This is a genomic window from Kitasatospora sp. NPDC036993 (assembly GCF_055607525.1).
In genome coordinates this window covers 1-55,734 of sequence record NZ_JBVJRP010000014.1, presented here as the reverse complement: position 1 = coordinate 55,734, position 55,734 = coordinate 1, and the positions used below count along the sequence as shown (strand labels likewise).

Here is a 55,734-nt window from a genome sequence, read left to right as displayed (position 1 = left end):
CGTCCCTGATCTCCAGCACCAGCCCGTCCGGCGCCGCGCGGCCGTGCACCGAAGCACGCCGGGCGCCACTGTGCCGCACCACGTTGGCCAGCGCCTCGCAGACCACGAAGTAGGCGGCGGTCTCGACCGGGCCCGGCGGCCTGCCCGGAAGCGCGATGTCGACGTCCACCGGCACCGCCGAGCGGCCCGCGACGTCCCGCACCGCCGGCTCCAGACCCCGGTCGGTGAGGATCTGCGGGTGGATCCCGTGGATCAGCTCACGCAGCTCCCGCAACGCCACCTGCACCTCCTCCTGGGCCTCCCGCACCTGCCGGGCGCCGGGCGCGCCCTCGGGCAGGTCCAGGCCGGCCAGCCCGAGCCTGACGGAGAGCGAGACCAGCCGCTGCTGCGCGCCGTCGTGCAGGTCCCGCTCGATCCGGCGCCGCTCCACCTCGTACGCGTCCACCAGCCGGGCCCGCGAGGCCACCGCCCGGGTCAGCTCGTCGTCGGCGGGTTCCAGCACGGCCCGGGCCGTCACCGCCCGTACCCCCGCCCAGGCCGCCAGCGGGTAGGCCGCCACGGGGAGCAGCACCAGTCCGGCGAGCGGCCCGAGCCAGGAGGCGGCGGGGTTCGCGGTGGGCTGGAACGGCGCGGCCAGCAGGAACAGCGGGGTGCCGAGGCCCACCGCCGTCAGCCCGAGGTCGATCCACCAGAGCAGCAGCAGCGACACCAGCCCGTAGCCGAGGTCGCGCCACGCCTCAGGCCCGGCCAGCAGTTCACGGACGCGTCCGCGCCTCCCCGGCACCGCCCGTCCCGCCGCTGCCCTCCCGGCCACCACTCGTCCCTCCGCTGCCCGCCCCGGCAGAACCAGCCGCAGCCGCCACCGCTCGTACCGGGCCGCCGCCCACCCCGCCAGGGCCACCGGCGGCAGCACGACCCCCACCGCCCCCGGCCCCAGCCGCCCCCACAGCAGCACCGGCAGCGCCGCCAGCCCGACGGCCGCCGCCCCCACCGCCGCCCCGGAGAGCAGGAAGCCCAGCGAGCGCCATGGCCACGGGGAGCCGAGGAACGCCAAGGGCCGCTGGGCCAGCGCCTCCAGGGTGTTGCGAGCAGCGATCATCCTGCCGACCCTAGCCTCCGCCGACCGCCCGCCGCAGGGGTGCTGGCACTACCTCCGCTCTCGACCCAACACCCCTGCGCACGCCTGCCCCTGACGGGTTGCCTGGAACCATGACGAACTCGACCGACACGGTCCTCCTCAGGGCCGTGACCAAGCGGTACGGCACCGGGGCCCGGGCCGTGACCGCACTTGACGACGTGACCGTCGCCTTCCCGCGAGGCAGCTTCACCGCGGTGATGGGCCCCTCCGGCTCCGGAAAGTCGACGCTGCTGCACTGCGCGGCCGGACTGGACCGGGTCACGGACGGCACGGTGGTGATCGACGGCACCGAACTCGGCGCCCTGGACGAGACCCGGCTGACCCTGCTGCGCCGCGAGCGGCTCGGCTTCGTCTTCCAGTCCTTCAACCTGGTCTCCGCGCTGACCGCCGAACAGAACGTGGCGCTCCCGCTGCGGCTGGCCGGGCGCCGCCCGGACCGGGCCGGCCTCACCGCCGCGCTCACCGAGGTCGGACTCGGCCGGCGCGGCGGGCACCGGCCGAGCGAGCTGTCCGGCGGCGAGCAGCAGCGCGTCGCGATCGCCCGGGCCCTGATCACCCGGCCCGCCGTGCTGTTCGCCGACGAGCCGACCGGCGCCCTGGACACCCGCACCTCGCGCGAGGTACTCGCGCTGCTGCGCGGCGTCGTCGACCGCCACCGGCAGACCGTGATCATGGTGACCCACGACCCCGCCGCCGCCTGCTACGCCGACCGCGTGCTGCTGCTCGCCGACGGACGGATCGTGGAGCAGTTGCACGGCCGCAGCGAGGCCGCCGTCATCGCCGGCCGGATGGCCGCGCTGGAGGCGCCGGCATGCTGAGCCTCGCCACCGTCCGCACCCGATGGGCGTCCTTCCTCGGCACCTTCGTCGCGCTCGGCCTCGGCGTGACGATCCTGGCCATGACCGCCCTGGTGCTCGCCTCCGCCGAGCCCGAGGTGCCCCGGCGCTACGCCGCCACCCAGGTCGTGGTGCAGAGCCCCGCCGTCGACCGGTCCGACGGCACCTTCACCCCGGGCCGGCCCTGGTCCCGGCAGCGCACGGACGAACTGCTGCGGGCCCTGGCCGCCGTTCCCGGCGTCGCGCGGGCCGTACCGGACCGCGCCTTCTACGCCCAGGCCGTGATCGAGGGCAGGCCGGTCGCCGACCCGGGCCCGGAACCGCGCGGCCACAACTGGTCCGGCGCCGCGTTCGGCCCCGAGCCGCTCACCGCGGGCAGCGCCCCGGCCGACGGACACCAGGTCGTCCTGGACGCCTCGCTGGGCCTGGCCCCCGGTGACCCGGTCACCCTGCTCACCGCCGCCGGACCGGCCCGCTACACCGTGTCCGGCACCGTCGGCTCGCCCTCCTACTACCTGTCCGACCCCGCCGCCGAGGCGCTCGCCCCCGGGGTCAGGGTGATCGGCCTGGTCACCGCGCCGGGCGCCGACGTCCAAGCCGTCGCCGCCGCCGCGGCCTCCGTCGTGGGCGGCGACGGCGAGGTGCTGCACGGCGCCGCGCTCACCGCGCTGGAGACCGGGCGCGCCGAGAAGACCCGCTGGATCGGCTTGCAGATCCTGGTCGCGATGGCCGGGCTGACCGCCTTCGTCTCCGTCTTCGTGGTCGCCTCCACCTTCGCCTTCGCGATCGTCCAGCGGCGGCGCGAGTTCGGGCTGCTGCGGACCATCGGTGCCACCCCGCGCCAGATCGCGCGCACGGTGTACGCCGAGTCGCTCGCGGTCGGCGTGGTGGCCGGCGGCACGGGCGTGCTGCTCGGCGCGCTGTTGTCGCCCGCGCTGGGCGCGCTGATGGTCGAGGGCGGCCTGGAGCCGGAGGGCTTCGCCGTACGGTTCCAGGCGCTGCCGCTGGTCGGCTCGTTCGCGCTGGGCCTGGTGGTCGCCCTGCTCGGGGTCTGGTCGGCCTCCCGCCGGGCGGCCCGGACCGCCCCGCTGGAGGCGCTGCGCGAGGCCGCCGTCGAGCACCGCCCGATGACCCGCGGCCGGTGGATCGCCGGCGGGGTGTGCACCGTGCTCGGGCTCGGGCTGGTGGTGGTCGCGGCCGACAGCGAGTCCGACAGCATGATCAACAACGCCCTGTACGCGGCCATGGCCCTGATCGTCGGCCTCACCCTGTTCGCCCCCGCCGTCATCCCGCCGATCGTCCGCACGGTCTTCCGGCCGCTGTCCGGACTGCGCGGCGCCACCGCCGCGGTGGCCGGGGAGAGCGCGCTGACCGCCGTCCGGCGGACCGCCTCCACCGCCGCTCCGGTGCTCGTCACCGTGGGCTTCGCGGTGCTGATCGCCGGACTCTTCCAGCTGCGGGCCACCGGCTACGCGCTGGAGGAGACCGTCCGGCAGGAGGCCGCCTCGGTAGTCACCCCGCAGGGCGTGCCCGGGCTCTCCGACGCCGCCGTGGCCGCCGTGCCGGGCGGTGCCTCCCTGCTGCCCACCCGGCTCTACGTCGGCGGCACCGACCACGTCGGCGCGGTGGGGATGAGCGAGGCCGCGTTCCGCAAGGCCCGTACCCGGATGACCGTCACCTCCGGCTCGCTGGACGGGCTCACGGCGGACGGGCTCTCACCGAACGGGCCTTCGCCGAACCCGCAGACGGGCGAGCCCGCCATGGTCGTCAAGGCCGGCACGGCCGCCTGGCTGGGCTGGACCACCGGCCGCCGTGTCCCGGTCACCTTCGAGGACGGCAGTACCGTGGACGTCACGGTCATCGCCGAGATCACCGAGGGCTCCGCCACGGCCAGCGTGCTGCTGACCGCCGGCACCGTCCGGGCCCACGACCCCTCGGCGCTCACCTCGGCCGTCTACACGGCCGGCACCACCTCGCCCGCCGCCCTCGCCCCGCTCGGCGCCCAGGCGTTGAGTAGCGCCGAGTACGCCTCCCGCACCGACTCCGAGGACGACGCCCTGGTCCGGATCTTCCTGGTCATCCTGATCGGCATGTCCCTCGGCTACACCTGCCTGGCCGTCGCCAACACCCTGCTGATGGCCACCGCCCAGCGGGCCCCGGACTTCGCGGTGCTGCGGCTGTCCGGCGCGACCCGCCGTCAGGTGCTGCGGATGGTCGCCGCCGAGTCGACGCTGGTGGTCGGCATCGGTGCCGCGCTCGGCCTGCTGATCGCGGTCGTCACCCTGGCAGGCATCCGATCGGGCCTGTCCGCTCGGCTCGGCACCCGGGTCGACCTCGCCCTGCCCTGGTCGACCATGGCGCTGACCACCGGCGTCTGCCTGCTCCTCGCCCTGCTCGCCGGCGTGCTGCCGGCCTGGTCGGCGCTGCGCCGCCCAGGCGCCCGGGCGGCCGGCTGACGGCTCCTCCCGCTCCTGCGTGCGCCAGCTGCTACTTCCAGTCGTCCGTGCCACCCAGCAGTTCGACCAGCAGCAGTCCCGGATCGTCCGCCTCGGCCGCCCACCGGTCATGGGCGACGTCCAGGAACCGCGGCACCAGAACCGACCACGGCAGCCGGTAGCGGAACACCACCGGCTGCCGGTCCGGCCGGCGAACGGTGAGGCGACGGCGCAGCGGGCCCAGCTCCTCGTGGTGAATCCCGGTCCGCTCGTCGACCACCGTGGACCAGTCGTCGAGGTGCAGGGTCCGTTCGCCGTCCGCCTCCCGGACCACGGCGAGCAGCCGGCCGAGCCGGCCCGCCCAGACGACCTCGGAGCCGGCCCGGCACACACGCGCCACCCCACCACTCCTTCCGTACGGTCGGCACGCCCGGTGGACGTGCCGGTGTTCGCCCGGGCCCGTCCGGTGCGTCGGGCCCGTCCGGCCCGTTCGCCCCCAGGAGCCCTGGATCAGTGCCCGGGCACAGCCCAGCCGGCCCGCTCGGCCAGCGACCTGATGCCTTCGAGGGTGGCCGTCATGCCGGTGCGCAGCTCGTTCAGCCGGAAGTCGACGATCTTCTCCTCCAGCTCCGGTTTCGCGTCGATGACCAGGCTGGCGCCACTGCGGCCGGGGCCGATCACCACCGACTGGCGCAGCCGGGTGCCGTCTTCCTCGGGGGTCAGCTCGAAGCGCCACCGGGCCAGCGAGCCGGCCAGGTCGCGCACCGGCTCGCCGTAGCGTCCGTCCGCGTCCATCACGCCCCAGGCGAGGACGTACCGGCCGGCCGCCTCGGTGATCTCGGTGATCTCGGTGATCTCGGAGACCGTCCGCCAGTCGGGCATGTCCGCACGGCTGTTGTGCCCCTCGAAGCGGGCGCCCACCGCGGGGCCGTCCGCGCCGTCCAGCCAGGCGACCCGCCGGAGTTCCGGGCTGAGCCGGGCGGGCAGGCCGATGTCCGTCACGAGTTGCCACACCCGCGCCACCGGCGCCGCGACGAACACCTCGCACCGCGTCCCCGGACCATCGGCGTACCGCATGCCCGCTCCCCCTGTCGTACGTCACCGCTCTTGCTCGTCGCTCGCGCACATCGATGCGGGTCGACACCCGCCCGCTCTCCCCGCCACTGCGTCCGGAACGCCGTGGGGACAGCGGGCGGGTTGCCGCCCTGGGCCCTGGATCGATGATCGATCCCCCGGATATCCAAGTCAATCCGCCGATTTGCTGGGGTACCTCCAAGCGATACCTTGGGTGTTCGTGACCATTGACGACCTCCGCGTCTTCGCCGCGGTCTGCCGGGCCGGCTCGCTCAGCGCCGTCGCCCGCGACCTGCACTGCACCCAGTCCGCCGTCAGCCAGCACGTGAAGCGGCTCGAACGGGAGGTCGGCCTCGCCCTGATCGAGCGCCATCCGCGCGGGGTCGTGCCCACCACGGCGGGGAGCCTGCTGCGCACGGCGGTCGCCGCCGGCCTCGGCGGCATCGACCACGCGCTGCACCGGATCGCCGAACTCGCGCGCGGCGAGGGCGGATCCGTACGGATCACCACCGGAGCCACCAGCATCCGGCACTTCATGTCCGCGGCCGTGGTGGACTTCCGGCGACGCCACCCCCAGGTCAGCCTGGAGTTCCAGACCGAGGTCTCCAGCCGCAGCTGCCTGGAGTCGCTCAACGCCGGCCGGGCCGACCTCGCCTGGATCACCCTCGGCGTCCCGGCCCGGGGCATCGACCAGCGGCCGGTGACCGACCTGCCCTGGGTGCTCGCGGTCGCGGCGGGCGACCCGCTCGCCGCCCGGGCCCGGATCGAACCCGCCGACCTCCAGGAAGCCCGGCTGATCGGGCTGCCGCAGAACTCCGTCGCCCGCTCCCAACTCGAAGCCTGGCTGGGGAAGTCGGGCATCCGCCCGGTCTTCGACACCAGCGTCGCGGACTGGGACACCGCGATCCTGCTCGCCGAACTCGGTCTCGGCCACGCCGTCGTCCCCGCCCTCCCCCAGTGGCAGGGCCCCGGCCACCCGGGCCTGCGGCTGCTCCCGCTGCCCGACCTGCCCGCCCTCACCGCCGGCTGGGCCGTCCGGGACTGGGAGAACCTCGGCCCGCTCGCCCGCGCCTTCGCCGACACCGTCGCCGCCCACTGCGGGCGCGACACTCCGCCGGCCGCCGGCCCGGAGGCGTCCTGAGCCCACCCGCCGTCCGCCCCGACCGCCGCCGGCCGTCACCGGCTGTAGAAGGAGTGGCTGCGTCCGATCTCGGTGAAGCCCCGGTGGCCGTACCACTCGCGCGGCCAGTCCGCCGCGTCCGCGAGCAGGAACAGCCGAGGGACGCCGGCCTCGGCCGCGAGCGCCGGGCCGGTGGCGAGCAGGGTGTCGCCGTACCCCGCGCCACGGTGCCGCGGTCCGGTCACTCCGTCCTCCAACTGTGCCAGCCCGAGGGCTGGTTCGAGGTAGAGGTCGCTCCAGGCCGCGACCTCGCCGACCGGCGTCCTGGCGGCCAGGAAGTGCACCCGCTCGGCGCCGCGCAACCGGGCGGCGCGGCGGTCGGTGAGCTGCCGGGCGACCTCCTCGTCCTCGCTCCACTCCCGCTGCTGGCACAGCACCGCCTCCCGGATCTCGTCCAACTCCACCGGGAGCGCGGCCGGTTGCGGCCGCACGCAGCCCTCCGTCGGCCGCGCCAGGACGACCACGTCCTCCCGCTCGCACCCCGCCGCCGCCAGCACGGGGCCGGCCCGCTCGCCCGCCTCCGGGTCCAGCACGGTGATGGAGTACCGGCGGCGCGGCCCCAGCCACCGGGCGGCCAGTCCGAGCAGCGCCGCCGGGTCGGTGCCCGGGCCCTCGACGATCAGCCGGTTGTGCTCCTCGGAGCGGACGAACTCCGCGTTCCGAACGGCGAACACTCCGGGGAACTCCGGACGTTCGAGAACCTCCGCCGCCTGACGGCGGGCAAAGGCGGCCCGGAAGGCGGTCACACGCGCGAGCAGATCCGACATCCCGCCATGGTCACCGCCCCGGCCGCCGCGCGGCAACAGCTTTCCGCGCGGCCGCCCCCGTACGGCCTCAGCAGGACGAACCGAAGGACGACGAACCGAAGGAGGTCCGAGCAGAGGACGGCGAACCGGAGGAGGACGAACGCTCCAGGAAGCGCCGGATCCCGTCCCGCACGCCGTCCGTCGGTACGGTCGCCGCGAAGGCCGCCGCCTCCACCGCGAGTCCCTCGTCGATCGGCAGGTTGACGCCCCGGGTCACCGCCCGCAGGCAGGCGGCCACGGCGGTCGGCGCGTGCCGGACGATCCGTTCGGCCAGGTCCCGTGCCGCATCGAGCAGTTCGTCCGCCGGGACGACGGAGTTGACCAGGCCGATCGCGGCGGCACGGGCGGCCGGGATCGGGTCGCCGGTCAGGATCAGCTCCAGGCCGCGCTTGCGGCCGACGTGCCGCGGCAACCGCTGCGAGCCGCCGAAGGGCGGCGGGAAGCCGAGCGAGATCTCGGGCTTGGCGAAGGTCGCGTGCTCGGCCGCGACGGCCAGCGGGGCGGCCTCGGTGATCTCGCAACCACCGCCGTACGCCAGGCCGTTGACGGCCACGATGACCGGCTTGGGGAGCTCCTCGATCCGCCGGGTGAGGGCGTGCCCGCGCCGGACGAACTCGCGCAGCGCCCGTTCGGGCCCGCCCGCGACGCTGGCCGCCAGCGACGGGATGTCGGCGCCCGCGCTGAACGCCCGCCCGCCGGCCCCGGTGAGGATCACGGCACGGACGGTGTCGTCGGTGTCGATCCGGTCGAGTTCGGCGAGCAGCGCGTCGATGGTCGGGTAGTCGAGGGCGTCGACGAGTACGCGGCCGCCATCCGCTCCGGCGCGCTCCCCGCCGGCACCCGGCTGCCGACCCACCGCGCCCTCGCCAGGGAGCGCCGGATCGCCCTGGCCACCGCCACCCGGGTCTACGCCGAACTGGCCGCCGCCGGGCTGGTGGTGGGCGAACAGGGCCGCGGCACCTTCGTCCGGCTGCGCGCCGGCTACGACGGCATCGAGCCCTCGCGCGCGCTCCCGGTGCCCCGGGTGGCCGACCTCTCCTTCAACCAGCCGCTCGCCCCCGGCCAGGGCGACCTGCTGCGGCCGGCCCTGCGCGCACTCGCCTCCTCCGGCGACACCGAGGCCCTGCTGCGCCAGCACCCGCCCGGCGGCCATCGGCACGACCGGGCCGCCGTGGCCACCCACCTGCTCGACCGCGGCATCGACACCGCGCCCGAGAACGTCCTGCTGACCAGCGGGACGCAGCAGGCCCTGGACTGCGTCCTGCGCACGCTCACCCGCCCCGGGGACGTCCTCGCCGTGGACGCGCTCGGCTACCCGGGCGTCAGACTGCTCGCGGCCGCCCACGGGCTGGACCTGGCGCCCGTGCCGGTCACCGCCACCGGACCGGACCTCGACGCCCTCGACCGGCTCTGCCGCACCCGTCCGGTCCGGGCGGTGTACACCCAGCCGACCGTCCACAACCCGCTCGGCTGGGTGCTCGACCGGGCACAGCGCGAACGCCTCGTCCGGGTTCGCCGCCGAGCACGGCTGCACGCTGATCGAGGACGGCACCTACGCCTTCCTGGAGGCCGCGCCGCCCCCGCCGCTGCACGCCCTCGCCCCGGAACGCACCTGCTACGTGGCCGGCCTCTCCAAGAGCGTGGCGCCGGGCCTGCGGTTCGGCTACGCCGTCCTGCCCGACCACCTGCTCCGGGCCGCCACCACCAGCCTGCGCGCGACGGCCTGGGGCGCCCCCGGCCTGATCACCGCCCTCGCCACCGGCTGGCTCGCCGACGGCACGGTCGCGCGTCTGGAACGGGACCGCCGCACGGACGCCGCCGCCCGTCTGACCATCGCCCGCACCGCCCTGGCCGGCCTGACCACCACGGCCCACCCCGCCTCGTACATCCTCTGGCTCACCCTCGAACCCCACCAGCGCCCCGACCACGCGGCCGCCGCCCTCGCCGCCGAGGGCATCCTGATCTCCACCGCCGACGCCTTCGCCACCACTCCCCACCACCCCAACGCCCTCCGCCTGACCCTCGCCACGCCCCCGCTCCCCGCCCTCCCCGCCGTCCTCGCCCGCCTCCGCACCACCCTCGAAGCCATCGCCCCCTGACGCCCCCGCACCAGAAGCCGACCGGCCTGACGTCCCACTCCGCCGCCCCACCCCACATCTCAACTGCCACGCCCGCACCAGAAGTCGACCGGCCCGACTTCCCACTCCGACCACCAGCAACTCGCACCAGAAGTCGGCCGGCCCGACTTCCTACTCCGCCGCTTCCCGCTCCGCCGCGCGGGCGAAGCGGGTGCTCCAGTCCGCGAGGAGGATCCTGAGGGCATCCGGGCCGACGACCTGGAACTCGGCGCCGAGGGAGCCCAGGGCCATGGCGGGCCAGTCGAGCGAGTCCGCGGTCATCCGGAGCCGGCAGCGGCCGGCGGCGACGGGTTCGACAGTGGCCCAGCGGCCGACGCGGGCCCGGACCCGGTCGGCGGGTGCCTCCACCAGGGCTTCCACCAGGTGCGGCCGGGGCATGCCCTGGAGGCCGGCCCGGACGAACTCGGCCGCGTCGGCCGCCGGGAGGGCGCGCGGGGCGAAGCGGGCCCCGCTGCCGGACGGCGCGGTGAGGCGGTCGAGGCGGAAGCTGCGCCAGTCGGCCCGGTCGAGGTCGTACGCGACCAGGTACCAGCGCCGGTTCAGGCAGACCAGCCGGTGCGGTTCGACGTGCCGTTCCGTGCCGCGCCCGTCCGCGGCCGTGTAGGAGAACCGCACCCGTTCGCCGTCCCGGCAGACGAGCGCCACCACCGTCAGGACGTCCGGATCGACGCCGGCGCCCGGCCGGCTGCCCCAGTCCACCGGGACGGTCACCGCGCGCAGCGCCTCCACCCGGCGGCGCAGGCGGGCCGGCATCACCTGGACCACCTTCGCCAGCACCCGCACGGAGGCCTCGGCGACCCCCTCGACCGGGCTCTCCGCCGCCGCCTGCAGGCCCACCGCGAGGGCCACCGCCTCCTCGTCGTCGATCACCAGCGGCGGCAGCGCCGCACCCGCCGCCAGCTGGTAGCCGCCGTCGACGCCGCGCTGCGCCTCCACGGGGTAGCCGAGTTCGCGCAGCCGGTCGACGTCGCGGCGCAGGGTGCGGACGGAGACGCCGAGGCGGTCGGCCAGGTCCCCGCCCGGCCAGTACCGGTGGGTCTGGAGCAGGGAGAGCAGTCGCAGCGTCCGGGTGCTGGTGTTCGCCATGCCATCGATTCTCCCCGGGATTCAGGACAGGAAGTGACCGCAATGGTCCGTAACGTTGTTCTTGTCCGAGGGAGCAGGAACCGAACGAAGGGCCGACACCATGACCACCACCGACGCCACCACCACCGACGCGACCACCACCACCGGCGCGACCACCCCCGCCGCCGGCAAGCTCACCGGCGAGCGCGCCGACCTCCTGGAGGCCCTGGAGAAGCAGCGGCACTTCCTCCGCTTCACCACCCGCGACCTCACCGACGAGCAGGCCGGCCTGCGGACCTGTGCGAGCGAGCTGTGCCTGGGCGGCCTGATCAAGCACGTGACCAGCGTCGAGCGGACCTGGGCGGAGTTCATCGTCCGGGGCCCGTCCGCGATGCCCGACTTCACCAACTGGACCGAGGAGGACCTCGCCCGCCGCGCGGACGAGTTCCGGATGCTGCCTGGCGAGACGCTGGCCGGCGTGCTCGCCGCCTACGCCAAGGTGGCCCGTCGCACCGACCAGCTGGTCGCCGACCTGCCCGACCTGGACGCCACCCAGCCGCTGCCGAAGGCTCCGTGGTTCGACGCGGACATCGCGTGGTCGGCCCGCCGGGTGCTGCTGCACGTCGCCAACGAGACCGCCCAGCACGCCGGCCACGCCGACATCATCCGGGAGTCCCTGGACGGCGCGAAGAGCATGGGCTGAGCCCGGGCCGGCCGCCGTCGGGGCCCGCCGGCATCGGCCGACGGGCCCCGGAGCCGCCCTCAGGCCCGCCCGACGAAGGTGAATCCGGCCCCGTCGACCGCGCCGCGCACCACCGCCTCGTCCAGCGGCTGCGCGGAGGCCACGGTGACCCGCCCGCTCGGCGCGTCGGCGCTGACGTCGGTGACGCCGGGCAGCATGGCGAGCCCGGCACTGACCGTCCGCTCGCAGTGGCCGCAGCTCATCCCGTCGACGGTGAAAACAGCGGTGGTGGACATGGCGGTGCCTCCGATGGCATTGCGGACGGGAGGGATCGACCCGGACGGACCGACCGGCACCACGACACCCGAATCCGACGGCGCCGCACAGGGACACGCCGTACGGGTGACACCATCGAGCGGTTCCGGGAACCACCCGGGCCTCCCGTCCGACAGGGCCCGCACCGTGGCGCACGCCACACTTGCCCGGCTTCCCGAACCGCCGCCCCACCCCGTCGCGTTCCTCCAGGTACGTCCCTTCGCAGCACCGGGCACCACCCGGGTACCACCGCGGACCGCCAGGCCGCCGACCGGCCGCCCGGCCCGCCGATCCGTCCTGGAGCGCTTCCGCCATGTCCACCCCGGCCCCGCCCCGCCCCCTCATACGGCTCCGCCGCTGGAAGCCCTGGCACGGCGCCCTCGTCCTCGCGCTGGTCGCGGCCCTGGCCTCCGGCCTGCTCTGGTGGCAGCCGTGGAGCGACGAGGACCCGGGCCGGCTGGCGTTCACCACCGCGCCCGGCGGGTCCGCCCGCTTCGGCACCGGCGAGCACCTGTACCGCTACAAGGTGCGGGTGGAGGACGGGATCGCGGAGAGCCCGGAACAGTTCGCCGCCGAGGTGGACGCGGTCCTCGGCGACGTCACGCACGGCTGGGCGGCCGGCGGCGCGGCCTCGTTCCAGCGGATGCCCGCCGACCCGGTGGACTTCACCGTCTACCTGGCCACCCCGAAGTCCACCGACCGGATCTGCGGCCAGTACGGGCTGGACACCGGCGGCTGGGTGAACTGCGGCGTCACCCACCAGGTGGTCATCAACCTCAAGCGCTGGACCGAGCTGTCCGAGTTCTACCGGGGGCAGCCCGAGCAGTACCACGCGCTCGCCGTCAACCACGAGGTCGGCCACATCCTCGGCAACGGCCACGTCGACTGCCCCGGCCCGGGTGCCCCGGCGCCGGTGATGATGCAGCAGATCAAGGGCCTGCACGGCTGCGTCCCCAACGGCCGCCCGTACGGGGATGCCGGCGTCCTGCTCACCGGCCCGCCCGTCCAGGCCCCCACCAACGCGCCGTAGCCGACCCGCCGAATCGCCGAACCGCACGGCACGGCTCGGCCCTGAACGACACCGACCCCCACCCCCTCCCGAACCGTCCGCCCGAAACACGGATAATCCTGGTCGGACCGGACGCACCCGCACCGCGCGCCCGGTCCCGGTCGTGTCCGCCGTCGGTGCCGGTGAAGCGGGGAAGAGCGTGGAGGAGAAGCGTTGAACGGTGTGACCACCGGGGAGAGCCTGGACTGGCCGGTGCTGCTGGAGGCCGCGGAGGCGGCCGCCCGGGCGACCACGGGCCGGGGCCGGGTCGCCGACTACATCCCGGCCCTCGCCACCGCCGACCCGGAGGCCTTCGGCATGGCCGTCGCCACCGTCGACGGAGAGCTGTACGGCGTCGGGGACTGGGAGCGGCCGTTCTCCGTCCAGAGCGTGTCGAAGCTGTTCTCGCTCGCCCTCGCGGTGGCCTACGGCGGCGACACGCTCTGGCGGGGCGTCGGCCGCGAGCCGTCCGGCAACCCGTTCAACTCCCTGGTGCAGCTGGAGACCGAGCACGGCATCCCGCGCAACCCGTTCATCAACGCCGGGGCCCTGGTGGTCACCGACCGCCTCCAGACCATGACCGGCGACGCCTCCGGCGCGGTACGGGAGTTCCTGCGCCGCGAGTCCGGGAACCCGCTGCTCGACACCGACCCGGTGGTCGCCGCCTCGGAGGCCGAACACGGCCACCGCAACGCCGCGCTGGCCCACTTCATCGCCAGCCACGGCAACCTGGAGAACCCGGTCGAGACCGTCCTGGAGCACTACTACGCCCACTGCGCCGTCGCCGCGAGCTGCCGCGACCTGGTGCTGGCCGGCTCCTTCCTCGCCCGCTACGGCGTGCGCACCGACGGCACCCGGCTGGTGTCCCGCAGCGAGGCGAAGCGGCTCAACGCCGTCCTGCTCACCTGCGGCACCTACGACGCCGCCGGCGAGTTCGCCTTCCGGGTGGGCCTGCCCGGCAAGAGCGGCGTCGGCGGCGGCGTCCTCGCCATACTCCCCGGCCGCGCCGCGGTCTGCGCCTGGGGCCCGCGCCTCGACCAGGCCGGCAACTCCGTCGCCGCGGTCACCGCCCTGGACACCCTGACCACCCTCTCGGGGTGCTCGGTCTTCTGACGAAGCGGGCGACCGGGCCCCGGCCGTCCGCACGGCGACCCGGGCCCGGTGGTTCCAGCGGCGACGGCCGCCCGGCTGCCCGGCCGGACGGCCGTCCGGGGTGACGGCTACTCCACCGTCACGCTCTTCGCCAGGTTGCGCGGCTTGTCCACGTCCCGGCCGAGGGCGACCGCCGCGTGGTACGCGAGCAGCTGGAGCGGGATGTTGAGCAGCAGCGGGTCCAGCTCGGGCTCGCTCCTGGGCACCAGGATGCAGTGGTCCGCGAGCTTCTCCTCCGGCCGCCGGTGGGCGATCGCGATGACCCGCCCCGAGCGGGCCTTGATCTCGCCCAGCGTGGTCAGGTTCTTGTCCAGCAGCTCGTCGTCCGGTACCAGTGCCACGGTGGGCAGTTCGGGGCTGATCAGCGCCAGCGGGCCGTGCTTGAGCTCGCTCGCCGGGTAGGCCTCGGCGTGCACGTAGGAGATCTCCTTGAGCTTCTGCGCGCCTTCGCGGGCCACCGGGTAGCCGCGCACCCGGCCGATGAACATCATGCCCGTCGAGTCGGCGTACTCGGCGGCGAGTCCGGCGATGGCCTCGCCCTGCTCCAGCACCTCGCGGATCTGGTCCGGCAGCGCCTTGAGCGCCGAGACGATCCGGCGCCCGTCGGCGGGCGACAGGTCGTGGATGCGCCCGAAGTGCAGGGCGAGCAGCGCGAAGGCGACCACGGTGGAGGTGAACGCCTTGGTGGAGGCGACCGAGACCTCGGGACCGGCGTGCAGGTAGATACCGCCGTCACACTCTCGGGCGATAGCACTGCCCACGGTGTTGACGACGCCGAGCACCCGGCCGCCCTTGCGCTTGACCTCCTGGACGGCGGCCAGCGTGTCGTAGGTCTCGCCGGACTGGCTGACCGCGACGTACAGGGTGTCCGCCTCGATCACCGGGTTCCGGTAGCGGAACTCCGAGGCCGGCTCGCTGTGCGCGGGGATCCGGGCCAGCTCCTCGATCAGCTGCGCGCCCATCTCGCCCGCGTAGTAGGCCGATCCGCAGCCGAGGATCTTCACCCGGCGGATCTCCCGCAGCTCCCTGGCGTCCAGGTTGAGGCCGCCGAGGTGCGCGGTGGCGAAGCGCTCGTCGAGCCGGCCGCTCAGGGTGCGCTCGACCGAGCCGGGCTGCTCGTGGATCTCCTTGAGCAGGAAGTGCTCGTAGCCGCCGGTGTCGTAGGAGTCGACCTCCCAGTCCACGGTGGACGGCTGGCGGTGCGTGGTGCGGGCGTCCTCGGTGAAGGTGCGGAAGCCGTCGGCCCGGACGGTGGCCAGCTCGCCGTCCTCCAGGTGGACGACCTGGCGGGTGTAGCGGACCAGCGCGGAGACGTCCGAGGCGACGAACATCTCCTTCTCGCCGATGCCCAGCACGATCGGGCTGCCGTTGCGGGCGACCACGATCCGGTCCGGCTGCTCGGCGTCGAGCACCGCGATGCCGTAGGTGCCGACCACCCGGCCGAGCGCGGCGCGGACGGCGTCCTCCAGCTCGACGCCCTCGGCGACGTTCGCGGCGATCAGGTGGGCGAGCACCTCGGTGTCGGTCTCGGAGCGGAACACCGCGCCGTCGGCGGTGAGCTTGGCGCGCAGCTCGTCGGCGTTCTCGACGATGCCGTTGTGGACGACGGCGATGCGCTCGGCGCCATCCAGGTGGGGGTGGGCGTTGGCGTCGCTGGGGACGCCGTGGGTGGCCCAGCGGGTGTGGCCGATGCCGGTGGTGCCCTTGAACCGGGCCGGCACGGCGGCGGCCAGGTCGGCCACCCGGCCCTTCACCTTGCGGAGCCTGATCCCGCCGCCGCGCCCGGTGACGGCGACGCCGGCCGAGTCGTAGCCGCGGTACTCCAGCCGTGCCAGCCCCTCCAGCAGGAAGGGGGTAGCGTCCTTGGGGCCGATGTAGGCCACGATTCCGCACATGCGTGGTCTCCTCTCCGGAGGTCTTCAGAAGGTCGGGAGCGGCGGCTCAGCCGTAGACGATCCGCCGCAGCTGGCGGGCCGAGAGCTCCGGCGCCGCGACCCGGCGCCGCGGCAGTTCCTCGGCGAGCCTGGCGAAGATCCGCTCGTTGGTCAGACCGCGTGCCTGGAGCTCGGTGTGGCGGCGGCGCACGTACTCCTCGGTGTTCTCGGAGAAGTACGCCAGCACCTCCGCCACGACCCGCGCCGCCTCCCTGGGCCCGAGCGGGCTGGTCCTGGTGAGGTGGGCGAGGAGGTCTTCGTGAGGGTGGGGTGAGCTCGGCACGAGTGAGGAGCCTAGGTCGGACGGACCGTCGGATCCAAAGTTCCTGCCCGAAATCGGGCAGACATTACGACTTTCAGCCTAGCTCCATCGCTTCTTCACATTCAGACCCCGACCGGCCACCCGTTCGCCCCGGTTCTCGAAAGCCCCTTGAAGCGGCGCCGACTCCGCACGTAGCGTGACCCCTTGAACACGAAGCGGAAGACCGGAGGCTTGCGGATGTGCGGGATCACCGGATGGGTCGCCTACGAGCGCGACCTCACCGCCGAGCGGGGTGTCCTCGACGCGATGACGGCCACCCAGCTCCGCCGCGGCCCGGACGCCGGCGGCGTCCACCTGGAGCCGCACGCCGCGCTCGGCCACCGCCGGCTCGCGGTGATCGACATCGCGGGCGGCGTCCAGCCGATGACGGCCGAGCACGACGGCCGGCCACTGGCCGTCCTCACCTACAGCGGCGAGGTCTACAACCACCGCGAGCTGCGCGCGGAACTGGAGGCGGCCGGGCACCGCTTCCGCACCCGCAGCGACACCGAGGTCGTGCTGCGCGCCTACCTGGAGTGGGGCGAACACCTGGCCGAGCGGCTCAACGGGATGTTCGCCTTCGCGGTGTGGGACATCCGGCGCGAGGAGCTGCTGCTGGTCCGCGACCGGATGGGCGTCAAACCCCTGTACTACCACCGCACCCGGGACGGCGTGGTCTTCGGCTCCGAGGTCAAGGCCCTGCTCGCCCACCCCGCGGTACGCCCCGTGGTGGACCTGGACGGGCTGCGCGAACTGCTCGGCTACACCCGCACGCCCGGCCTCACCCCGTACCGGGACATCCACGAGGTCCGGCCCGGGCACGTCGTCCGGGTGCGCCGCGAGGGCCTCTCGGTCCGCCGCTACTGGGCGCTGGAGGCACGCGAGCACGCGGACAGCCTGGAGGCCACCGTCGCCACCGTCCGGGCCCTGCTGGACGACATCGTGCACCGTCAGCTCGAATCGGACGTGCCGCTCTGCTCGCTGCTCTCCGGCGGCCTGGACTCCAGCGCCGTCACCGCCCTCGCCGCCCGGACGCTGGGCGCCGCCGGGGCAGGGCCGGTGCGCTCCTTCGCCGTCGGCTTCGCGGGCCAGAGCGAGACCTTCCTCGCCGACGACGTCCGGCAGACCCAGGACGGCCCGTTCGCCCGGCTGCTCGCCGACCACGTCGGCGCCGACCACAGCGTCATCGAGCTGGACGCCGCCGACCTCTCCGACCCGTCCCGGCGCTCCGTCGTGCTGCGCGCCCGCGACCTGCCGAACGGCGTCGGCGACATGGACACCTCGCTGATGCTGCTCTTCCGGGGCGTGCGCCGGCACTCCACCGTCGCCCTGTCCGGCGAGTCCGCGGACGAGCTCTTCGGCGGCTACCGCTGGTTCCACGACCCGAAGACGATCGCCGTCGAGGACTTCCCCTGGGCGCTCGGGCTCACCGACATCGCCGGCGGCGGCGCCACCCCGCGCGAGCACCTCCTCGACGCCGAACTGCTCCGCAAGCTCGATCTGGACGGCTACCGCAGGGCCCGCTACCGCGAGGCGATCGCGGAGGTCCCGCACCTGCCGGCGGCCGATCCGACGGAGCGGCGGATGCGCGAGATCTCGTACCTCAACCTGACCCGCTTCGTCTGCATCCTGCTCGACCGCAAGGACCGGATGAGCATGACCAACGGCCTGGAGGTACGGGTGCCGTTCTGCGACCACCGGCTGGTCCAGTACGTGTTCAACGCCCCGTGGGCGATGAAGTCCTTCGACGGGCGGGAGAAGAGCCTGCTGCGCGCGGCCGTCCGGGACGTGCTGCCGGCCGCCGTCGCCGAGCGGGCGAAGAGCCCGTACCCGGTCACCACCGACCCGCACTACCCGGCGAAGCTGCGCGCCGAACTCGCCCGGCTCGCCGCCGAGCGCACCTCCCCGGCCCTGGACCTGCTCGACCGGCGGCGCCTCGCCGACGCGCTCGCGCCGGAGACCGACCCGCAGTCCGTCCGGCTGGCCGTGGACCTCGCGCTGGACTTCGACGCCTGGCTGACGGAGTACCAGGTGACGCTGGAACTCTGAGCACCCGGGCACCGGGGACCGCCACCCGGACGGCGCAGCGGTCCCCGGCCGCGCCCGGATACTCCGTCCGGGTGATTGTGGGGAACCATCCCGCCGGACTCCGGGGTCCCGCGGTGCGGTAGCGTCGCCGACACCTCCCGAATGGCGGGCGATTTCGCGGATAACCCGCTCATGTGCCGTCAGGATGGGAACGAAACGTTCGCCTCGATCCGCCGGGGGATCCCGTCATGCAGCCGCGAGTCTTCGCGATTCTCACCGCCCTGCTCCTGGGCGTCCTGGGCCTGGGGTCGGTGGCCGTCACCGACTGGTCGCCCGCGGCGGCCACCGCGACCCAGGCCGCCAAGGCCTCCGGGGCCCCCGCCGCCGGAACCGGCGCCCAGCCGGCCGCGGCCGGCCCCGCGAGCGCCACCCCGACCGGCGACCCGGCGGTGTGGACCCGCTCGACGCTGCGCAACAAGCTGATGGCCGAGATGGACGCCACCGACCCCGGTGTCGCCCTGGCCGACCTCGACAAGATCAGCAAGGAGAAGCCGTACACCGTGCGCTTCTGCCACCCGATCGCGCACGAGCTCGGCCACGCGGCGGTCAAGCGCTTCAACGCCGACTTCCAGAAGGTCATCTCCTTCCCGCACGAGACCTGCGCGGCCGGCTACCTGCACGGCGCGGTCGAGGAGATGCTCAACGCCTCCTCCCAGCCGGAGACGGACCTGCTCAAGCTCTGCGCACCCAAGAACAGCGGGCCCTGCATCCACGGCGTCGGCCACGGCACCATGTTCGTGGTCAAGCAGGACGTGGCCAAGGCGCGGGACCTGTGCAACAAGTTCCCCTCCGACCAGAACCGGATCCGCTGCTCCGAGGGCCTGTTCATGCAGCTCTTCGGTCCGGACGAGGAGGACGAGCAGGCCAAGGCCAACCTGCCCGCCGACAAGCTCGCCCAGGACCCGCTCTACCCGTGCAAGGACCAGCCGTCGCTGTTCCAGTCCGCCTGCTTCTTCTACGCCCCGACGTTCTACCTGTCCTCGCACGACTACCCGAACCACCCCGAGGTCTACGCCGAGGCCCTCAAGTGGTGCCTCAACGGCAAGGCCGGCGGCGGGGCGGTGGACTGCAGCCGCGGGGTCGGCTCGCGCACCATGAAGTACAACCTGGACCGCGAGGACTGGGCGTCCCAGCAGTGCGCCACCGCGGCGGACGGCTGGCAGCGCAAGGCCTGCGCCGAGGGCCTGGTCAGCTACTACACGGTCAACTACACCGACGGCGGCGCGGCCGGACGGCTCTGCGCCAAGATCACCGACAAGGAGATGCAGGGGTACTGCCGCTCGGCGAGCGGCCTGTCCAGCACGCTGGACTGACGCCCCCGGCCTCCCCGGAGGACCCCCGGACCGGCCTTCCCCGGCCCCGCTGACCTGCACTCCCGTCTCACCATGAGGGCCCGCGCCACGGCGCGGGCCCTTTTTCGTACGATCGACTCTCCGTAAGATCACCGGACCACGGTGCGCCGAGGAAGCCGCGCCTCCCCAGTCCCTCCCCCGGCCTCCCTGGAGCACGCCCATGACCACCGAGGACTTCCCCGGCGACGAATTCCGCAGCGCCGCCCACGCCACCGCCGACCTCGTCGCCGACTACCTCGCCGAACTGCCCGACCGCCCGGTCTGGCGGCCCATGGACGTGACCGCCCGCCGGACCCTGCTCGACGCCCCGCTGCCCGCCGAGGGCCGCCCGCTCGACGAGCTGATCGGCGCCATCGGGCGCGACGTCCTCCCGTACCCGATGGGCAACGGCAACCCGCGCTTCTTCGGCTGGGTCAACTCCGCCCCCGCACCCGCCGGGGTGCTCGCCACCCTCGCCGCCTCCGCGATGAACCCCAGCTCGGCCGGCGGCGACCACGCCGACGTCCACCTGGAGCGCGCCGTGGTCCGCTGGATAGCCGAGCTGGTCGGCTTCCCGCACCCGGCCGGCGGCGGCCTGCTCACCTCCGGCACCTCGATGGCGACCATCGTCTGCCTCGCCGCCGCCCGCGACCGGGCCGCCCGGCAGGCAGGCCGGAACGTCCGCGAGGACGGCCTGGGGAGCCTGCCGCCGCTGGTCGGCTACGTCACCGGCGAGACCCACACCTGCGTCCGCAAGGCCGCCGAACTCCTCGGCCTCGGCAGCAGGCAGCTGCGCACCGTGGACACCGGCCCCGACGGCCGGCTGGACATCGCCGACCTGCGCTCGGCCGTCGAGCGCGACCGTGCGGACGGCCTGCTGCCCTTCCTGGTCGTCGCCTCGGCCGGCACCGTCGGCACCGGCGCGGTGGACGAGTTCGGCCCGATCGCCGACCTGTGCGAGGAGCAGCGGCTCTGGCTGCACGTGGACGGCGCGTACGGCGCCTTCGGCCGGCTCGACCCGGCCATCGCCCACCGCTACGCCGGCCTGGAGCGCGCCGACTCGCTCGCCCTCGACCCGCACAAGTGGCTCGGCGTCCCGGTCGACTGCGGCTGCGCGCTGGTCCGCGACACCGAGGAGCTGCGCGGCACCTTCAGCCTCGTCCCGTCCTACCTGCGCGACGAGGCGGCCGGCGCGCTCGGCTGGTTCTCCGAGTACGGCACCGAGCAGACCCGGCCCTTCCGCGCCCTCAAGGTCTGGGCCACCATCGCCCACAAGGGCCGGGCCGGCCTCGCCCAGGACATCGCCCGGTGCACCGCGCTGGCCCGCCGCCTCGGCGAACTCATCGAGGCGGACGAGGAGTTGGAGCTGCTCGCCGAGGTGCAGACCTCGATCGTGGCGTTCCGCCACCGCGCGCCGGGGCTGGACGAGCGGGCCCGCGACGCCCTCAACCGCGACCTCCCCGCCGCCGTCCAGCAACGCGGCCGGGTGTTCGTGACCGGCGCCCGGCTCGGCACCGACGAGATGCTCCGCGCCTGCCTCCTCAACGCCACCACGACGGAGGCCGACCTCCGGCTCCTGCTCGCCGAGGTCAAGGCGACGGCCGCCGAGCTGCTGCGGTAGCGGGCCCCGGCCCGCGCCGGCCGGGTCGACCGGTGCCGGTCAGGACGGCGGTCAGTCCTTCGCCTCGACCTCGACCGCCGCGCGGATCTCCAGCGTGCGCCGCGCCAGGTCCTGCGGCGCGAGCTCGCCGGTCCAGTCGATGACGATGCCGAGAGTGGTTCCGTCCGCCCACGCGCAGACGGCCCCCGCGTCCTCTCCGGACCCCACCACCGCGCAGTCGAGCGCGCCCTGGAGGGGACCCGCCGGGTAGTCCAGGCGGTCCACGGCCTTGTCGCCGGTCACCGGATCCACGGCGAAGAACCTGTCCAGCTGGTACCGCGCGTCCGCGAAGGTCCCGGTCAGCCCGATCACCGTCAGCGAGGGCTCGGTCGACCCGGCGCTCCCGTAGGCGGCCATTGCCAGCTCCCGGTACGGGCGGAACGGGGTCAGGTTCTTCTCCATGTCGAGGCGCTCGGCCCTGAAGGACTCGTCCTCCGGCAGCCGGAACTGGTGGCCGATCTCCTCCGGCAGCACGATCCGGTGCCTGGGCAGGTCGCCGGCGCCGGTCACCACGGCCACGATCAGCGCGGTGAACAGGCCGACCACCACCGCCCCCGCGATCAGGGCCTTGGGGGACGCCCTGCGATACCAGGGCAAGGGAGCCACCGGTTCCAGGGTGTTCGCCCAGATCGCCCGGAGGCCGCCGGACTCCTCGGCCGCACGCCCCTCGGGGGTGCGCTCCCCGGGGGCGGGCTGCTCGGCAACGGTGTCGGTCATTCGGTTCCTTCACACAAGGGAACGGAAAAGTCACCGGATGATACGACCGCACCCACACACCGCACACCTGTTTTCCCGGCGGCGGGGGCGGGGCCGAGTGCCGCCCCCGCCCCCGGACCCGACGCGATCAGCCCCGGCCGGCGGGCCGGTCGGCGGGCCGGACGACGCAGGCCGAGTTCGCCAGCATCGAGCCGAAGCCGCCGAACAGGGTGCCGATCACCTGCCGGCAGGTGGCGGCCTCCTCGGGTGTCGTGGGGCCGTCGGCGGCGGCGGCCGGCTGGGCGAGGGAGAAGGGCAGGGCGAGCAGCAGGGTGCAACAGGCCGTGGCCAGTGCGGAGTTCTTCACGGACATCGGAAAGCCCCTTCGGAGGGAGACGGGATCGGCGGTGAAGCCGAGCCATCCCTATCCGAAGGGGCCGCTCCGCTCACGGATTCTGGGCCATCCGTGAGCGTTTCCACATCATCCGATCAGCGGCCCGGGAGATCACCCGCTCCCGGCCTGGGAGCCGGATCCGACCGCTCCACCTCCCGGATCGCGGCGGCGAGTTCGGCGACCCCGTGCTCCCGCAGCACCCCGTAGTGGTCACCGGACAGGTCGACCACGGTGGGCGGGGCTGCGGAGTAGCCGCTGCTGCCCTCGATGAAGGAGTAGTCGTCGCCCGCGGCCTTGAAGACCGTCACCCGGGCGTCCAGCCGCCGCTCGGCGAGTTCGCGGAAGCTGTACTCGAACTCGTAGGTCTCGCCGACGATCCCGGTGATCCGGCGGATCAACTCCTCGTCCAGCTCCGGCAGCATCCGGTGCACGGCGGCGACGAAGGTGGACTCGTCCACCGTCTCGGCCAGGCAGCGCTCCAGCTCGGGCCCGCGGATCCGGCCGGTGAACACCCCGAACAGGATGGTCAGGTACGCCGGATCGGCGTACGAGGCCTCGCGGCCCCGCCGCCCGCCGTCGCCCCCGCGCACCTTCGGGTTGCCGGGGCAGATCAGCAGCAGCCGCTCCACCCGCTGCCCGGCCCGCTCCAGCTGCCAGGCCGCCTCGAAGGCGACCCGGGCGCCGAAGGAGAAGCCCCACAGCGTGTACGGCCCCTCCGGCTGCACCCGGCGCAGCCCGGCGACGTCGGCGGCGGCCATCTCCCGGATGGTCGGGTACGGCGTCTCGCCCGCGTTGATGCCGTGCGCCTGGACGCCGTAGAAGGCCCGGCCCCCGCTCGCCTCCCGGCCGAGCAGCCGCAGGTTCATCGGGTAGCCGCCCAGCCCGGGCCAGCAGAACACGGCCCGGCCGGCCTCCCCCGGGTGCAGCGGCACCAGCCGCGAGACCGGGGCCCGGCCGCCACGCCCGGCATCGCGTCCGGCACCGTCACCGCGGGCCCGCTCGATGCGCGCGGCCAGGTCCCCCAGCCGGGGGCACTCGAACAGCACCTGGAGCGGCAGCGCGATGCCGAACTCGCGGTTGATCCGGTTGACCAGGGCGACGGCGATCAGCGAGTTCCCGCCGACCGCGAAGAACTCGTCCGTCACCGAGACGTCCTCGTACGTCAGCGCCCGCCCCCAGACCCCGGCCAGCCACCGCTCGCGCTCCGTGCCGGGCGCGACGTACTCGCCGCGCACACCGGCCGTCCGGACGGCCTCGGAGGCGGCCAGCGCCCCGAGGTCCACCTTGCCGTTCGCGGTGAGCGGCAGGGCGTCCAGCACCAGCACCCGGTTGGGCAGCATGTAGTCGGGCAGCAGGGTGGCCAGTTCGTCCTTGATGATCTCGGCCGGGCCCTTCATGTGGACGGTGTCCTCGCGCATCCCCTCGCTGCGGATCTGCTCCTCGCTCACCTTCCCGCCGAGGAAGAAGTACGAGGGGCCCGGGGCGATGCCGCGGCCGGCCAGGATCTCGTCGACGCGGCGCGCGGCCGGCAGCGGACGGCCGGACCTGGAGCTGTAGCCGGAGGACATGAAGCCCAGGGCCAGGCCGTTGCGCTGGAGGCGGTGCAGCACCGTGCCCAGCTCGATGTACTCCAGCCACTCCTCCTCGGCGCGGCTGACGGCCGTGATGCCGAACGCGGCCCTGGCGTAGACGGCCTGGTTGATCGCGATCACGTGCCTGGACTCCACCACCTCGTCCGCGACGCGCGTCAACTCGCCGTCGGCGTACCGGTAGAGGCCGCCCGGCAGGCCGCCCACCCGGCCCTCGTGGGCCTGGACGTACAGCTCGACGCGCTCGGCCCGCGCCGGGCCGCCGGCCCGGACGACCGTGAAGCCGCCCAGGTAGTGGTCCTCCTCGGCGACGTCCAGCCGTTCCTTCGCCGCCGGGCCGGGGCCGAGCGGGCGGACGTCCAGCCCGTACTCGGGCAGCACCTCCTCCAGGACGCCCAGCATGTGGCCGGTCTCGAACTCCAGCACCTCACGGATGTTGTTCTTGTAGACGGGCTCGATGGCGCCGTGCTTCCCGGAGAAGTGCAGCGTCAGGTAGGCCTCGGCGCGGACCTCGGCGGGCCCGATCCGGACCAGGGCGTGCTCGACCGGGTGGTAGTAGTACAGCCCCGCCGCGAGCCCGTCCAGGCCGCCGGTCTCCAGGTACAGCTGGGTCGCGTAGAGCGCGCCGGGCGAGGCGTAGGCGTACTTCGGCAGCAGCCGCTCCTCGCTGTGGAACTGGCCGAACCACCGTAGTACACGGCCGAGTTCGGGGAAGCTCAGCAGCTCCAGGCCGCGCCCGAAGGTGCCGGCCCGGCGTGGGGCGAGCAGTGCGGTGAGGTCCTCCACGGTGACCGTGCCGCCGTCGTAGAAGCGGTAGGTCTTGCGGGCGAAGGCCTCCCGGCGCTGGGCCTCGGTCTCCTTCCGGCCGGGCAGCCCGACCCGCTCGCGGCCGTCCAGCCGGGCCGGGTCGCGCAGGCCGGGATCGGACAGCTGGGCCCTGACCTGGAGCTTGCTGGCCTTGGACTGGTGGTGGCCGCCGTGGTCGCCCTGGTCCATCAGCGCCGCCTCGCGCGGGTTGAGCTCGACGCAGGCGACCAGGTTCGGGTGCCCGGTGCGGTCGTCCCCGGTGACGACCGCGGCCGAGCGGCGCACCCAGGTGTGCTCCTCGATCGCGCGGGCGATCTCGTCCAGCTCGACCCGGTACCCGCGCAGCTTCACCTGGTTGTCCACCCGGCCGGCGAACTGGAGCGTGCCGTCCGGGTTCCGCTGCACGAGGTCGCCGGTGCGGTAGAGCCGCTCGCCGGGGACGAACGGGGAGCGGACGAACCGCTCGGCGGTCAGCTCCGGCCGGTTCAGGTAGCCGCGGGCCAGCTGGACACCGCCGATGTACAGCTCGCCGACGCCGTCCGCGGCCACCGGCACCAGTGCGTCGTCCAGGACGTGGCACTGGGTGTCGGCCACCGGCCGGCCGATCGGCACCGAGCCGGCTCCGTCGACCGGATCGGCCGGGTCCACCACGTACGAGGTGGCGTTGATGGTGCACTCGGTCGGGCCGTACAGGTTGACCAGCTCCGCCCGCGGCAGGGCCAGGACCAGGTCACGGGCGAGCCGCCGGGACAGCGCCTCGCCGCCGGAGAACACCCGGGCCAGGCTGGTGCAGCGGGTGAAGCCCTCGGTGTCCAGCAGCGCCCGGAGCAGGGTGGGCACGCACTGGAGCGCGGTCACCCGGTGCCGCTGCACGGCGGCGACCAGCGCCTCCGGGTCGCGGTGGAGGCCCGGCGTGCCGGCCACCACCCTGGCGCCGACGGCCGGGGCGAGGATCTCCCACTGCGCGGCGTCGAAGCTCATCGGGGTCTTCTGGAGCACGGTGACCGCCGGGTCGAGGTGCCCGGCGGAGAGCAGCCAGCGCAGCTGGGAGACCACCGAGCGGTGCTCGATCAGCACGCCCTTGGGCCTGCCGGTGCTGCCCGAGGTGTAGATCACATAAGCCAGCGACTCCGACCCGGCCGCGTCCTCCTCGGGCTGCTCCTCGGCGGCGTCCCGAGGCAGGGACCGGGACACGGGCCGAGGCACGACCCGGGACACGGCCCGAGGCAGGGACCGGACCGGCGGGACGTCCTCGAAGGTGACGATCACGGTCCCGGCCGGGACCAGCCCGGCCAGCCGCTCGCGCAGGTGCGCCTGGGCGAGCACGATCCCGGTACCGCTGTCCTCGATCATGTAGCGGAGCCGCTCCTCGGGGTACTCGGGCGACAGCGGCAGGTAGCCGGCCCCGGCGTACAGGACGCCCCAGGCCCCGACGACCAGCTCGACGGACGGCTCCGCGTAGAGACCGACGCAGCCGTCCGGTCCGGCGCCCAGGTCGCGCAGCCGCGCGGCCAGCCGGCGGGCGATTCCCGACAGCTCCCGGAAGGTGAGGCCGCCGGCCTCGCCGAGGACGGCCGGGGCACCGGGCCGGGTGCGCGCCTGCCGGTCGAGCAGACCGGTGAGCGCGGTGCCGGCCGGGGCGCGGCGGGCGTGCGGGACGGCAGGAGTGCCGGCGGTGGCGGTGGCGGTGGCGGTGGCGGTGGCGGTGGCGGTGGCGGTGTGGACGGGCGGGGTGTCGCGCATGGGAACGGCCTTCGCTGCGTGGACGTACGGGCTTGGCCTCCTGCGTCACCAGGAGCACCGGGAACGGACTCCACCGTCGGCCGCCCGCCGTCCCACCCGCATGAGGCACCGGTCGGGACCTGCGCCGAGGCCGTCCCGGCCGACCGGCCCGCGGTCCCGGGCCCGGTCCCCCGCCGTCCCGGTCCGGCATCCCGGCGGCCCGGCCCCGCGCCTCGCCGCCCGGCCGCGCCGCGGGCATTCGCACGTTCACGATCACGTAACCGAACGGAAGCGCACCGTCGGTAGCGTCGGCGGCATGAAGGCATCACGCACTCGCCCCGAACGGCTCTGGCACCGGCCCTTCCGCAGGTCCGACCGCAGGTGCGCGGCGCCCGAGGGCCAGGTCGGCCGACTGCCCGCGCTCACCGGCGGTCCGTACCGGACGGCCCGGCCGCACCCGTCCCCGGCCCGTCCGGCCGGCCAGGCGCCGGACGCCGCGTCCCGGCTGTCCCTGCCGGACGGGACCGAGCTGCTGCTGCGCCCGGCCGGGCCGGACGACCGGGCGGCGGCGCTGGCGATGCACCGCCGCTGCTCCCCCGACGTGCTGCGGCTGCGCTACCACGGCCCGGTCCGCGACGCCGGCCGCTACCTGGACCACCTGCTGGACCCCCGGCACGGCCACAGCCTCGCGGTGGCCGCCCCGGACGGGCGGATCGTCGCGCTCGGGCACCTGATGTGGGACGACGGGGAGGCCGAGCTGGCGCTCCTGGTGGAGGACGCCTGGCAGCGGCGCGGGCTGGGCCTGGCGCTGCTGCGGCGGCTGTCCGCGACGGCCGGGGCGGCCGGCGTCCGGACGGTGTACGCGGTGACCCACAGCACCAACACCGGGCTGATCGCCGCGATGCGGCGGCTGGACGCACCGCTGGACTTCCACACCGAGGACGGCACCCTGGTGATCACCGCCACGCTCGCGACCGGCGATCCGGCCGGCTGCGCCCACCGTCCGGGCCGCTGATCATTTCTTCACCACATCCTTACCGGGGCTGCCGGGGAACCGGCGGTGCCTGCGGAACGTCGTCAGGCGAGAAGGGGCCGGACCCCTGGGGTCGCTCCGTACACCGCCCTCCCTGACAGGCTCTCAGCCGCCCCGGTGAGCACGTCGCAGCAGGCGGCGCGGGGTCCGGATCGTCCGGTCGGGCTACGGAGTCGGTAGGCTGATCCCCGTCCCCGCCGCCCGACGGCCCGTTGTCCGGCCTGGGCGGTGCCGCAGCAAGGAGGAACCACTGAGCATGGCAGGCACCGAATCGGAGCCCACAGGCGCACGCGACGCCTCGCTGCCGGCCCGCGCCAAGATCGCGGTCACCGCCGGCCGGGTCGCCGCCGCCGTGTCGCGCAAGGCCGGGCGCGGGAGCGGCTCGGTGATCGGCGGCAAGGTCGCCCTCAAGCTCGACCCCGACCTGCTCGCCACCCTCGCCGACCACCTCGACGTCGTCCTGGTCAGCGCGACCAACGGCAAGACCACCACCACCCGCCTGATCGCCGAGGCGCTGCGCGCCGCCGGACCGGTGGTCTCCAACGCCCTGGGCGCCAACATGCCGGCGGGCATCACCTCCGCCCTGGCCGGCGGCTCTGACGCCCGCTTCGGCGTGATCGAGGTCGACGAGAAGTACCTGGCGACGGTCGCCCGCGACACCCGCCCCAAGGCCATCGCCCTGCTCAACCTCTCCCGCGACCAGCTCGACCGCGCCGCCGAGACCCGGATGATGGCCGAGAAGTGGCGCGAGGGCCTCCAGAACACCGAGGCCGTGGTCATCGCGAACGCCGACGACCCGCTGGTGACCTGGGCCGCCTCCTCCTGCAAGAAGGTGGTCTGGGTGGCCGCCGGACAGGCCTGGAAGGAGGACGCCTGGTCCTGCCCCGCCTGCGGTGGCGTGATGCAGCGCCCCGGCGACGACTGGTTCTGCCAGGACTGCGGCTTCCGCCGGCCCAACCCGCACTGGGCGCTCCAGGGCACCCACGTCATCGACCCGCAGCGCGGCGCCTGGCCGATCCAGCTCCAGCTGCCCGGCCGTGCCAACCTGGCCAACGCCACCAGCTCGGCAGCCGTCGCCGCCGTGTTCGGCGTCTCGCCGCAGGTCGCGCTGGACCGGATGCGCGCGGTGACCGCCGTCGCCGGCCGCTACGACGTGGTCCAGTACCAGGGCCGGGACATCCGCCTGCTGCTGGCCAAGAACCCGGCCGGCTGGCTGGAGACCTTCTCGCTGATCGACGGCCCGCCCGCCCCGGTGATCCTCTCCGTCAACGCCCTCGACGCCGACGGCACCGACACCTCCTGGCTGTGGGACGTCGACTACGAGCGCCTCGCCGGGCACCCGGTCTTCGTGATGGGCCAGCGCAAGCTGGACCTGGCCGTCCGGCTGGAGGTCGCCGGGCTCCAGTTCCACGTGGTGGACACCCTGGAGCAGGCCGTCCGGATGGCCCCGCCCGGCCGGATCGAGGCCATCGCCAACTACACCGCCTTCCAGCAGCTGCGGAAGGTCGTGGCCGGCTGATGCCGCGCCCGCACACCAGTCTTTACGTGACGGAAGGCCTTCGAGGATGAGTGAGAGCAGCCTGCGCGTGGTCTGGGTGTACCCGGACCTGCTCAGCACCTACGGCGACCGGGGCAACGCCCTGGTCGTGGAGCGCCGGGCCCGCCAGCGCCACCTCAACGTGACCCGGATCGACGTCCGCTCCGACCAGGCGATCCCCACCAGCGGTGACATCTACCTGATCGGCGGCGGCGAGGACCGCCCGCAGCGCCTGGCCGCCGAACGGCTGCGCGCCGACAGCGGCCTGGTGCGGGCCTCCCAGAACGGCGCGATCATCTTCGGTGTCTGCGCGGGCTTCCAGATCATGGGCCACGAGTTCATCAACGACCTCGGCGAGCGCGAGCCCGGCCTGGGCCTGCTCGACGTCTGGACCACCCGTGGCGAGGGCGCCCGCTGCGTCGGCGACGTGCTCGCCGACGTCGACCCCCGGCTCGGCCTGCCGCAGCTGACGGGCTTCGAGAACCACCAGGGCGTCACCCACCTCGGCCAGGGCGTCCAGCCCTTCGCCAACGTCACCGTCGGCCGGGGCAACGGCACCGGTGACGGCACCGAGGGCGCCTGGCGGGACACCGTCTTCGGCACCTACCTGCACGGTCCGGTGCTGGCGCGCAACCCCGCCGTGGCCGACATGCTGATCAAGCTGGCGCTGGACGTGAACGCCCTGCCGCCGGCCGACACCACCTGGTACGACGCGCTGCGCGCCGAGCGCATCGCGGCCGCGACGCGCCCCCAGTAGTCCGTCCGGTCGTCCCGGCCGGGTGCCCGCCATGCGGTCATCCGGTCCGCGGACGGCCCGGACGTACCACAATGGGGCTGCCTACTGCACACCCTCCTCGGCAGCAGGCTGCACTTCCACGCGGGGGCGCCGAAGGCGCCGCTCCCGCGTCGGCTCCTGCCCGGCCGGACCAGGGGCCGTATGCTCGACTTCACGGCCGTTTTCGGATGCTCTGTCCGGATCGGCCGGTCCTTCACCCCACGGCCACCTCCCCGCCATCCCGGCGTGGGGGCGCCCCGTTACGGTGACGGCTCGTCGTCCCAGCCTGTAGTCCGGCCGTTCCTCGGTTCTGCTCGGGAGTTGCAAAGCTAATGCGTATCGGAGTGCTGACCAGCGGCGGTGACTGCCCCGGACTGAACGCGGTGATCCGCTCCGTGGTCCACCGGGGGGTGGTCGACCACGGCGACGAGATCATCGGGTTCGAGGACGGGTGGCGCGGGTTCCTCGAGGGCCAACACCGCCCCCTGACCCTGGACTCGGTGAGCGGCATCCTGGCCCAGGGCGGCACCATCCTCGGTTCCTCCCGGGTCCAGCCCAGCCACCTGCGGGACGGCGTCGAGCGGGCCAAGAAGTACTGCTCCGACCTCGGCCTGGACGCGGTCATCCCGATCGGCGGCGAGGGCACCCTCAAGGCCGCCAAGCTGATGAGCGACGCGGGCCTGCCGATCGTCGGCGTGCCGAAGACCATCGACAACGACATCGCCGCCACCGACGTGACCTTCGGCTTCGACACCGCCGTCTCGGTGGCCACCGAGGCGCTGGACCGGCTGAAGACCACCGCCGAGTCGCACCAGCGGGTCATGGTCGTCGAGGTGATGGGCCGGCACACCGGCTGGATCGCGCTGAACGCGGGCATGGCGGCGGGCGCGCACGCCATCGTCGTCCCGGAGCGCCCGTTCCACATCGACAAGCTCACCCAGGTCGTCCGCGAGCGCTTCGACCGCCAGAAGAAGTTCGCGATCGTGGTCTGCGCCGAGGGCGCCAAGCCCGAGCCCGGCACCATGCACTGGGAGGAGGGCACCAAGGACATCTACGGCCACGAGCGGTTCACCGGCATCGCCACCCAGCTCTCCCGCGAGCTGGAGCACCGCCTCGGCAAGGAGGCCCGCCCGGTGATCCTCGGCCACACCCAGCGCGGCGGCACCCCGACCGCCTACGACCGGGTGCTCGCCACCCGCTTCGGCTGGCACGCCGTCGAGGCCGTCCACAAGGGCGCCTTCGGCCACATCACCGCGCTCCAGGGCACCAACATCAACCTGGTGCCGCTGGCCGAGGCGGTCGCCGAGCTGAAGACCGTCCCGCAGGAGCGCTACCTGGAGGCCGAGACGGTCATCTGACCGCCGCCTTCCCCCCAGGCCCCCGGACCGCCCCGCGCGGCCGGGGGCCTGCGCTTTCGCCGGTTCCGGTGGGCACCCCGCTGCCCCGCCCGCTAGCGTGGCCGCAGGAGCCGACTGGAAGGACCGGGCATGGAGATCCTCGCGTACGGGGTGCAGGCCGACGAACAGCCGCTGCTGGAGCGGGCCTTCACGGGCCGGCACTCCCTCCGCACCCTGGCCGTGTTCCTGGACCGCGACACCGCCCCGCTCGCCGCCGGCTACCCCGCCGTCAGCAGCAGCGTCAACGCCGTCCTCGACGCCGAGACCCTCGCGGTCCTCGCCGCCGGCGGCACCGAACTCATCGCCCAGCGCTCCACCGGCTTCAACAACATCGACCTCGACGCCGCCGCCAAGCTCGGCCTCACCATCGCCCGGGTCTCGCACTACAGCCCGTACTCGGTCGCCGAACACGCGTGGGCACTGGCCTTGGCCGTGAACCGGCGCCTCACCCGCGCCGCGAGCCGCTCGCGCGAGTTCGACTTCCGCCTCGACGGCCTGCTCGGCCGGGACATCCACGGCATGACCGTCGGCGTCATCGGCACCGGCAAGATCGGCGAGTGCTTCGCCCGGATCGCCGCCGGCTTCGGCACCGAGCTCCTCGGCTGGGACATCGCCCCCAACCCGGCCTGCCTCGACCTCGGCATGCACTACACCGAACTCCCCGAACTCCTGTCCCGCGCCGACCTGGTGAGCCTGCACGTACCCCTGCTGCCCGCCACCCACCACCTCATCAACGGCGTCGCCCTCGCCCGCATGAAGGACGACGCGATCCTCATCAACTCCAGCCGCGGCGGCCTCGTCGACAGCGCCGCCCTCGTCGAGACCCTGCGCGCCGGGCGCCTCTCCGGCGTCGGCCTCGACGTCTACGAGGAGGAGACCGGCGTCTTCTTCACCGACCGCTCCATCCAGGGCATCACCGACGACACCCTCGCCCGCCTCGTCACCTTCCCCCAGGTCCTCGTCACCAGCCACCAGGCCTACTTCACCCACACCGCCGTCGGCCAGATCATCGAGGCCACCGCCCGCAACATCGACGACTTCGCCGCCGGCCGCACCAACGAGAACACCCTCGTCCCGAAGAGCTGACCCCGCGAGGAGTCGGCGCGCGACCGACGTTCACGGTGGGGGTCCATCGCTACGTGCCCTGCCCGGCGCCATGCGTGACGCACCGCCAGTTCAACGACACCGGCAGGGGCCGGCACCCGACACCACCGGCGCGCGAGCGGGGCCGGCCGGCCGGCGGCGGTGCCGGCCGGCCGCCACGCGTCGTCAGGCGAGGTCGAGCAACTGCTCGTAGAAACCGCCGAACCCACGCTCCCGGTCGACGAAGTGCAGTTCCAGGATCCAGTGGCACACCTGTCCTCGACGGTCGGTCCCTCGCAACGGGGTGGTGTTCTCCGGAGTGATGTACGAATCCGTCTTCACGCCGTCGTTGACTTCGTGCGGGAACTCCCCGACGAGGTGTCCCGCGTGCCAGATGCCCAACTCCCAGCCCGCTTCCGCGACGAGCCGCTCGACCTCGGCGTGCAGTTCACGACCGGTGACCTCCGGGTGCCCGGCGAAGAACGCCCGGCCCGCGTCGAAGATCCGGGGCAGGTCGCTCAGCAGCCGGTGCTTGCGGGGATCGTCGCCGAACACGTACGTCCGGCCGAAGTCCGCCTCGTACTCCTCGAAGATCGGGCCGAAGTCCGCGAAGGCCACGTCGTCCGGCCCGATGACGCGATCCGGCGGATTCTCCTGGTACGGCGCGAGGGTGTTCGGGCCCGAGCGGATGATCCGCTTGTGCCAGTGCTTGGTCGTACCGAACATCTCGTTCGCCAGGTCCCTGATGCGGTCGCTCACCTCGCGCTCGCCCGCACCCGGCGCCACCAGGCCCCGCGCCTCCACCTCGGCGAACAGCGCCAGGGCCTTCTCCTGCGCCAGGACCAGACCCTCGGCGCGCCGCGCTTCCAGCCCCGCCCGGTCCACCTGTTCCACCTGTTCCGCCATCATGCTCCCCATCCCCTCGTGTGCGATTCTTCGGCCCGACCTCGTACGAGGCGTCACTTCCAAATCCGCCGCACCTGCCAGGCGAATGCGTCGAACAGCATCGCATGTGCGAGCAGACGCAAGTCTCCCCGTCCTCGGTGCGGGGTCGGCTGCGGCCGGGTGGCCCTCCCCCGGACGAACAACGCCCGCACCATCCGTACCCGGCCGGCCGGGGCGCCCACTCTCGAAGTACCGCGCGAAACAGGTCCCGGACACCGCCGGCGCCGACTGCGCCCTCCCCCGCGGCACCACGGCCCTAGCCGCGCCCTAGCCGAGCACCTCGCGGTACCAGGCGGCGGCTTCCGGGAGGCGGGCCAGCGGGCCGGGTCCGGGCGAGCAGGCGGTGAGGCGCCAGATCCGCTCGCTGCGGTACCAGTGGTCGCGGGCGATCAGGCCGAACTGGCGCTCGGAGACCCGGCCGGGTGCCGCGGCCAGCAGCCGGCGGCACTCCTCCCACGGAACGGCCGGGCCGTCCGGGGCGGGCAGCAGGCCGAGGGCGGCCAGGGCCGCGATCAGGTCGCCGCCACGGACCGGCTCGGGGTGCGAGGCGTGGTGCACGCCCGGCGGGACGGCGTGCCCGTCCAGGGCGAGCACGGTGATCAGCCGGGCCAGGTCGGTGCGGTCCACGACCGAGAGCCGGGCGTTGCCGCCCTCCCAGCGGACCGGCACCCGGCGGACGAGTTCGGCCAGCGCCGGCACCACCCAGCGGTCACCCGTCCCGAGGACCAGTCCGGGGCGCAGCACGTGCCCGCCGGCCGCCAGCGCGTGGCGCTCGCCGAGCAGCCGGGTGCGGCTGGCCTCGGACACCGGGGCGGGCGGCACCTCGTCCACCTCGATGCCGGAGTGCGGGCCCTCGCCGTAGACCGCCGCGGTGGAGAGGTGGACGATCCGCCGTACCCCGGCGCGGGTCGCGGCCGCCATCAGCGCGGCGGTGCCCCGGTCGTTCACCGCCTCGCACTCCCCGGTGCCGCCGCCGACCCGGGAGGCGAGGTGCACCAGCACGTCCGCGCCCGCGCAGAGCTCCGCGAGCGCCGCCGGGTCGGCGAGGTCGCCGGCCACCCAGGCGGCGCCCGCCCAGGCGTCCTCCGGCGGCCTGCGGGCCAGCGCCCGCACCCGGACGCCGCGCGCCGCGAGGGCCGCCAGCACACCGGTGCCGATGAATCCGGTCGCCCCGGTGAGCGCGACCGCGGGCCCTGTCGCGAGCCGTGCCGCGGACCCGTGTTCCGTTGCCATCTCCGACTCTCCCTGCCGACCGGACGACCGAGGGGCACCCGGCCGGTCAGTCTAGCCAGGCGGGCCGCCGCTGGGGAGGCACCCGTACGGAGGGGGTGGGGGCACGGCCCGAGGTAAGGCCCACCTAGGCTGTATGTCAAGCAAAACGGGCGAACCGGACCCGCACCAGGGACCACGAGGACGGAAAGCAGGACCCGCCGATGGGCGACGGAATGTCAGGCATGCACCACCACGGCGGGATGACCCAGCTAGGCCCGTTCACCTTGTCCAACCTGTGGACCTGGTCCCCGGACTGGTTCTTCCTGCTCGGCGGTCTGCTCGTCCTGGGGCTGTACGCGGCCGGCGTGGTGCGGCTGTACCGGCGCGGCGACCGCTGGCCGGTCGGCCGGATGGTCGGCTGGGCGGCGGGTGTCGCCAGCATGCTGCTGGTCACCTGCACCGGGCTGAACGACTACGGCATGGCGCTCTTCAGCGCGCACATGATCCAGCACATGGTGCTCTCCATGCTGACGCCGATCCTGCTGCTGCTCGGCGCCCCGATCACGCTGGCGCTGCGGGCGCTGCGCCCGGCCGGCAAGGGCCGTCCGCGCGGGCCGCGCGAGCTGCTGGTGGCGCTGCTGCACAGCCGGTACGTCCGGATCATCTCGCACCCGGCGTTCACCATCCCGATGTTCATCGCGAGCCTGTACGGGGTCTACTTCACCCCGCTGTTCGACTTCCTGATGCAGTACCGCCTCGGGCACATCTTCATGATGGTGCACTTCCTGCTCACCGGTCTGGTCTTCTTCTGGCCGATCATGGGCGTGGACCCCGGTCCGCACCGCCCAGGCCACGTGATGCGGATCATCGAGCTGTTCATGGGGATGCCGTTCCACGCCTTCTTCGGCGTGGCGGTGATGATGGCCGGCCACCCGCTGGTCACCACCTTCACCTTGGAGGGCGCGCCACCCGGGACGAACCTGCTGGAGGACCAGAAGCTGGCCGGCGGCATCACCTGGGCGTTCGGCGAGATCCCGACCGCGATCGTGCTGATCGCGCTGGTCTACCAGTGGATGGGCTCCGAGCAGCGCCGGGCCCGCCGCAGCGACCGCTCCGAGGAGCGCACCGGCGACGCCGAGCTGGAGGCGTACAACGCCTACCTGGCCTCGCTGCACAAGCGCGACCGGCGTGGCGGCACGGGGACGGTCACGGCCGCCCCCGCCGCCCCGGTCACCGGCGTCGCGCCGGCGGCCGACGTCGGCTGAGTCCGGCGCCCGCCTCGGAACCCCCGTTCCCGGGAACCCCCGTTCCACCTGCGGAACGGGGGTTCCGCCGTTTCCGGCCCGCACCGGAACGCTCGTTCCGCAGGGGCCGCCGGAACGGTGCCTCCGCCGTACGCGTTCGAACAGACATGCACGTCCTGCTGTTCGTCGCCGTCCTGCTCTGCGGGTCCGTCCTGCTCTGGCTGCTCGGCTTCCTCGGTCTGGCGCTGCACCAGCGCCGCCGGTCCGCACCGGCCGGCTCCGACTTCCTGGTGGTCCTGGGCGCCGCGTTGCACGGCTGTGAGCCGGCGCCGCCGCTGGCGGCCCGACTGGACGCCGCGCTGGAACGATTCGCCGTCGAGGAGGCCGCCGGATTCGCCCCCCTGGTCCTGGTGACCGGTGGGAAGGGGCCGCACGAGGAGTGCACCGAGGCCGCCACGATGTCCCGCTACCTGATCGCCCGGGGCATCCCGGCCGAACGGATCCGGCGCGAGGAGCGGGCCGTGAACACCGCCGAGAACCTGCGCTTCAGCGCCGCCCTGATGGCCGCCGAGCGCCCCGGCTACCGCTGCACGGTGGTCACCAACGGCTTCCACACCGTCCGCTCCGCCCTCGCCGCCCGCCGGGCCGGCGCCCCCGCCGCCGTGCTCGGCGCGGACGGCCCGCTGGCGCACGGCCCGTACCTCCTGCTGCGCGAGGCCGTCGGCACCGCCCTCGCCCTGTTCGACCGTCCCCGCGCCGCGTCCGGGTCGCCCCTGAGCCGGGCCTGAGCCCGCCGCCCGCGCCCGGGCAGCCGCAGGCCCCGGGTCCGCACTCGCGGACCCGGGGCCTGGTGTCAGATCGACTCGGCCGGCTTTCAGCCGAGGTTGGCGAGCGCCTCGTTGAACGTCTTGGACGGACGCATCACCGCGGCGGCCTTGGCCGGGTCCGGCTGGTAGTAGCCACCGAGGTCGACCGGCGAGCCCTGGACGGCGATCAGCTCGTCCACGATGGCCGACTCCTGCTCGGTCAGCGTCGCGGCCAGGCCGGCGAAGGCCTGGGCCAGCTCGGCGTCGACGGTCTGCCCGGCCAGCTCCTGGGCCCAGTACATCGCCAGGTAGAAGTGGCTGCCGCGGTTGTCGATGCCACCGAGGCGGCGGCTCGGCGACTTGTCCTCGTTGAGGAAGGTGCCGGTGGCACGGTCCAGGGTGTCGGCCAGCACCTGGGCGCGGGCGTTGCCGGCGCTGGTCGCCAGGTGCTCGAAGCTGGCGGCCAGCGCGAAGAACTCGCCCAGGCTGTCCCAGCGCAGGTAGTTCTCCTTGACCAGCTGCTGGACGTGCTTCGGGGCGGAGCCGCCGGCGCCGGTCTCGAACAGACCGCCGCCCGCCATCAGCGGGACGACCGACAGCATCTTGGCGCTGGTGCCCAGCTCCAGGATCGGGAACAGGTCGGTCAGGTAGTCACGCAGCACGTTGCCGGTCACCGAGATGGTGTTCTCGCCGCGGCGGATGCGCTCCAGCGAGAACTTGGTGGCCTCGACCGGGGACTTGATCTCGATCTGAAGGCCGGTGGTGTCGTGCTCCGGCAGGTACTGCTTGACCTTCCCGATCAGCACCGCGTCGTGGGCGCGGTCCTCGTCCAGCCAGAACACCGCCGGGTCGCCGGTGGCGCGGGCGCGGGTGACGGCCAGCTTGACCCAGTCCTGGATCGGCAGGTCCTTGGTCTGGCAGGCGCGGAAGATGTCGCCCGGCTGGACGGCCTGCTCCAGCACCACGGTGCCCTCGGCGTCGACCAGGCGGACGGTGCCCGCGGCGGCGATCTCGAAGGTCTTGTCGTGCGAGCCGTACTCCTCGGCCTTCTGGGCCATCAGGCCGACGTTCGGCACGGAGCCGATGGTCGCCGGGTCCAGGGCGCCGTGGGCGCGGCAGTCGTCGATGACGGCCTGGTACACGCCGGAGTAGCTGCTGTCCGGCAGCACGGCCAGGGTGTCGGCCTCCTTGCCGTCCGGGCCCCACATGTGGCCGGAGGTGCGGATCATGGCCGGCATCGAGGCGTCGACGATGACGTCGCTCGGCACGTGCAGGTTGGTGATCCCCTTGTCGGAGTCGACCATGGCCAGGGCCGGTCCCTCGGCCAGCTCGGCCTCGAAGGAGGCCTTGATCTCGGCGCCCAGGTGCGGCACGCCGTCGAGGCCGGCCAGGATGCCGCCGAGGCCGTTGTTCGGGTTCAGGCCGGCGGCGACCAGCGCCTCGCCGTACTTCGCGAAGGTCTTCGGGAAGAAGGCGCGGACCACGTGGCCGAAGACGATCGGGTCGGAGACCTTCATCATGGTGGCCTTGAGGTGCACCGAGAACAGCACGCCCTCGGCCTTGGCGCGGGCGATCTGCGCGGCCAGGAACTCGTTCAGGGCGGCGACGCGCAGCACCGAGGCGTCGACGACCTCGCCGGCCAGCACCGGCACCTTCTCGCGCAGCACGGTGGTGGTGCCGTCCTCGCCGAGCAGCTCGATGCGCAGGGCACCGGCGGCGGCGATCACGGCGGACTTCTCGGTGGACCTGAAGTCGTTCTCACCCATGGTGGCGACGTTGGTCTTCGAGTCCGCCGTCCAGGCACCCATGCGGTGCGGGTGGTTCTTGGCGTAGTTCTTGACCGACTGCGGGGCCCGGCGGTCCGAGTTGCCCTCGCGCAGGACCGGGTTGACGGCGCTGCCCTTGATCTTGTCGTAACGGACGCGGACGTCCTCGTCCTCGTCGGTCCGCGGGTCGTCCGGGTAGTCCGGCAGGGCGTAGCCCTGGGCCTGGAGCTCGGCGATCGCGGCCTTGAGCTGCGGCACCGAGGCCGAGACGTTCGGCAGCTTGATGATGTTGGCACCCGGGGTCTTGGCCAGCTCACCCAGCTCGGCCAGGGCGTCGCCGATCCGCTGCGCCTCGGTGAGACGCTCCGGGAAGCTCGCGATGATCCGCCCGGCCAGGGAGATGTCACGGGTCTCCACCCGCACGCCCGCGGTCGAGGCGTACGCCTGGACCACCGGCAGGAACGAGTAGGTCGCCAGGGCCGGAGCCTCGTCGGTGTGCGTATAGATGATGGTCGAGTCAGTCATCGGTACTCCGCTTCGCGTCTCCAACGTCTTGACGTCAAGATATCTCGTCCCGGGGCCCCAGCTCCACCTCCCCCCGGTTCCGAACGCACTCCGGTCCCTTCCGGAGGCGCTCCGGCGGGCCGGACGGGGGCGATTCCCGCCGTCGTCCGAGCCGGACGAGGGGGCGGACTCCACGGTCGTCCGGGTCGGGGGGCGGGGCAAGCGGAGCGCCCGGCCGGTGGTTTGGTCCACTCGGGTGAGCCGGACGTCAGGAGTGCGTCAACGCACCGCCCCATTCGGTCAATGCCGCGTCAGGACAGGCGACGCCGGGGCCGGGCCGCCCTAGCGTCGAGGCAGTAGTTCCGGCAGGCACCACCACCCCACCCGGGAGCATCCGCATGGCCCGCGACGTCTGGCACGTACCGGTCTCCACCTCCGGCACCGGAAGCACCACGGCACTCCGCCTGTTCCGTCTGCGCGACGGCCGCCGCTGCGCGGTCGGATTCTCCAGCCCGGAGGGCCTCGCCGCCCTCCTCGGGCCCGACCAGGCGTACACCGAACTCGGCGAGCCCGCCCTGCGCGGCCTCATCGCCCCGCTGGGGATCGACACCCTGGTGCTGGACCCAAGGCTGGTCGCCCCGTCCGTCGCCCTCCCTCCCGTCGCCCTCCCTCCCGTCACCACCCAGGCGACGCCGCCCGTCCCGCCCCTGACCCCGGCCACCCAGCTCCAGCGCCGGTGAGCGCCCCGCTCCGGCTCGTCCCGGGCGGTCCCGGCCCGGCGCCCCGGCCGGCCCGGTCGCTGCACGCGATCGCCCGGATCAGCCACGGCCCGGTCCCGCTCGACTTCGACCGCCTCGCGGCGGAGTTCCCGGCCGTCCAGAGCGGCCTGGCCCTGGCCGGCGAGGCCGACCTCGAACTGCGCCTGGCCTGCACGGGACCCGAGGAGTTACGGGCGGTCTCCGCCGCCCTGCACCGCGCGGGCGCCGCCAGGGTGCGCATCGACCTCGTGCTGCGCGCCCTCACCCCGGCCCCGGTCACCCTGCGGCCGGTGCCCTGACCGGCGCCGGTACGGTCCGCGGACCCCGCTCCCCTCGGCGAACCGGGAGAGGGGCGGAGCACCGGGCTTTCCGGCCGCTCACTCCTCCCCGGGGCGCGGATCCGGGTTGACCGCCTGGCCGTCGACGGGCTGCCCCCAGCTGTCGTCCCCGAGCGCGTCGACGCAGTAGCCGCTGCCCTCGACGTGCCCGCCCGCGCCCCGGCACTGGTCGGCGGTGACGTCCCGGCGCCCGCTCACCACCGTCGCCGGGCCGGCGGCGGCGACCACCGCCCCGGCGACGGTGGTGAGCAGGAGGACGGAGGCGGTCGCGGCGGCCACCCGGGCCGGGAGTGAGCTGTTCATGCGGACCACGAGAGCACGCCGCCGGGCCCCGGGCGACCGTACGACGCCCGCCCGGGTGGCCGCCGGAGCGGCTACTCCCGCGCCAGCGCCGCGATGGCCGCGAGCAGCAGCGCCGAGCCCGCCAGCAGGCCCGCCGTCAGCGGCTCGCCGAGGAACAGCACGCCGATCACGGCCGCGGTCGCGGGCTCCAGCAGGACCAGCACCGCGGCCGTCGTGCTCGGCACGACGGTCAGGCCGGTGAAGTACCAGCGGTAGGCGAACAGGGTGGGCACGGTGCCCAGGAAGAGCAGCGCCACCCCGGTCACCGCCGGATCCCCCGCCGTCGGCAGCAGGCCCTGGACGCCCTGGACGGCCGCGAGCGGGAGCAGGAGGAGCAGCCCGGTGGTGAAGGCGCCGGTACCGGCCCTGGCCGAACCGCCGCCCCTGGCCCAGAGGGTGAGGCCGCTCTGGCCTGCGCCCGCGAGCACGGCCAGCGCGACGCCGAGGGCCGGTCGCGGGCCCGCCGCCGGGGCGGCCACCAGCAGGGCGAGGCCGCCCAGGGCCAGTGCCACGGCGGCGGCCGCGCGACGGGTGAGGCGCTCGCCGAGCAGCAGGTGGGCGCCGAGGCTGGTGAACACCGGCCCGGCGCCGATGGTGACCAGGGTGCCGAGGCCGAGGCCCGCGTACCGCACCGAGCCGAAGTAGGCGCACTGGCTGACCGCCAGGCCGAGCCCGGTCAGCACGGCGGCCCGCCACCGGGCGGCAGCCCGCCCACCGCGGGGTTCACGGTTCGGCAGCAGGGCCAGGCAGAGCGCGGCGACGCCGAAGCGCCAACAGGAGACGCCCGCCGGGCCGAGCCCGCCGGTGCGCATCAGCAGCGCGGACACGGCGCCGCCCACGCCCCAGGCGACGGCGGCGGCGGAAATGGACAGGAGGCCGTGCCGGAAGGGCACGGCAGCGTACGAGGTCATGCGTCGGTACTCCACGATGGGTTGCCGGTTCGGGTCCGCTGGGTGCGCGGGCGGCAGTCATCGCCCCGGCCGCGGGCAGCTCCCGTCGGGCCGGAGTGGGTGGAGTGGGCCGCCCGCTAGCGGGCCGGCGGGGGGAGGATCACGAAACGCACGGAGCCAGCGTACGCCCGTCCCGCTCGCGGGGTCCGCGATCTTCCCTCGTCCACGAACGGGACGTACCGTCGGCCCTGACCGGGGCTCCCACCGGCCGGAACCCCCGGCGGCCGGACCCCGGTGGAGCACACCACTCGACGAAGGAGCGGAACACGATGGACCAGCTGACGTACGACGAGGTCGAGGCCGCGGGGAAGCGGATCTCCGGACGGGTGCGCCCGGTGACGGTGGCGCCGGGGGACGACGGGGGGCGGACCTGGCTGGCCCTGGAGTTCCTCCAGCACACCGGCAGCTTCAAGGCGCGCGGCGCGCAGAACTTCCTGCTCGCGCACGCCGAGGCGGGCACCCTCCCGGACGCCGGCGTGACCATCGCCTCGGGCGGCAACGCCGGGCTGGCCTGCGCCTGGGCGGCCCGCGAACTCGGCGTCCGGGCCACCGTGTTCCTGCCCGAGACGGCCTCCCCGGTGAAGCTGGCGCGGCTGCGCTCGTACGGAGCCGAGGTGCGGCTGGCGGGCCGGCAGTACGCGGAGGCGCTGCTGGCCTGCGAGGAGTTCGCGGCCGGCAGCGGAGCGCTGTCCTCGCACGCGTACGACCACCCGCTGATCGCGGCCGGCGCCGGGACGGTACTGACCGAGATCCGCGACAGGGTGCCGGGGCTGGACACCGTGGTGCTGTCGGTGGGTGGCGGCGGGCTCTTCGCCGGGGTCGCGGTGGCGGCCCGCGAGCACGGCGTCCGGGTGCTCGCCGTGGAGCCGACGGGCAGCCGCGCGCTGAACGCCGCCCTGGCCGCGGGCCGCCCGGTGGACGTCCCGGTCGACTCCGTCGCCCAGGACTCGCTCGGTGCCCGCCGGGCCACCGCCCTCGCCGTGGCCGAGGCCGCGCACGAGGGCGTCCGCTCGGTGCTGGTCGACGACGAGGCCATCGTGCGCGCCCGCCGGCAGCTGTGGGAGGACCGCCGGATCGCCGTCGAGTACGCGGCCGCCACCGCCCTCGCCGCACTCGACCAGGCCGCGGGCGAGCGCGTCGCCGTCCTGCTCTGCGGCGCGAACACCGACCCGTCCGATCTGGTGGATTAGTCCGGCGCCGCTATACGGAGACCACTATTCCCATCATCGAATAGACCGTCTATCATGCCGCCCCGCGCGGCACAGTCGAAATTCGCGGCAGATCGATCGAATACGTAAGAGATCGGAGGCAATCACGGCCCCTACCTGCAAGGATCTCCGGAAAAGAATGTAAACATTCAGTAATGAAATCTGTGCAAGGGCACCTGAAAAGTCCTACTGTGTGGCAACTCTCATCGCTCCACCCACCCCGGAGCCCCCACCCACAGAGAGATCGTTCATGGCTTCCCTCAACCAGATCTCGCCGCCCGACCAGGGCACCGACTCCTCATCCGGAACCCCGCACCGCTCACTGCGCCGCCACGTCGGCCTCATCGGCCTCATGTGGGCCTCGGTCGGCTCGATCATCGGCTCCGGCTGGCTGTTCGGTGCGAAGGAGGGCGTGATGGCGGCCGGCCCGGCCGCCGTCGTGTCCTGGGGCATCGGCACGGTCGCGATCGTGCTGCTCGCGCTCGTGCACGCCGAGCTCGGCAGCATGTTCCCGGTCTCGGGCGGTACCGCGCGGTACCCGCACTACGCCTTCGGCGGCCTGGCCGGCATGTCCTTCGGCTGGTTCTCCTGGCTCCAGGCGGCGACCGTCGCGCCGATCGAGGTCGAGGCGATGATCGGCTACGCCCGGCACTGGTCCTGGGCAGGCGGCCTGCTCAACGACAACAACACCCTCACCGCCAGCGGCTTCGCCGTCTCCACCGTGCTCATGGCGGTGTTCGTCGCGGTGAACTTCCTGGGGGTGCGCGTCCTGGCCCGCACCAACAACATCGCCACCTGGCTGAAGATCTTCGTCCCACTGCTCACGATCTTCGTGCTGGCCCTGACCAACTTCCACGGCTCCAACTTCACCTCGCACGGCTTCGCGCCGTTCGGCGCCCAGGGTGTGCTCGCGGCGATCAGCACCAGCGGCATCATCTTCGCCCTGCTCGGCTTCGAGCAGGCCATCCAGCTCGCCGGTGAGAGCCGCAACCCCAAGCGCGACATCCCCCGGGCCGTGCTCGGTTCGGTCGCCATCGGCAGCCTGATCTACACCCTGCTCCAGGTCGTCTTCATCGGCGCGCTGCCCGTCAGCTCCTTCGCCAACGGCTGGGACAAGCTCGACTTCCCCGGCATCGACGGCCCCTTCGCCGGCCTCGCCACCGTGGTCGGCCTCGGCTGGCTGGCCTGGGTGCTCTACATGGACGCCGTGATCTCTCCCGGCGGCAGCGGACTGATCTACACCACCTCGACCTCGCGCATCTCCTACGGCCTGAGCCGCAACGGCTACGCCCCGCAGCGGTTCGAGGAGCTGGACAAGAACGGCGTGCCGTGGTTCGGCCTGGTCATCGCCTTCGTCACCGGTGTGATCTGCTTCCTGCCCTTCCCGAGCTGGCAGGAACTGGTCGGCTTCATCACCTCCGCCAGCGTGCTGATGTACGCCGGTGCCCCGCTGGCCTTCGGCGCGATGCGCCGCCGGCTGCCCGGGCACGAGCGTCCCTACCGGCTGCCGCTGGGCGAGCTGATCTCCCCGGCCGCGTTCGTGGTCTCCAGCCTGATCATCTACTGGTCCGGCTGGCACACCCTCTCCCGGCTGGGCATCGCGATCGTGCTCGGCTACCTCCTGCTCGGCAGCTACGCCGCGTACGCGATCAGGAAGGGGCTGCCGAACGCGCCCCGGCTGAGCTGGAAGTCCGCCCAGTGGCTGCCGCCCTACCTGGTCGGACTGGGCCTGATCTCCTGGCAGGGCAGCTTCGGCGACGGCACCGGCAACATCCCGATGTGGGTCGACATGGCTCTGGTCGCGGTGTTCTCGCTGGTCATCTACTACTGGGCGATCCGGGTGGCGCTGCCGACCGAGGCGATCGAGCAGGAGATCGCCGACGTCGAGGTGGTCGACGAGGGCGGCCACTGAGCACCGACGACCGACAGGAGGGGCCCGCCGGGCGTGCGACCGGCGGGCCCCTCCGCGTTCCCCGGGGCTACAGGCTCAGCAGCGTCCGCAGCGCCGTCGTGAGTTCGGCCTCCGCGTCCTGCGGCGGGCCCGGCGAGCGCCACGCGACGAAGCCGTCCGGGCGGACCAGCACGGCGCCCTCGGGGCCGACGCCGTGCAGCGCGGCGAAGTCCGCGCCGGGCTCGGGAGCCAGGTCGTCCTCGGCCCCGTCGCCGATCCGGTAGCCGTCCAGCGGGACGGCCAGCCGGTCGGCCGCGCGCCGGGCCCCCGCCTGCCAGGCACCGCCCTCGGGACCGGTGAGCAGCACCATCGCCTGCTCGTACAGGTCCAGCGCGGAGAGCCGCACGCCGGCACGCAGCAGCCACTGGTGCGGGGCGCGGCTGCCCGGCTCGCCCGCCGACTCGAACCGCTCGGGGACGACCGGCGCGGTCCGGTCCGCCCCGATCACCGCGCCCACCGGGTAGCGGTAGCCGAGCGCCACCGCCAGCACCCCGGTCTGCCGCCCGACGCCGGGCACCACCGTGTAGCCCGGGTGGCTGTGCTCGGCGGAGCGGGCCGAGGCGCGCTCACTGGTCACCTCGGCGACCGGGCGGCGCTCCTGCCCGTACGTCTCCAGCAGCCCGGGCCCGGCCCAGCCGCACAGCACCGCGGAGATCTTCCAGGCCAGGTTGTGGGCGTCCTGGATGCCGGTGTTGGAACCGAACGCCCCGGTCGGGGACATCTCGTGGGCGGAGTCCCCGGCGAGGAACACCCGCCCGGCGCCGTACCGCTCGGCCACCCGCTCGGCGGCGTGCCAGGGGGCCCGGCCGGTGACCTCGACGTCCAGCTCCGGCAGGCCGACGGCGGTGCGGATGTGCCGCTCGCAGCGCTCGTCGGTGAAGGCCTCCAGCGGCTCGCCCTGCTCGGGGTGCCAGGGCGCGTGGAAGACCCACTCCTCCTGGTTGTCCACCGGCAGCAGCGCGCCGTCCGCCTCCGGATTGGTGAGGTAGCAGGCGATGAAGTGCCGGTCGCCGACCACCTCGGCCAGCCGCTTCGCCCTGAACGTGATGCTGACGTTGTGGAACAGCTCGCCCCTGCCGCTCCGGCCGATGCCCAGGTGCTCGCGGACCGGGCTGCGCGGGCCGTCCGCGGCGATCAGGAACTCCGAGCGCACCACCCGCTGCTCGCCGGTCTCCCGGCTGCGCAGCACCGAGGTGACGCCGTCCGCGTCCTGCTCGAAGGAGACCAGCTCGGTGCCGAACCGCAGCTCGGCGTCGAGTTCGCGGGCGGCGCGCCGCAGCACCGGCTCCAGGTCGTTCTGGCTGCACAGGCACCAGGCGCTGGGGCTGAAGCGGGCCAGCCGGCCGCCCGGGTCGATGTCCCGGAACAGCCACTCCTGCTCGGCGCCGGTCAGCGAGGGGGCCTGGAGGATGCCGTGGTTCGGGGCGAGGATCGAGGCCGCCTCGCGGATCGCCGGCTCGATCCCCGCCACCCGGTACAGCTCCATGGTGCGGACGTTGTTGCCGCGCCCGCGCGGGTGGTGCGACGTGTCGGCGTGCTTCTCGACCAGCAGGTGTCCGACCCCGAGCCGACCGAGGAAGAGCGAGGCCGACAGCCCGACCAGCGAGCCGCCCACGATCAGGACCGGCACCCGGTCCTCAACCTTCGGATTCATCAATTGCTCCGCCCTGTCAGGGGATTCCGCGGCCCGGCGACTGGGCCCGGCGCCGCCCTCGACGGGCCCGCCCAGCCGGGGGCCCCGCTCTTCCATCCCCCGCCCGAGGGGGACCGTGGCGCCCCTTCCCCCGGATGGCCCGCAAATCTCGCGCCGCGCCCGCCGCGCCGCCCACGATCGACCTCAGGCCTGGCGCCGACCGCCCGGCCGACCCGCCGTCGCACCGCCTCCCAGGCCGGGGAGCACCCGCCGGGCACGGCCGAACGGCCCGCAGCGTGCGGCCCAGAGCAGAAAGTGGATCATGACAACTCTGTCCGAACCCCAGCCGAAGCAGCAGGACGAGGCCGACAGCCGGCTGCGGGTGGTGCTGATGCTGGAGATCCAGGACGGCGCCCAGCAGCGCTTCCTCGACGTGTACGAGCAGCTGCGCCACCAGGTGGCCTCGGTCCCCGGCCACGTCAGCGACCAGCTCTGCCAGTCGATCAACGACCCGCGCCAGTGGCTGATCACCAGCGAGTGGCGGGACCAGGAGACCTTCCTGGAGTGGGTGGACAGCCCGGCCCACCGGGAGATGGTCAAGCCGATGCACGGCTGCGTCAGCGACAACTTCCGCTCGCTGCGCTACACCGTGCTGCGCGAGACCTCGGCGGCGGGCTCGACCGGCACCCGGGCCCCGATGGAGGTGCCGCCCGGCCTGCCGCGCACCGCGCCCGCCGGGCACATCGGCCCGCCCAAGGCCGCACCGGGCCCGGACGGCGTGGTCCGCCACGCGCTGACCTTCACCGTCAAGCCGGGCAGCGAGCCAGAGGTGGCCCGCATCCTCTCCGGCTACGCCTCCCCCCGGGCCGAGGTGGACGAGCACACCCGGCTGCGCCGCACCTCGCTGTTCATGCTCGGCAACCGGGTGGTCCGGGCCGTCGAGGTGGTCGGCAACCTCGGCGACGCGCTGCGCCACGTGGCGATGCAGCCCGAGGTGCGGGCCGTCGAGGAGGCGCTCAACCCGCACCTGGAGGAGGCCCGCCTGCTGGGCGACCCGCAGGCCGCCCGGGCGTTCTTCGCCAAGGCCGCGCTGCCCGCCCGGCACCAGGCGATCGCCAGCTCCCCCGCCTCCGCCCGGCTGCACCGGCACGCCGTGCTCTACCCCGTCCGGCCGGGCCGGGGACAGGCCGTGGCCGAACTGCTCGCCGAGCACGACAACCTGGCCACCGCCGACCCGACCGGGCCGGTCGCGGCGGCCACCGTCTTCCACCGCGAGGACGTGGTGGTGCGCCTGGTCGACCTGCGGGTGCCGGCCGAGGCGGACCCGGCGGCCGCCCTCGGCGTGGCCGACGACCGGCAGGCCGCCGTGCTCGCCGGGCTGCTCGACCTCGGCCCGCACGGTGACCTGCGCACGGCCGCGGGGCTCGGCGCCTTCCTCGCCGCCCGCGCCATGAACCCCGTCACCGACCGCAGTTCCGCCGACCCGATCAACAACTGACGCTGCGTCACTTCGCTGCCGCGTCACCGCCGCGGCGGCTCCCCCGGAGGTAGACCACCATGACCACGCAGTACCCACGGATCGTCAGCGTCCACGAGGCACCGGAGAACCGCCGCCACGGCGCCGAGCTGCGCACCATGCTCACCCCGACCAGCTGCGGTGCGACCAGCGGCTTCATGGGCCTGGCGATCGTCAGGCCCGGCGAACGGATCGGCGAGCACTACCACCCGTACTCCGAGGAGTTCGTGTTCGTCGTCTGCGGCGAGCTGGAGGTGGACCTGGACGGGAAGCCCCACCCGCTCAAGCCCGACCAGGGCCTGATGATCCCGATCGACATGCGCCACCGCTTCCGCAACGTCGGCGACACCGAGGCCCGGATGGTCTTCCACCTCGGCCCGCTCGCCCCGCGCCCCGACCTCGGCCACGTGAGCACCGAGGGGACCGCGGCGTCCGGGCCTCCGGAACACGCCAAGGTGGGCTCGTGACCCGGCGCGTCGCCGTCACCGGGATCGGTGTGGTCGCGCCCGGCGGGGTCGGCGTCCCGGCGTTCTGGGAGCTGCTCACGGCCGGCCGCACCGCGACCCGGGGCATCACACTCTTCGACCCCACCGGGTTCCGCTCCCGGATCGCCGCCGAGGTCGACTTCGACCCGGCGGCCCACGGGCTGGGCCCCGAGGACGTCCGACGGGCCGACCGCTACGTGCAGTTCGCGATGGCCGCGGCCGACGAGGCGATCACCGACGCCGGCCTGGACCTGGCCGCCGAGGACCCGTGGCGGATCGCCGTCTCGCTCGGCACCGCCGTCGGCGGCACCACCCGGCTGGAGCACGACTACGCCCTGGTGAGCGCGGCCGGCGCGCGCTGGGACGTGGACCACCGGCAGGCCGAGCCGCAGCTGCACCGGGCCTTCGCGCCCAGCACGCTGGCCTCCGCGGTGGCCGAGCGGACCGGCGCGCACGGCCCGGTGCAGACCGTCTCCACCGGCTGCACCTCGGGGCTGGACGCGATCGGCTACGGCTTCCAGGCCGTCGAGGAGGGACGCGCCGACATCTGCGTCGCCGGCGCCTCCGACTCCCCGATCTCGCCGATCACCGTCGCCTGCTTCGACGCCATCAAGGCGACCAGCGAGCGCAACGACGACCCGCGGCACGCCTCCCGCCCCTTCGACGCCGACCGGGACGGCTTCGTACTCGGCGAGGGCGGCGCCGTCCTGGTGCTGGAGGAACTGGAGCACGCCCGCCGCCGCGGCGCCAGGATCTACGGCGAGATCGGCGGCTTCGCCACCTTCGGCAACGCCTACCACATGACCGGCCTCACCAAGGAGGGGCTGGAGATGTCCCGGGCGATCGACGAGGCGCTCGCCCACGCCCGGGTGGACCGCACCGCGGTGGACTACGTCAACGCGCACGGCTCGGGGACCAAGCAGAACGACCGGCACGAGACCGCCGCGGTCAAGCGCTCGCTGGGCGGGCACGCCTTCAGGACGCCGATGAGCTCGATCAAGTCGATGGTCGGGCACTCGCTGGGCGCGATCGGCGCCATCGAGGTCGTCGCCTGCACCCTGGCGCTCACCCACGGCGTCGTGCCGCCGACCGCCAACTACGAGACTCCGGACCCGGAGTGCGACCTCGACTACGTGCCGCGCACCGCGCGCGAGCTGCCGCTGAGCCACATCCTCTCGGTCGGCAGCGGATTCGGCGGATTCCAGTCCGCCGTCGTGCTCAACAGAACGGGGTGAGTTCCATGACGTCACGTCAGCAGGGCCGCCGGGCGGTGGTCACCGGCCTCGGCGTGGTGGCGCCGAACGGGGTCGGGGCCGACGCCTTCTGGAAGGCCACCAGGCAGGGCGTGAGCGTCCTCGACCGGATATCCCGCGAGGGCTGCACCGAGCTGCCGCTGCGGATCGCGGGCCAGGTCGACGGGTTCGATCCGCGGTCGGTGATCGACAACCGCTTCCTGGTGCAGACCGACCGTTTCACGCACTACGCGATGGCCGCCGCCGACCTGGCGGTGACGGACGCCGGCTTCCGGCCCGACCCCGAACAGCCCTTCGCGGTCGGCGTGGTGACCGCGGCCGGCTCCGGCGGCGGCGAGTTCGGCCAGCGCGAGCTCCAGCAACTCTGGGGCCAGGGACCGAAGTTCGTCGGCCCATACCAGTCCATCGCCTGGTTCTACGCGGCCAGCACGGGACAGATCTCGATCCGCGGCGGCTACAAGGGCCCGTGCGGGGTGGTCGCCGGCGACGAGGCCGGCGGGCTGGACGCCCTCGCGCACGCCGCCCGGGCGATCGAGCGCGGCACCGACGCGGTGGTGGCCGGCGCCGCCGAGGCCCCGCTGGCGCCGTACTCGATGGTCTGCCAGCTCGGCTACCCGGAACTCAGCCTGGCCGACAGCGCCGAGCGGGCGTACCTGCCGTTCACCCGGCAGGCCTGCGGCTTCTCCCCCGCCGAGGGCGGCGCGATGCTGCTGCTGGAGGACGAGGAAGCGGCCCGCCGGCGCGGCGCCCGCGTCCGGGCGCGGCTGGTCGGGCACGGCGCCACCTTCACCGGGGCCTCCCGCTGGGAGGAGTCCAGGGAGGGGCTGGCCGCCGCGATCCGGATCGCGCTGGACGAGGCCCGCATCGCGGCCGAGGAGGTCGACGTGGTCTTCGCGGACGCCCTGGGCGTGCCGGCCGCCGACCGGGCCGAGGCCCTGGCGCTGGCCGACGCGCTCGGCCCGGCCGCCGAACGGGTCCCGGTCACCGCGCCCAAGACCGGTACGGGGCGGGCCTACTGCGGCGCCCCGGTGCTCGACGTGACCGCCGCCGTGCTGGCCATGGAGGACGGCGTGCTGCCGCCCACCCCCAACGTCACCGAGGTCTGCCACGACCTCGCCCTGGTGACCGGCCGCGCCCGTCCGGCCGAGCTGAACACCGCGCTGGTGCTCAGCCGCGGGCTGATGGGCTCCAACTCCGCGCTGGTGCTCCGGCGCGCGCGGCCCTGACCCACCGGCCGCGAACCACCGGCCGTGAACCACCCCGTCACACCTCCGAAGGGACACCCCGTGAGCAACACCCTCAGCTATCCGGACCTCGCCGACCTGCTCCAGGCCCGGGCCGGGGTCACCGTCGACCCGGACGACCTGGCGGAGCCGGGCGCGGAGTTCGACACGTTCGGCATCGACTCGCTCGGCCTGCTCGGCGTGGTCGGCGAACTGGAGAACCGGCACGGCCTCAAGGTCACCTCGGGCGCCGAGTCGGCCAAGACCCCGGCCGAGTTCCTGGAGCTGGTCAACTCCTCCCTCGCCACGAAGGCCGGTGCCTGAGATGCCCGGACACACCGACAACGAGATCGTCATCGCCGCCCCGCTCGACCTGGTCTGGGAGACGACCAACGACCTGGAGAACTGGCCGCAGCTGTTCAGCGAGTACGCCTCGGTGGAGGTGCTGGACCGCCAGGGCAGCCTGGTGCGGTTCCGGCTCACCATGCACCCGGACGACAACGGCCAGGTGTGGAGCTGGGTCTCCGAGCGGGAGCCCGACCGGGACACGCTCTCGGTGCGCGCCCGCCGGGTCGAGCCCGGACCGTTCGAGTTCATGGAGATCCGCTGGGAGTACGCGGAGGTGCCGGCCGGCACCAGGATGCGCTGGATCCAGGACTTCGCGATGAAGCCGACCGCCCCGGTCGACGACAAGGGGATGACCGCCCACATCGACCGGAACTCGAAGGTCCAGATGCAGCTGATCCGGGAGAAGGTAGAGAAGCGGGCGGCGGAGCTGTGACCGGCGCGCACCGGGCGCTGATCGTCGCCCGGATGAAGCCCGGGGCCGCGCCGGGCATCGCCGAGGTGTTCGCCGAGTCCGACCAGGGCGAGCTGCCGCACCTGATCGGGGTCACCGGTCGCAGCCTCTTCCAGTTCGGCGACGTCTACCTGCACCTGATCGAGGCCGACCGACCGCCGGGACCGGCCGTCGCCAAGGTCCTCGGGCACCCCGAGTTCCGGACCGTCAGCGACCGCCTCACCGCGTACGTACAGGCGTACGACCCGGCCACCTGGCGGGAGCCGAAGGACGCGATGGCGCGGGAGTTCTACCGCTGGGACCGCTGATCCGGCGCTCCCCGACGGGCCCGCCCCCGGCCGTGTGCCGGGGGCGGGCCCGGGTGCGTCCTGACCGGCCCGCCGACGGCGGGATTCACCCGGTCGGCCGGGCGATCCGGGTGAACACGCCCGGGACTCCACCCGAAGGGCCCACGCTCCGTACCGGCGCTGCCACACTCCGGTGGCAGGCGGCCGCACGGTGGATGACGGTGGATCAGGCGCACCCCCCGCGAGTCCCCTTGCCCGGCACCGTGTCGGCAGTCGCGGTCCTGCGCGCCGGAAGGATCATCCTCATGCGTTCTGCACGCACGCTGCTCGCCGGGGCGGCCGTCGCCGCCGTGCTCACCGTCGGCACCCCCATCGCCTTCGCCGACGGGGCCGCCGACCAGGGCAAGAACCTGACCTGGCAGGAGAAGCAGGACAAGACCGAGAAGACCTCCGACAACTCCAAGGGCACCGACGACAAGAGGAGCGGTGCCGCCTCCGACGAGCACAAGGGCACCGAGGCCAAGGGCACCGAAGCCAAGGGCAGCGACGAGCACAAGGGCACCGAAGCCAAGGAAGAGGACCACAAGACCCCGCACGGCGGCGTGCACACCGGTGGCGGCGGCCTGGCGCTGTCCGGCAGCGGGCTCGCCTCCGGCGCGGTGCTGCTGCTCGGCGGCCTCGGCGCGGGCGCGTACGCCCTGCGCCGCGGACGCCGTTCCTCCGGCGCGGTCGCCTGACGCCGGTCACCCTGCTTCCGCCGCCTCCGGGCGCCTCCCCGCACGGGGCGGGCGCACCGGGGGCGGCGGGCCGTCGTGGAACCGGTCGAGCGGAGGACAGGAATGACGGACGGTCCCGCCCCTGGAATGCCCCGGCTGCTGCGCGCGGGGATGGGCGCGGCAGCGGTCGGGCTGCTGCTGATCTACAACTCGGTGGACACCGGGTCGGACGCGGACGGGTCGCAGGACCGGGCCGCTCCCCCGGCCGCCGCCGCACCCGCCGTCCCCGGGCCTTCGGGCGCCGCCGACGCGGGCCCGGCACCGGCCGCCGCACCGCAGTCGCCGGCGCTCGGCCGGGCCAAGCCGACCCGGCTGCGGATCCCGCAGATCGCCGTGGACGCGCCGTTCACCGAACTGGCCCTCAACCCGGCCGGACAGCTCGACGCGCCGCCGCCGGACGACAAGAACCTGGTCGGCTGGTACCGGGACGGCGTCACCCCCGGGGAGCGCGGCAGCGCGGTCGTCGCCGGGCACGTGGACACCAGCAAGGGCCCGGCGGTGTTCCTGCTGCTGAGCCTGCTGCTGCCGGGCAACAAGGTCGAGGTGAGCCGCGCGGACGGCACGGTCGCGGTGTTCACGGTCGACTCGGTGGAGACCTTCGCCAAGGACGCCTTCCCCGACGGGAAGGTGTACGGCAGGACGCCGGACGCCCAGCTGCGGCTGATCACCTGCGGCGGCACGTACGACAAGAAGCGGCGCGACTACCTGGACAACGTCGTGGTCTTCGCCCACCTGGAGTCCTCGCACCCGGGCTGATCCGGCCTCGCCCCCGGTGTGGACGCGCGCGGCCGCCGGCCCCCGTACGTCGGGGCCGGCGGCCGTCCGTGCGTACGGCGGCGGCTCAGCCGCTCACGATGGCCTCGAAGGCGTGCAGGTACGGGTTGACCGGGCGGACCGCGGTGACCGTCAGCCCGGCCTCCGCCATCAGCCCGGCCATGCTCTCCTCGGAGTGCTTGGCACCGCCCACGTTGAGCATCAGCATCAGGTCCATGGCGGTGGTGAAGCGCATCGACGGGCTGTTGTCGACCAGGTTCTCCACCACCACGACGCGGGCGCCGGAGCCGGCCGCCTTCACCACGTTGGCGAGGGTGCGGCGGGTGCTGTCGTCGTCCCACTCCAGGATGTTCTTGATGATGTAGAGGTCGGCGCGGACCGGGATCTCCACCCGGCAGTCGCCCGGCACCAGACGGGCCCGGGCGGAGAAGGCGCCGCCGTCCCGGAGCCTGGGATCGGCGCCGGCCACCACCTTGGGCAGGTCGAGCAGGGTGCCGTGCAGCGCCGGGTGCTTCTCCAGCAGGCTGGCCAGGACGTGGCCCTGGCCGCCGCCGATGTCCGCCACCGAGTCGATGCCGGTGAGGTCCAGGTACTCGGCGAAGTCCACGGCGGACTGCCGGCTGGAGGTGGTCATCGCCTTGTCGAAGACCTTCGCCGAGTCGCCCGCGTCGCTGTGCAGGTAGTCGAAGAACTCCTTGCCGAACAGCTCGGGGAAGACGTTGCGGCCGGAGCGGACGGCCTCGTCCAGCCGCGGCCAGGCCTCCCAGGTCCACGGCTCGGTGCACCAGAGGGAGATGTAGCGCAGCGAGTTGGGGGCGTCCTCGCGCAGCAGGCGGGACATCTCGGTGTGCTCGAAGCGGTCCTCGCCGGTCTCCGCGAAGATCCCGTAGCAGGCGAGCGCGCGCAGCAGGCGGCGCAGCTGGCGGGGCTCGGTGTCGAGCGTGGCGGCGAGTTCGGTGACGGTGGCCGGGGTGTCGCCGAGCGCGTCGGCGGCACCGAGCCGGGCGGCCGCGCGGACGGCGGCGGCGCAGGCGGCGCCGAAGACGAGCTCGCGCAGGCGCATCGCGGCCTGGGGAGTGGTGTGGGCGGGTGCGGTGGTCATGGCTGGGCTCCTCGGGTCCTGGGGGTTCCTGGGCGGCGGGCGGCGCGGGGGCGGCCGACGACGCGGGGACCGCGGGCGGCGCGGGGCGCGGGCAGCGGGGGCGGCGAGCGGCGCGGGAGGGCCGGGGTTCAGCAGCGGCCGGCCGGTTCGGAGCGCTCGCAGGTGTTGCGGGCGAAGGTGTTGTCGGCGCCGGCGTCGCGGTCGGCGAGGTCCGCCGGGCCGTTGCCGCTCAGGTGGTTGTCGGTGACCACGGCGCGGGCGTTCGAGACGCCGACGACGCTCCTGAAGAGGACGATGCCGCCGGAGAAGTCGGAGCTGCCCGTGTTGTCGCGCACCTCGTTGCCGGTCACCCGGGCGTCCTCGGTGCCGGTGAGCACGATGCCGGCGCCCTGGATGGCGCCCAGACGCGGGTTGGCCGGGCAGAACCTGTTGTTGCCGAGGACGGTGTTGCGCCGTACGTCGAGGTCCCCGGCGCGCGGCGTACCCTCGTCGCCGACCACGAAGACCCCGGCGCAGTTGCCGCTGATCCCGTTGTCCTGGACGGCCAGCCCGCGCAGCCGGCGGACGGTGACGCCGACCCGGTTGCCGGTCAGCTCGTTGCCCTCGACCAGGGTGCCGCCGGCGTCGGGCGCGCCGCCCTCGCGGTAGGCGTAGTTGGCGAGGAAGACGCCGGACTGGCCGTTGTCGGCCGAGCGGTTGCCGCGGATGACGGCCCGGGTGGACATCTCCTGGCTGATGCCCTGCTGGGCGTTGTCGTGGACGTAGGTGCGGCTGACGGTCAGGCCGGTGGTGCCACTGGCGTCGATGCCGTTCTTCCGGAAACCGGTGACGGCGAGGCTCTCGATCGTGACGCCCGGCAGCGGCTGCTCCTCGGTGCCGGCCACGCAGATGCCGTGCCCTGCGGTGGCACAGGCGTTCTCGGTGCCGTCCCCCGGGGCGATCACGCTGTCGGCGCCGGCGCCGCGCAGGGTGAGGCCCGGGGTGGTGATGCGGACGCTGCCCCGGTAGGTGCCGACGAACAGCTGGACGGTGTCGCCGGGCCCGGCGGCGTCGACGACCTGCTGGATCGACTGGCCGGGCTGGACGAAGCGCAGCTGGCCGCCGAGGTCGGCGTGGGCCGCGGGGGCGGCGACCAGCGCGGTGAGGACGGTGGTCAGGGCGGTGGCGGCGGCGGTGGCCGCGGCGAGGTGGTGGACCCGTCGCGTGGGCATGTGTGGTGACCTGTCTCTTTCGGCGCGCGCGGTGTTCGTGCTGGTGTCGGGGTCTCCCGCACGGTCCGGCGGTGTGGGCTGACGCGCTGTGCGCGGGCGGTGACGGCCGGTGGGTGCGGCCGTGTCGACGGTACGGTCGGCCGGGTGGGCCCGCCACCAGGGCTGGGCTGCGGGACTGACGGGGCGTCGACCGGGCGTGGGAGGGTCCGGCGTGGCGCGGGGAGGGGCGCTCGGGCGTGGCGTCCGACCGGTGGCCGGGCGTGGCGCGGGCCGCGGTGGGTGACGGGGGCGGATGTGACGGCGCGGCCGACCGCGGGTGCGGTCGAGGGCGCCGGGGGGGGAGCGGCAGGACGGCTCAGGGCACGGCCGGCGCCCGTGCCAAAGAATGCCGACCCAAGAGGAACGACAACCCAGCCAAATGTCCAGCCACCCGGT

Annotated in this window: 50 protein-coding genes and 1 pseudogene (1 of these 51 only partly in view); 31 read left to right on the top strand and 20 right to left on the bottom strand. The window is 74.0% G+C overall.

Annotation, left to right across the window (positions count from 1 at the left end; genetic code table 11):
* Positions 1–1,099, bottom strand: the 5' portion of a protein-coding gene (locus tag ACZ7C5_RS27625; RefSeq protein ID WP_401085526.1) for a sensor histidine kinase. It extends 152 nt beyond the left edge of the window; the window shows 1,099 of its 1,251 coding nt (coding positions 1–1,099); it begins with the start codon at positions 1,097–1,099; the stop codon falls past the left edge of the window.
* 110 nt (positions 1,100–1,209) lie between these two features.
* Here ACZ7C5_RS27625 and ACZ7C5_RS27620 point away from each other — a divergent pair, with 110 nt between their 5' ends.
* Together ACZ7C5_RS27620 and ACZ7C5_RS27615 are read left to right on the top strand one after the other, a co-directional pair.
* Complete coding sequence (locus ACZ7C5_RS27620) at positions 1,210–1,956, top strand: ABC transporter ATP-binding protein (protein WP_401085529.1); 747 nt, start codon at positions 1,210–1,212, stop codon at positions 1,954–1,956.
* Positions 1,950–4,430 carry an ABC transporter permease gene (locus ACZ7C5_RS27615; protein ID WP_470323654.1) on the top strand — a complete coding sequence of 827 codons (2,481 nt, stop codon included), beginning with the start codon at positions 1,950–1,952 and terminating at the stop codon, positions 4,428–4,430. The genes ACZ7C5_RS27620 and ACZ7C5_RS27615 overlap by 7 nt, the downstream gene beginning before the upstream one ends.
* Positions 4,431–4,461: 31 nt before the next feature.
* Here the strand turns inward: ACZ7C5_RS27615 and ACZ7C5_RS27610 are convergent, their stop codons facing one another.
* Positions 4,462–4,809, bottom strand: coding sequence for a hypothetical protein (locus tag ACZ7C5_RS27610; RefSeq protein ID WP_470323653.1), 348 nt, complete (start codon positions 4,807–4,809; stop codon positions 4,462–4,464).
* A 110-nt stretch (positions 4,810–4,919) separates the two neighbouring features.
* A complete protein-coding gene (locus tag ACZ7C5_RS27605; RefSeq protein WP_401085538.1) occupies positions 4,920–5,486 on the bottom strand; it encodes an SRPBCC family protein in 567 nt (188 codons plus the stop codon).
* A 217-nt stretch (positions 5,487–5,703) separates the two neighbouring features.
* Here ACZ7C5_RS27605 and ACZ7C5_RS27600 point away from each other — a divergent pair, with 217 nt between their 5' ends.
* The gene (locus tag ACZ7C5_RS27600; RefSeq protein WP_401085540.1) at positions 5,704–6,624 is read left to right on the top strand and encodes a LysR family transcriptional regulator; all 921 of its coding nucleotides are present in this window, start codon (positions 5,704–5,706) and stop codon (positions 6,622–6,624) included.
* Between the two features lie 35 nt (positions 6,625–6,659).
* Here ACZ7C5_RS27600 and ACZ7C5_RS27595 read toward each other — a convergent pair whose 3' ends face one another.
* Together ACZ7C5_RS27595 and ACZ7C5_RS27590 are read right to left on the bottom strand one after the other, a co-directional pair.
* Positions 6,660–7,430, bottom strand: a complete 771-nt coding sequence (locus tag ACZ7C5_RS27595) for a GNAT family N-acetyltransferase (RefSeq protein ID WP_470323652.1) — start codon at positions 7,428–7,430, stop codon at positions 6,660–6,662.
* 67 nt (positions 7,431–7,497) lie between these two features.
* Positions 7,498–8,325 carry an enoyl-CoA hydratase-related protein gene (locus ACZ7C5_RS27590; RefSeq protein ID WP_470323677.1) on the bottom strand — a complete coding sequence of 276 codons (828 nt, stop codon included), beginning with the start codon at positions 8,323–8,325 and terminating at the stop codon, positions 7,498–7,500.
* Between ACZ7C5_RS27590 and ACZ7C5_RS27585 the strand changes: the two are divergent.
* Positions 8,281–8,940 (top strand): annotated as a pseudogene (locus ACZ7C5_RS27585) (aminotransferase-like domain-containing protein); the annotation flags it as partial. The gene ACZ7C5_RS27590 and the pseudogene ACZ7C5_RS27585 overlap by 45 nt on opposite strands.
* Positions 8,941–9,004: 64 nt before the next feature.
* Complete coding sequence (locus tag ACZ7C5_RS27580; RefSeq protein WP_470323676.1) at positions 9,005–9,568, top strand: aminotransferase class I/II-fold pyridoxal phosphate-dependent enzyme; 564 nt, start codon at positions 9,005–9,007, stop codon at positions 9,566–9,568.
* 150 nt (positions 9,569–9,718) lie between these two features.
* Here the strand turns inward: ACZ7C5_RS27580 and ACZ7C5_RS27575 are convergent, their stop codons facing one another.
* Complete coding sequence (locus ACZ7C5_RS27575) at positions 9,719–10,693, bottom strand: helix-turn-helix transcriptional regulator (protein ID WP_470323651.1); 975 nt, start codon at positions 10,691–10,693, stop codon at positions 9,719–9,721.
* A gap of 100 nt (positions 10,694–10,793) precedes the next feature.
* On the opposite strand from ACZ7C5_RS27575, the gene ACZ7C5_RS27570 reads away from it, so the two are divergent.
* Positions 10,794–11,375: a DinB family protein gene (locus ACZ7C5_RS27570; RefSeq protein ID WP_401085549.1), complete on the top strand. Its 582-nt coding sequence runs from the start codon at positions 10,794–10,796 to the stop codon at positions 11,373–11,375.
* 59 nt (positions 11,376–11,434) lie between these two features.
* Here ACZ7C5_RS27570 and ACZ7C5_RS27565 read toward each other — a convergent pair whose 3' ends face one another.
* On the bottom strand, positions 11,435–11,650 hold the full coding sequence (locus ACZ7C5_RS27565) for a heavy-metal-associated domain-containing protein (protein ID WP_188297407.1): 216 nt from the start codon (positions 11,648–11,650) through the stop codon (positions 11,435–11,437).
* A gap of 332 nt (positions 11,651–11,982) precedes the next feature.
* Here ACZ7C5_RS27565 and ACZ7C5_RS27560 point away from each other — a divergent pair, with 332 nt between their 5' ends.
* Positions 11,983–12,699: a DUF3152 domain-containing protein gene (locus ACZ7C5_RS27560; RefSeq protein ID WP_401085553.1), complete on the top strand. Its 717-nt coding sequence runs from the start codon at positions 11,983–11,985 to the stop codon at positions 12,697–12,699.
* 219 nt (positions 12,700–12,918) lie between these two features.
* Positions 12,919–13,830, top strand: a complete 912-nt coding sequence (locus ACZ7C5_RS27555) for a glutaminase (RefSeq protein ID WP_470323675.1) — start codon at positions 12,919–12,921, stop codon at positions 13,828–13,830.
* A gap of 107 nt (positions 13,831–13,937) precedes the next feature.
* On the opposite strand, the gene glmS is transcribed toward ACZ7C5_RS27555, so the two are convergent.
* Both glmS and ACZ7C5_RS27545 read right to left on the bottom strand, forming a co-directional pair.
* Positions 13,938–15,764, bottom strand: coding sequence for a glutamine--fructose-6-phosphate transaminase (isomerizing) (gene glmS, locus ACZ7C5_RS27550; protein ID WP_401085556.1), 1,827 nt, complete (start codon positions 15,762–15,764; stop codon positions 13,938–13,940).
* Positions 15,765–15,810: 46 nt separating this feature from the next.
* Entirely contained in the window at positions 15,811–16,086 is a 276-nt protein-coding gene (locus ACZ7C5_RS27545; RefSeq protein ID WP_401085559.1) for a hypothetical protein, read from the bottom strand.
* Positions 16,087–16,302: 216 nt separating this feature from the next.
* On the opposite strand from ACZ7C5_RS27545, the gene asnB reads away from it, so the two are divergent.
* The 3 genes from asnB to ACZ7C5_RS27530 all read left to right on the top strand — a co-directional run bounded on the left by asnB (position 16,303) and on the right by ACZ7C5_RS27530 (position 21,144).
* Positions 16,303–18,153 carry an asparagine synthase (glutamine-hydrolyzing) gene (gene asnB / locus ACZ7C5_RS27540; protein ID WP_401085895.1) on the top strand — a complete coding sequence of 617 codons (1,851 nt, stop codon included), beginning with the start codon at positions 16,303–16,305 and terminating at the stop codon, positions 18,151–18,153.
* A gap of 227 nt (positions 18,154–18,380) precedes the next feature.
* A complete protein-coding gene (locus ACZ7C5_RS27535; RefSeq protein WP_401085562.1) occupies positions 18,381–19,505 on the top strand; it encodes a hypothetical protein in 1,125 nt (374 codons plus the stop codon).
* A gap of 199 nt (positions 19,506–19,704) precedes the next feature.
* A complete protein-coding gene (locus ACZ7C5_RS27530) occupies positions 19,705–21,144 on the top strand; it encodes a pyridoxal phosphate-dependent decarboxylase family protein (protein WP_470323650.1) in 1,440 nt (479 codons plus the stop codon).
* Between the two features lie 51 nt (positions 21,145–21,195).
* Here ACZ7C5_RS27530 and ACZ7C5_RS27525 read toward each other — a convergent pair whose 3' ends face one another.
* From ACZ7C5_RS27525 to ACZ7C5_RS27515, 3 genes are all read right to left on the bottom strand, one after another.
* On the bottom strand, positions 21,196–21,900 hold the full coding sequence (locus ACZ7C5_RS27525) for a hypothetical protein (RefSeq protein ID WP_401085568.1): 705 nt from the start codon (positions 21,898–21,900) through the stop codon (positions 21,196–21,198).
* A 127-nt stretch (positions 21,901–22,027) separates the two neighbouring features.
* A complete protein-coding gene (locus ACZ7C5_RS27520) occupies positions 22,028–22,252 on the bottom strand; it encodes a hypothetical protein (RefSeq protein ID WP_470323649.1) in 225 nt (74 codons plus the stop codon).
* Between the two features lie 116 nt (positions 22,253–22,368).
* On the bottom strand, positions 22,369–26,412 hold the full coding sequence (locus ACZ7C5_RS27515; protein ID WP_470323648.1) for an amino acid adenylation domain-containing protein: 4,044 nt from the start codon (positions 26,410–26,412) through the stop codon (positions 22,369–22,371).
* A 295-nt stretch (positions 26,413–26,707) separates the two neighbouring features.
* Here ACZ7C5_RS27515 and ACZ7C5_RS27510 point away from each other — a divergent pair, with 295 nt between their 5' ends.
* The 5 genes from ACZ7C5_RS27510 (at position 26,708) to ACZ7C5_RS27490 (ending at position 32,219) form a co-directional block, all read left to right on the top strand.
* Positions 26,708–27,406, top strand: a complete 699-nt coding sequence (locus tag ACZ7C5_RS27510) for a GNAT family N-acetyltransferase (protein ID WP_401085576.1) — start codon at positions 26,708–26,710, stop codon at positions 27,404–27,406.
* 274 nt (positions 27,407–27,680) lie between these two features.
* The gene (locus ACZ7C5_RS27505) at positions 27,681–28,943 is read left to right on the top strand and encodes a MurT ligase domain-containing protein (RefSeq protein ID WP_401085578.1); all 1,263 of its coding nucleotides are present in this window, start codon (positions 27,681–27,683) and stop codon (positions 28,941–28,943) included.
* 46 nt (positions 28,944–28,989) lie between these two features.
* Positions 28,990–29,718, top strand: coding sequence for a type 1 glutamine amidotransferase (locus ACZ7C5_RS27500; RefSeq protein WP_188301102.1), 729 nt, complete (start codon positions 28,990–28,992; stop codon positions 29,716–29,718).
* A 350-nt stretch (positions 29,719–30,068) separates the two neighbouring features.
* Positions 30,069–31,094 (top strand): 6-phosphofructokinase, encoded by a 1,026-nt coding sequence (locus tag ACZ7C5_RS27495; RefSeq protein WP_401085582.1) that lies wholly within the window; start codon positions 30,069–30,071, stop codon positions 31,092–31,094.
* Positions 31,095–31,223: 129 nt separating this feature from the next.
* On the top strand, positions 31,224–32,219 hold the full coding sequence (locus ACZ7C5_RS27490; RefSeq protein WP_401085585.1) for a 2-hydroxyacid dehydrogenase: 996 nt from the start codon (positions 31,224–31,226) through the stop codon (positions 32,217–32,219).
* Positions 32,220–32,402: 183 nt separating this feature from the next.
* On the opposite strand, the gene ACZ7C5_RS27485 is transcribed toward ACZ7C5_RS27490, so the two are convergent.
* A complete protein-coding gene (locus tag ACZ7C5_RS27485) occupies positions 32,403–33,125 on the bottom strand; it encodes a M24 family metallopeptidase (RefSeq protein WP_401085588.1) in 723 nt (240 codons plus the stop codon).
* Positions 33,126–33,428: 303 nt separating this feature from the next.
* Positions 33,429–34,394, bottom strand: coding sequence for an NAD-dependent epimerase/dehydratase family protein (locus tag ACZ7C5_RS27480; RefSeq protein ID WP_470323647.1), 966 nt, complete (start codon positions 34,392–34,394; stop codon positions 33,429–33,431).
* Between the two features lie 221 nt (positions 34,395–34,615).
* Here ACZ7C5_RS27480 and ACZ7C5_RS27475 point away from each other — a divergent pair, with 221 nt between their 5' ends.
* Entirely contained in the window at positions 34,616–35,638 is a 1,023-nt protein-coding gene (locus ACZ7C5_RS27475) for a cytochrome c oxidase assembly protein (protein WP_470323646.1), read from the top strand.
* A 146-nt stretch (positions 35,639–35,784) separates the two neighbouring features.
* Positions 35,785–36,405 carry a YdcF family protein gene (locus ACZ7C5_RS27470; protein WP_401085597.1) on the top strand — a complete coding sequence of 207 codons (621 nt, stop codon included), beginning with the start codon at positions 35,785–35,787 and terminating at the stop codon, positions 36,403–36,405.
* An 86-nt stretch (positions 36,406–36,491) separates the two neighbouring features.
* Here the strand turns inward: ACZ7C5_RS27470 and ACZ7C5_RS27465 are convergent, their stop codons facing one another.
* Positions 36,492–38,714: an NADP-dependent isocitrate dehydrogenase gene (locus ACZ7C5_RS27465; protein WP_401085600.1), complete on the bottom strand. Its 2,223-nt coding sequence runs from the start codon at positions 38,712–38,714 to the stop codon at positions 36,492–36,494.
* 377 nt (positions 38,715–39,091) lie between these two features.
* On the opposite strand from ACZ7C5_RS27465, the gene ACZ7C5_RS27460 reads away from it, so the two are divergent.
* A complete protein-coding gene (locus ACZ7C5_RS27460) occupies positions 39,092–39,433 on the top strand; it encodes an SAV_915 family protein (protein ID WP_470323645.1) in 342 nt (113 codons plus the stop codon).
* Positions 39,430–39,750 (top strand): hypothetical protein, encoded by a 321-nt coding sequence (locus ACZ7C5_RS27455; RefSeq protein ID WP_401085605.1) that lies wholly within the window; start codon positions 39,430–39,432, stop codon positions 39,748–39,750. The genes ACZ7C5_RS27460 and ACZ7C5_RS27455 overlap by 4 nt, the downstream gene beginning before the upstream one ends.
* A 78-nt stretch (positions 39,751–39,828) precedes the next feature.
* On the opposite strand, the gene ACZ7C5_RS27450 is transcribed toward ACZ7C5_RS27455, so the two are convergent.
* Positions 39,829–40,092 carry a hypothetical protein gene (locus ACZ7C5_RS27450; RefSeq protein WP_470323644.1) on the bottom strand — a complete coding sequence of 88 codons (264 nt, stop codon included), beginning with the start codon at positions 40,090–40,092 and terminating at the stop codon, positions 39,829–39,831.
* Positions 40,093–40,163: 71 nt separating this feature from the next.
* Positions 40,164–41,042, bottom strand: coding sequence for a DMT family transporter (locus ACZ7C5_RS27445; protein WP_401085611.1), 879 nt, complete (start codon positions 41,040–41,042; stop codon positions 40,164–40,166).
* A gap of 308 nt (positions 41,043–41,350) precedes the next feature.
* Here ACZ7C5_RS27445 and ACZ7C5_RS27440 point away from each other — a divergent pair, with 308 nt between their 5' ends.
* Both ACZ7C5_RS27440 and ACZ7C5_RS27435 read left to right on the top strand, forming a co-directional pair.
* Positions 41,351–42,271, top strand: a complete 921-nt coding sequence (locus ACZ7C5_RS27440; RefSeq protein ID WP_401085614.1) for a threonine/serine dehydratase — start codon at positions 41,351–41,353, stop codon at positions 42,269–42,271.
* A gap of 268 nt (positions 42,272–42,539) precedes the next feature.
* Complete coding sequence (locus ACZ7C5_RS27435) at positions 42,540–44,201, top strand: APC family permease (protein ID WP_401085617.1); 1,662 nt, start codon at positions 42,540–42,542, stop codon at positions 44,199–44,201.
* Between the two features lie 67 nt (positions 44,202–44,268).
* On the opposite strand, the gene ACZ7C5_RS27430 is transcribed toward ACZ7C5_RS27435, so the two are convergent.
* Positions 44,269–45,990: an FAD-dependent oxidoreductase gene (locus ACZ7C5_RS27430; protein WP_401085620.1), complete on the bottom strand. Its 1,722-nt coding sequence runs from the start codon at positions 45,988–45,990 to the stop codon at positions 44,269–44,271.
* Between the two features lie 205 nt (positions 45,991–46,195).
* Between ACZ7C5_RS27430 and ACZ7C5_RS27425 the strand changes: the two genes are divergently transcribed.
* The 9 genes from ACZ7C5_RS27425 (at position 46,196) to ACZ7C5_RS27385 (ending at position 52,968) form a co-directional block, all read left to right on the top strand.
* Positions 46,196–47,371 carry a SchA/CurD-like domain-containing protein gene (locus tag ACZ7C5_RS27425; protein WP_401085623.1) on the top strand — a complete coding sequence of 392 codons (1,176 nt, stop codon included), beginning with the start codon at positions 46,196–46,198 and terminating at the stop codon, positions 47,369–47,371.
* 59 nt (positions 47,372–47,430) lie between these two features.
* Positions 47,431–47,856 carry a cupin domain-containing protein gene (locus ACZ7C5_RS27420; RefSeq protein WP_188297143.1) on the top strand — a complete coding sequence of 142 codons (426 nt, stop codon included), beginning with the start codon at positions 47,431–47,433 and terminating at the stop codon, positions 47,854–47,856.
* The gene (locus tag ACZ7C5_RS27415; RefSeq protein ID WP_401085627.1) at positions 47,853–49,109 is read left to right on the top strand and encodes a beta-ketoacyl-[acyl-carrier-protein] synthase family protein; all 1,257 of its coding nucleotides are present in this window, start codon (positions 47,853–47,855) and stop codon (positions 49,107–49,109) included. Before ACZ7C5_RS27420 ends, ACZ7C5_RS27415 begins: the two co-directional genes overlap by 4 nt.
* A gap of 5 nt (positions 49,110–49,114) precedes the next feature.
* A complete protein-coding gene (locus ACZ7C5_RS27410) occupies positions 49,115–50,353 on the top strand; it encodes a beta-ketoacyl synthase N-terminal-like domain-containing protein (RefSeq protein WP_401085630.1) in 1,239 nt (412 codons plus the stop codon).
* 60 nt (positions 50,354–50,413) lie between these two features.
* On the top strand, positions 50,414–50,674 hold the full coding sequence (locus ACZ7C5_RS27405) for a phosphopantetheine-binding protein (protein ID WP_188297140.1): 261 nt from the start codon (positions 50,414–50,416) through the stop codon (positions 50,672–50,674).
* 1 nt (position 50,675) lies between these two features.
* Complete coding sequence (locus ACZ7C5_RS27400; protein WP_401085632.1) at positions 50,676–51,131, top strand: SRPBCC family protein; 456 nt, start codon at positions 50,676–50,678, stop codon at positions 51,129–51,131.
* Positions 51,128–51,457 (top strand): TcmI family type II polyketide cyclase, encoded by a 330-nt coding sequence (locus ACZ7C5_RS27395; protein ID WP_401085634.1) that lies wholly within the window; start codon positions 51,128–51,130, stop codon positions 51,455–51,457. Before ACZ7C5_RS27400 ends, ACZ7C5_RS27395 begins: the two co-directional genes overlap by 4 nt.
* A 284-nt stretch (positions 51,458–51,741) precedes the next feature.
* On the top strand, positions 51,742–52,173 hold the full coding sequence (locus ACZ7C5_RS27390) for a hypothetical protein (protein ID WP_401085636.1): 432 nt from the start codon (positions 51,742–51,744) through the stop codon (positions 52,171–52,173).
* Positions 52,174–52,275: 102 nt separating this feature from the next.
* Positions 52,276–52,968 carry a class F sortase gene (locus tag ACZ7C5_RS27385; protein ID WP_401085639.1) on the top strand — a complete coding sequence of 231 codons (693 nt, stop codon included), beginning with the start codon at positions 52,276–52,278 and terminating at the stop codon, positions 52,966–52,968.
* An 85-nt stretch (positions 52,969–53,053) separates the two neighbouring features.
* On the opposite strand, the gene ACZ7C5_RS27380 is transcribed toward ACZ7C5_RS27385, so the two are convergent.
* A complete protein-coding gene (locus ACZ7C5_RS27380; RefSeq protein ID WP_401085641.1) occupies positions 53,054–54,088 on the bottom strand; it encodes a methyltransferase in 1,035 nt (344 codons plus the stop codon).
* 128 nt (positions 54,089–54,216) lie between these two features.
* The gene (locus ACZ7C5_RS27375; protein ID WP_470323643.1) at positions 54,217–55,299 is read right to left on the bottom strand and encodes a right-handed parallel beta-helix repeat-containing protein; all 1,083 of its coding nucleotides are present in this window, start codon (positions 55,297–55,299) and stop codon (positions 54,217–54,219) included.
* Positions 55,300–55,734: the final 435 nt, after the last annotated feature.

Excerpts from the sequence above, each read along its gene's own strand:
- ACZ7C5_RS27575 (WP_470323651.1), bottom strand. The coding sequence starts at position 10,693 with ATGGCGAACACCAGCACCCGGACGCTGCGACTGCTCTCCCTGCTCCAG.
- ACZ7C5_RS27420 (WP_188297143.1), top strand. The coding sequence starts at position 47,431 with ATGACCACGCAGTACCCACGGATCGTCAGCGTCCACGAGGCACCGGAG.
- ACZ7C5_RS27375 (WP_470323643.1), bottom strand. The coding sequence starts at position 55,299 with ATGCCCACGCGACGGGTCCACCACCTCGCCGCGGCCACCGCCGCCGCC.
- ACZ7C5_RS27425 (WP_401085623.1), top strand. The coding sequence starts at position 46,196 with ATGACAACTCTGTCCGAACCCCAGCCGAAGCAGCAGGACGAGGCCGAC.
- ACZ7C5_RS27560 (WP_401085553.1), top strand. The coding sequence starts at position 11,983 with ATGTCCACCCCGGCCCCGCCCCGCCCCCTCATACGGCTCCGCCGCTGG.
- ACZ7C5_RS27505 (WP_401085578.1), top strand. The coding sequence starts at position 27,681 with ATGGCAGGCACCGAATCGGAGCCCACAGGCGCACGCGACGCCTCGCTG.
- ACZ7C5_RS27605 (WP_401085538.1), bottom strand. The coding sequence starts at position 5,486 with ATGCGGTACGCCGATGGTCCGGGGACGCGGTGCGAGGTGTTCGTCGCG.
- ACZ7C5_RS27510 (WP_401085576.1), top strand. The coding sequence starts at position 26,708 with ATGAAGGCATCACGCACTCGCCCCGAACGGCTCTGGCACCGGCCCTTC.
- ACZ7C5_RS27495 (WP_401085582.1), top strand. The coding sequence starts at position 30,069 with ATGCGTATCGGAGTGCTGACCAGCGGCGGTGACTGCCCCGGACTGAAC.
- glmS (WP_401085556.1), bottom strand. The coding sequence starts at position 15,764 with ATGTGCGGAATCGTGGCCTACATCGGCCCCAAGGACGCTACCCCCTTC.
- ACZ7C5_RS27530 (WP_470323650.1), top strand. The coding sequence starts at position 19,705 with ATGACCACCGAGGACTTCCCCGGCGACGAATTCCGCAGCGCCGCCCAC.
- ACZ7C5_RS27460 (WP_470323645.1), top strand. The coding sequence starts at position 39,092 with ATGGCCCGCGACGTCTGGCACGTACCGGTCTCCACCTCCGGCACCGGA.
- ACZ7C5_RS27615 (WP_470323654.1), top strand. The coding sequence starts at position 1,950 with ATGCTGAGCCTCGCCACCGTCCGCACCCGATGGGCGTCCTTCCTCGGC.
- ACZ7C5_RS27515 (WP_470323648.1), bottom strand. The coding sequence starts at position 26,412 with ATGCGCGACACCCCGCCCGTCCACACCGCCACCGCCACCGCCACCGCC.
- ACZ7C5_RS27535 (WP_401085562.1), top strand. The coding sequence starts at position 18,381 with ATGCAGCCGCGAGTCTTCGCGATTCTCACCGCCCTGCTCCTGGGCGTC.
- ACZ7C5_RS27440 (WP_401085614.1), top strand. The coding sequence starts at position 41,351 with ATGGACCAGCTGACGTACGACGAGGTCGAGGCCGCGGGGAAGCGGATC.
- ACZ7C5_RS27410 (WP_401085630.1), top strand. The coding sequence starts at position 49,115 with ATGACGTCACGTCAGCAGGGCCGCCGGGCGGTGGTCACCGGCCTCGGC.
- ACZ7C5_RS27520 (WP_470323649.1), bottom strand. The coding sequence starts at position 22,252 with ATGTCCGTGAAGAACTCCGCACTGGCCACGGCCTGTTGCACCCTGCTG.
- ACZ7C5_RS27430 (WP_401085620.1), bottom strand. The coding sequence starts at position 45,990 with ATGGAAGAGCGGGGCCCCCGGCTGGGCGGGCCCGTCGAGGGCGGCGCC.
- ACZ7C5_RS27595 (WP_470323652.1), bottom strand. The coding sequence starts at position 7,430 with ATGTCGGATCTGCTCGCGCGTGTGACCGCCTTCCGGGCCGCCTTTGCC.
- ACZ7C5_RS27500 (WP_188301102.1), top strand. The coding sequence starts at position 28,990 with ATGAGTGAGAGCAGCCTGCGCGTGGTCTGGGTGTACCCGGACCTGCTC.
- ACZ7C5_RS27390 (WP_401085636.1), top strand. The coding sequence starts at position 51,742 with ATGCGTTCTGCACGCACGCTGCTCGCCGGGGCGGCCGTCGCCGCCGTG.
- ACZ7C5_RS27525 (WP_401085568.1), bottom strand. The coding sequence starts at position 21,900 with ATGACCGACACCGTTGCCGAGCAGCCCGCCCCCGGGGAGCGCACCCCC.
- ACZ7C5_RS27485 (WP_401085588.1), bottom strand. The coding sequence starts at position 33,125 with ATGATGGCGGAACAGGTGGAACAGGTGGACCGGGCGGGGCTGGAAGCG.
- ACZ7C5_RS27480 (WP_470323647.1), bottom strand. The coding sequence starts at position 34,394 with ATGGCAACGGAACACGGGTCCGCGGCACGGCTCGCGACAGGGCCCGCG.
- ACZ7C5_RS27400 (WP_401085632.1), top strand. The coding sequence starts at position 50,676 with ATGCCCGGACACACCGACAACGAGATCGTCATCGCCGCCCCGCTCGAC.
- ACZ7C5_RS27465 (WP_401085600.1), bottom strand. The coding sequence starts at position 38,714 with ATGACTGACTCGACCATCATCTATACGCACACCGACGAGGCTCCGGCC.
- ACZ7C5_RS27470 (WP_401085597.1), top strand. The coding sequence starts at position 35,785 with ATGCACGTCCTGCTGTTCGTCGCCGTCCTGCTCTGCGGGTCCGTCCTG.
- ACZ7C5_RS27490 (WP_401085585.1), top strand. The coding sequence starts at position 31,224 with ATGGAGATCCTCGCGTACGGGGTGCAGGCCGACGAACAGCCGCTGCTG.
- ACZ7C5_RS27565 (WP_188297407.1), bottom strand. The coding sequence starts at position 11,650 with ATGTCCACCACCGCTGTTTTCACCGTCGACGGGATGAGCTGCGGCCAC.
- ACZ7C5_RS27435 (WP_401085617.1), top strand. The coding sequence starts at position 42,540 with ATGGCTTCCCTCAACCAGATCTCGCCGCCCGACCAGGGCACCGACTCC.
- ACZ7C5_RS27475 (WP_470323646.1), top strand. The coding sequence starts at position 34,616 with ATGCACCACCACGGCGGGATGACCCAGCTAGGCCCGTTCACCTTGTCC.
- ACZ7C5_RS27380 (WP_401085641.1), bottom strand. The coding sequence starts at position 54,088 with ATGACCACCGCACCCGCCCACACCACTCCCCAGGCCGCGATGCGCCTG.
- ACZ7C5_RS27620 (WP_401085529.1), top strand. The coding sequence starts at position 1,210 with ATGACGAACTCGACCGACACGGTCCTCCTCAGGGCCGTGACCAAGCGG.
- ACZ7C5_RS27445 (WP_401085611.1), bottom strand. The coding sequence starts at position 41,042 with ATGACCTCGTACGCTGCCGTGCCCTTCCGGCACGGCCTCCTGTCCATT.
- ACZ7C5_RS27385 (WP_401085639.1), top strand. The coding sequence starts at position 52,276 with ATGACGGACGGTCCCGCCCCTGGAATGCCCCGGCTGCTGCGCGCGGGG.
- asnB (WP_401085895.1), top strand. The coding sequence starts at position 16,303 with ATGTGCGGGATCACCGGATGGGTCGCCTACGAGCGCGACCTCACCGCC.
- ACZ7C5_RS27450 (WP_470323644.1), bottom strand. The coding sequence starts at position 40,092 with ATGAACAGCTCACTCCCGGCCCGGGTGGCCGCCGCGACCGCCTCCGTC.
- ACZ7C5_RS27570 (WP_401085549.1), top strand. The coding sequence starts at position 10,794 with ATGACCACCACCGACGCCACCACCACCGACGCGACCACCACCACCGGC.